General features: G+C 63.2%; 42 protein-coding genes (1 of these 42 only partly in view). 23 read left to right on the forward strand and 19 right to left on the reverse strand.

The window, feature by feature from the left end:
• Window positions 1-707, forward strand: the 3' portion of a protein-coding gene (locus tag QKW60_RS18130; protein WP_282370769.1) for a PqqD family peptide modification chaperone. Its footprint begins 517 nt before the window's first position; 707 of the gene's 1,224 nt are visible here — the last part of the coding sequence; its start codon lies off the left edge, out of view; it ends in the stop codon at window positions 705-707.
• A gap of 263 nt (window positions 708-970) precedes the next feature.
• Here QKW60_RS18130 and QKW60_RS18135 read toward each other — a convergent pair whose 3' ends face one another.
• Together QKW60_RS18135 and smc are read right to left on the reverse strand one after the other, a co-directional pair.
• On the reverse strand, window positions 971-1,396 hold the full coding sequence (locus QKW60_RS18135; RefSeq protein ID WP_282370770.1) for a hypothetical protein: 426 nt from the start codon (window positions 1,394-1,396) through the stop codon (window positions 971-973).
• Window positions 1,397-1,405: 9 nt separating this feature from the next.
• Window positions 1,406-4,861, reverse strand: a complete 3,456-nt coding sequence (gene smc / locus QKW60_RS18140) for a chromosome segregation protein SMC (RefSeq protein ID WP_282370771.1) — start codon at window positions 4,859-4,861, stop codon at window positions 1,406-1,408.
• A 250-nt stretch (window positions 4,862-5,111) separates the two neighbouring features.
• Here smc and QKW60_RS21055 point away from each other — a divergent pair, with 250 nt between their 5' ends.
• From QKW60_RS21055 to QKW60_RS18160, 3 genes are all read left to right on the forward strand, one after another.
• Window positions 5,112-5,960, forward strand: a complete 849-nt coding sequence (locus QKW60_RS21055; protein ID WP_419762701.1) for a GNAT family N-acetyltransferase — start codon at window positions 5,112-5,114, stop codon at window positions 5,958-5,960.
• Window positions 5,960-6,457, forward strand: coding sequence for a hypothetical protein (locus QKW60_RS18155; protein ID WP_282370772.1), 498 nt, complete (start codon window positions 5,960-5,962; stop codon window positions 6,455-6,457). The genes QKW60_RS21055 and QKW60_RS18155 overlap by 1 nt, the downstream gene beginning before the upstream one ends.
• 88 nt (window positions 6,458-6,545) lie before the next feature.
• A complete protein-coding gene (locus tag QKW60_RS18160) occupies window positions 6,546-7,097 on the forward strand; it encodes an NADPH-dependent FMN reductase (protein ID WP_282370773.1) in 552 nt (183 codons plus the stop codon).
• On the opposite strand, the gene QKW60_RS18165 is transcribed toward QKW60_RS18160, so the two are convergent.
• Window positions 7,094-8,134 carry an NAD(P)/FAD-dependent oxidoreductase gene (locus QKW60_RS18165; protein WP_282370774.1) on the reverse strand — a complete coding sequence of 347 codons (1,041 nt, stop codon included), beginning with the start codon at window positions 8,132-8,134 and terminating at the stop codon, window positions 7,094-7,096. The two genes, QKW60_RS18160 and QKW60_RS18165, sit on opposite strands and share 4 nt — an antisense overlap.
• 44 nt (window positions 8,135-8,178) lie before the next feature.
• Between QKW60_RS18165 and mnmC2 the strand changes: the two genes are divergently transcribed.
• Complete coding sequence (gene mnmC2 / locus QKW60_RS18170; protein WP_282370775.1) at window positions 8,179-8,865, forward strand: tRNA (5-methylaminomethyl-2-thiouridine)(34)-methyltransferase MnmC2; 687 nt, start codon at window positions 8,179-8,181, stop codon at window positions 8,863-8,865.
• A complete protein-coding gene (locus QKW60_RS18175) occupies window positions 8,862-9,734 on the forward strand; it encodes a DMT family transporter (protein ID WP_282370776.1) in 873 nt (290 codons plus the stop codon). Before mnmC2 ends, QKW60_RS18175 begins: the two co-directional genes overlap by 4 nt.
• An 84-nt stretch (window positions 9,735-9,818) precedes the next feature.
• On the opposite strand, the gene QKW60_RS18180 is transcribed toward QKW60_RS18175, so the two are convergent.
• Together QKW60_RS18180 and QKW60_RS18185 are read right to left on the reverse strand one after the other, a co-directional pair.
• On the reverse strand, window positions 9,819-10,706 hold the full coding sequence (locus QKW60_RS18180; protein ID WP_282370777.1) for a M8 family metallopeptidase: 888 nt from the start codon (window positions 10,704-10,706) through the stop codon (window positions 9,819-9,821).
• Window positions 10,707-10,949: 243 nt separating this feature from the next.
• On the reverse strand, window positions 10,950-12,890 hold the full coding sequence (locus tag QKW60_RS18185) for a lytic transglycosylase domain-containing protein (RefSeq protein ID WP_282370779.1): 1,941 nt from the start codon (window positions 12,888-12,890) through the stop codon (window positions 10,950-10,952).
• Between the two features lie 149 nt (window positions 12,891-13,039).
• Between QKW60_RS18185 and dapA the strand changes: the two genes are divergently transcribed.
• Both dapA and QKW60_RS18195 read left to right on the forward strand, forming a co-directional pair.
• Window positions 13,040-13,915: a 4-hydroxy-tetrahydrodipicolinate synthase gene (dapA, locus tag QKW60_RS18190; protein ID WP_282370781.1), complete on the forward strand. Its 876-nt coding sequence runs from the start codon at window positions 13,040-13,042 to the stop codon at window positions 13,913-13,915.
• Between the two features lie 237 nt (window positions 13,916-14,152).
• Window positions 14,153-15,805 carry an amidohydrolase gene (locus QKW60_RS18195; protein WP_282370783.1) on the forward strand — a complete coding sequence of 551 codons (1,653 nt, stop codon included), beginning with the start codon at window positions 14,153-14,155 and terminating at the stop codon, window positions 15,803-15,805.
• A gap of 16 nt (window positions 15,806-15,821) precedes the next feature.
• Here QKW60_RS18195 and QKW60_RS18200 read toward each other — a convergent pair whose 3' ends face one another.
• Both QKW60_RS18200 and QKW60_RS18205 read right to left on the reverse strand, forming a co-directional pair.
• Entirely contained in the window at window positions 15,822-17,114 is a 1,293-nt protein-coding gene (locus QKW60_RS18200; protein WP_282370785.1) for an HlyD family type I secretion periplasmic adaptor subunit, read from the reverse strand.
• The gene (locus QKW60_RS18205) at window positions 17,111-18,847 is read right to left on the reverse strand and encodes a type I secretion system permease/ATPase (protein ID WP_282370787.1); all 1,737 of its coding nucleotides are present in this window, start codon (window positions 18,845-18,847) and stop codon (window positions 17,111-17,113) included. The genes QKW60_RS18200 and QKW60_RS18205 overlap by 4 nt, the downstream gene beginning before the upstream one ends.
• Before the next feature lie 158 nt (window positions 18,848-19,005).
• Between QKW60_RS18205 and QKW60_RS18210 the strand changes: the two genes are divergently transcribed.
• Together QKW60_RS18210 and QKW60_RS18215 are read left to right on the forward strand one after the other, a co-directional pair.
• Window positions 19,006-19,752: an MlaA family lipoprotein gene (locus QKW60_RS18210; RefSeq protein WP_282370789.1), complete on the forward strand. Its 747-nt coding sequence runs from the start codon at window positions 19,006-19,008 to the stop codon at window positions 19,750-19,752.
• Window positions 19,742-20,347: an MlaC/ttg2D family ABC transporter substrate-binding protein gene (locus QKW60_RS18215; protein ID WP_282370791.1), complete on the forward strand. Its 606-nt coding sequence runs from the start codon at window positions 19,742-19,744 to the stop codon at window positions 20,345-20,347. Before QKW60_RS18210 ends, QKW60_RS18215 begins: the two co-directional genes overlap by 11 nt.
• A 74-nt stretch (window positions 20,348-20,421) precedes the next feature.
• Here the strand turns inward: QKW60_RS18215 and QKW60_RS18220 are convergent, their stop codons facing one another.
• The gene (locus QKW60_RS18220) at window positions 20,422-22,620 is read right to left on the reverse strand and encodes a transglycosylase domain-containing protein (protein WP_282370793.1); all 2,199 of its coding nucleotides are present in this window, start codon (window positions 22,618-22,620) and stop codon (window positions 20,422-20,424) included.
• A gap of 248 nt (window positions 22,621-22,868) precedes the next feature.
• Between QKW60_RS18220 and QKW60_RS18225 the strand changes: the two genes are divergently transcribed.
• Together QKW60_RS18225 and QKW60_RS18230 are read left to right on the forward strand one after the other, a co-directional pair.
• Entirely contained in the window at window positions 22,869-23,207 is a 339-nt protein-coding gene (locus tag QKW60_RS18225; RefSeq protein ID WP_282370794.1) for a P-II family nitrogen regulator, read from the forward strand.
• 23 nt (window positions 23,208-23,230) lie between these two features.
• Window positions 23,231-24,544 (forward strand): ammonium transporter, encoded by a 1,314-nt coding sequence (locus tag QKW60_RS18230; RefSeq protein ID WP_282370849.1) that lies wholly within the window; start codon window positions 23,231-23,233, stop codon window positions 24,542-24,544.
• A gap of 135 nt (window positions 24,545-24,679) precedes the next feature.
• Here QKW60_RS18230 and QKW60_RS18235 read toward each other — a convergent pair whose 3' ends face one another.
• The 4 genes from QKW60_RS18235 to smpB all read right to left on the reverse strand — a co-directional run bounded on the left by QKW60_RS18235 (window position 24,680) and on the right by smpB (window position 27,918).
• Window positions 24,680-25,258, reverse strand: coding sequence for a hypothetical protein (locus QKW60_RS18235; protein ID WP_282370795.1), 579 nt, complete (start codon window positions 25,256-25,258; stop codon window positions 24,680-24,682).
• A gap of 70 nt (window positions 25,259-25,328) precedes the next feature.
• A complete protein-coding gene (locus QKW60_RS18240) occupies window positions 25,329-26,510 on the reverse strand; it encodes an amino acid aminotransferase (protein WP_282370796.1) in 1,182 nt (393 codons plus the stop codon).
• 15 nt (window positions 26,511-26,525) lie between these two features.
• Window positions 26,526-27,377: a 3-mercaptopyruvate sulfurtransferase gene (sseA, locus tag QKW60_RS18245; RefSeq protein WP_282370797.1), complete on the reverse strand. Its 852-nt coding sequence runs from the start codon at window positions 27,375-27,377 to the stop codon at window positions 26,526-26,528.
• Between the two features lie 70 nt (window positions 27,378-27,447).
• Window positions 27,448-27,918: an SsrA-binding protein SmpB gene (gene smpB, locus QKW60_RS18250; protein WP_263739976.1), complete on the reverse strand. Its 471-nt coding sequence runs from the start codon at window positions 27,916-27,918 to the stop codon at window positions 27,448-27,450.
• Between the two features lie 154 nt (window positions 27,919-28,072).
• Here smpB and QKW60_RS18255 point away from each other — a divergent pair, with 154 nt between their 5' ends.
• The 9 genes from QKW60_RS18255 to QKW60_RS18295 all read left to right on the forward strand — a co-directional run bounded on the left by QKW60_RS18255 (window position 28,073) and on the right by QKW60_RS18295 (window position 36,736).
• Window positions 28,073-28,522, forward strand: a complete 450-nt coding sequence (locus tag QKW60_RS18255) for an ion channel (RefSeq protein ID WP_282370798.1) — start codon at window positions 28,073-28,075, stop codon at window positions 28,520-28,522.
• Window positions 28,519-29,316: a pyrroline-5-carboxylate reductase family protein gene (locus QKW60_RS18260; protein WP_282370800.1), complete on the forward strand. Its 798-nt coding sequence runs from the start codon at window positions 28,519-28,521 to the stop codon at window positions 29,314-29,316. Before QKW60_RS18255 ends, QKW60_RS18260 begins: the two co-directional genes overlap by 4 nt.
• Before the next feature lie 232 nt (window positions 29,317-29,548).
• Complete coding sequence (locus QKW60_RS18265) at window positions 29,549-30,694, forward strand: amidohydrolase (RefSeq protein WP_282370802.1); 1,146 nt, start codon at window positions 29,549-29,551, stop codon at window positions 30,692-30,694.
• Between the two features lie 3 nt (window positions 30,695-30,697).
• Entirely contained in the window at window positions 30,698-31,891 is a 1,194-nt protein-coding gene (locus tag QKW60_RS18270) for a diaminopropionate ammonia-lyase (protein ID WP_282370804.1), read from the forward strand.
• Window positions 31,881-33,050 carry a M24 family metallopeptidase gene (locus QKW60_RS18275; RefSeq protein ID WP_282370806.1) on the forward strand — a complete coding sequence of 390 codons (1,170 nt, stop codon included), beginning with the start codon at window positions 31,881-31,883 and terminating at the stop codon, window positions 33,048-33,050. Before QKW60_RS18270 ends, QKW60_RS18275 begins: the two co-directional genes overlap by 11 nt.
• Before the next feature lie 309 nt (window positions 33,051-33,359).
• Window positions 33,360-33,746, forward strand: coding sequence for a nuclear transport factor 2 family protein (locus QKW60_RS18280; protein ID WP_282370808.1), 387 nt, complete (start codon window positions 33,360-33,362; stop codon window positions 33,744-33,746).
• Window positions 33,747-33,780: 34 nt separating this feature from the next.
• Window positions 33,781-35,181: an NAD(P)/FAD-dependent oxidoreductase gene (locus QKW60_RS18285; protein ID WP_282370810.1), complete on the forward strand. Its 1,401-nt coding sequence runs from the start codon at window positions 33,781-33,783 to the stop codon at window positions 35,179-35,181.
• 130 nt (window positions 35,182-35,311) lie between these two features.
• Window positions 35,312-36,352, forward strand: coding sequence for a YeiH family protein (locus QKW60_RS18290; RefSeq protein ID WP_282370812.1), 1,041 nt, complete (start codon window positions 35,312-35,314; stop codon window positions 36,350-36,352).
• 15 nt (window positions 36,353-36,367) lie between these two features.
• Window positions 36,368-36,736, forward strand: a complete 369-nt coding sequence (locus tag QKW60_RS18295) for a cupin domain-containing protein (RefSeq protein ID WP_282370814.1) — start codon at window positions 36,368-36,370, stop codon at window positions 36,734-36,736.
• A 66-nt stretch (window positions 36,737-36,802) separates the two neighbouring features.
• On the opposite strand, the gene QKW60_RS18300 is transcribed toward QKW60_RS18295, so the two are convergent.
• The 6 genes from QKW60_RS18300 to QKW60_RS18325 all read right to left on the reverse strand — a co-directional run bounded on the left by QKW60_RS18300 (window position 36,803) and on the right by QKW60_RS18325 (window position 42,049).
• Window positions 36,803-37,411 carry a tetratricopeptide repeat-containing protein gene (locus QKW60_RS18300; protein WP_282370815.1) on the reverse strand — a complete coding sequence of 203 codons (609 nt, stop codon included), beginning with the start codon at window positions 37,409-37,411 and terminating at the stop codon, window positions 36,803-36,805.
• The gene (locus QKW60_RS18305) at window positions 37,383-38,090 is read right to left on the reverse strand and encodes an ABC transporter ATP-binding protein (protein WP_282370817.1); all 708 of its coding nucleotides are present in this window, start codon (window positions 38,088-38,090) and stop codon (window positions 37,383-37,385) included. The genes QKW60_RS18300 and QKW60_RS18305 overlap by 29 nt, the downstream gene beginning before the upstream one ends.
• Entirely contained in the window at window positions 38,080-38,847 is a 768-nt protein-coding gene (locus QKW60_RS18310) for an ABC transporter ATP-binding protein (RefSeq protein ID WP_282370818.1), read from the reverse strand. Before QKW60_RS18310 ends, QKW60_RS18305 begins: the two co-directional genes overlap by 11 nt.
• A complete protein-coding gene (locus QKW60_RS18315) occupies window positions 38,844-39,821 on the reverse strand; it encodes a branched-chain amino acid ABC transporter permease (protein WP_282370819.1) in 978 nt (325 codons plus the stop codon). Before QKW60_RS18315 ends, QKW60_RS18310 begins: the two co-directional genes overlap by 4 nt.
• Window positions 39,814-40,683 (reverse strand): branched-chain amino acid ABC transporter permease, encoded by an 870-nt coding sequence (locus QKW60_RS18320; RefSeq protein WP_263738764.1) that lies wholly within the window; start codon window positions 40,681-40,683, stop codon window positions 39,814-39,816. Before QKW60_RS18320 ends, QKW60_RS18315 begins: the two co-directional genes overlap by 8 nt.
• A gap of 73 nt (window positions 40,684-40,756) precedes the next feature.
• Complete coding sequence (locus QKW60_RS18325) at window positions 40,757-42,049, reverse strand: ABC transporter substrate-binding protein (RefSeq protein ID WP_282370824.1); 1,293 nt, start codon at window positions 42,047-42,049, stop codon at window positions 40,757-40,759.
• A gap of 404 nt (window positions 42,050-42,453) precedes the next feature.
• On the opposite strand from QKW60_RS18325, the gene QKW60_RS18330 reads away from it, so the two are divergent.
• Entirely contained in the window at window positions 42,454-43,182 is a 729-nt protein-coding gene (locus tag QKW60_RS18330; protein WP_282370826.1) for a FadR/GntR family transcriptional regulator, read from the forward strand.
• A 1-nt stretch (window position 43,183) separates the two neighbouring features.
• Here the strand turns inward: QKW60_RS18330 and QKW60_RS18335 are convergent, their stop codons facing one another.
• On the reverse strand, window positions 43,184-44,479 hold the full coding sequence (locus tag QKW60_RS18335; RefSeq protein ID WP_282370828.1) for an ABC transporter substrate-binding protein: 1,296 nt from the start codon (window positions 44,477-44,479) through the stop codon (window positions 43,184-43,186).
• Between the two features lie 162 nt (window positions 44,480-44,641).
• Between QKW60_RS18335 and QKW60_RS18340 the strand changes: the two genes are divergently transcribed.
• Entirely contained in the window at window positions 44,642-46,015 is a 1,374-nt protein-coding gene (locus QKW60_RS18340; RefSeq protein WP_282370829.1) for an NAD(P)-binding domain-containing protein, read from the forward strand.
• The last annotated feature ends 252 nt before the right edge of the window (window positions 46,016-46,267 follow it).

The following is a 46,267-nucleotide window of genomic DNA, read 5'->3' on the forward strand; positions in this document are numbered from 1 at the left end:
GCGCAGGGTTCCGCGATTGGGTCGGGGCCGACCCCGGCCCCGCCAACAGTCGGTACAAGTATCTGACGGGCCCCGTTTTGCCACCAAACGGCACTGCCCGTCCGCTCGGCGCGATTGTCATTCTTGACCGGAGGCCGAATGCCCCTACCGCATTGCAGCCGATGGATGAGGGCGCCGCCATGAAGGCGCTGCTTCACCAGAATTTCGCTCGCTCGGTCCACTCAGCGACGATTCTCAATGTGCTGAAAGTCCTGCTGTCGGTGATCAAACCGATGCGGCTGAGTTATGCCAATGCCGAAGAGGCCGCCGACTTTCTGGCTGCGGCCTTCACAGACTGGCAAGGTCCGCCGCCTGTGGCGTCAGATACGGAACGGTTGGCCTTCCGCGAAATCGACGAAGATACACTCACAGCGGCACAGCCGGTCTTTTACGAAGACCGCGTCTATGAGCGGGCCAGCGGCATCACCGAAATGTCCATGAACGGTCACCACTACCTGACGGATCGTTCCGGCCTCGGCATTCACAGCCTGAATTCGGGTGCATTGGCAATCTGGCGCCTGCTGGAGGAGCCGATGCGCCTTACGGATTTGTCCGCGGTGCTGTCGGCCGCCTTCCCGGATGTACCGCACGAACAGATCGCGGAGGACTGCGCTGACGTACTGCGCCGCTTCGTCGAAAACCGGCTGGTTACCTCGCTGGAAGAGTGAGATCGGGCGGGCGACCGGATTATCCTTAGCACTTCGACGACAGTGCTGGAACATCCGTACCTGTGCAGATGTCCTTGTTCCAGGCGTGTCCCGTTTCGGCACCCGCTGCGGCCAGGACAAGGAACATCAAAGCTAGGCCGAAAAATTCACGCATGACAGACATCCCGCCGGTTCGGTCACCGCCGACTATGGATCGCTTTTCTTAAGGCACTGTTACCGCGTCGCGAATCGTTGCGCTTTCAGAAGGTTAGCGGATCAGGCGATCAGCTGCGCCGCGTATCGCTCAGTTCCATCTCTGCCTTGTCCCCGGCCTTGCGTTCGGCCGCTGCCCCGGGCTTTCGCATCATCACGAAACGCCCCGCCCAGCCGGGCTGCGAGGGAAAGAACCAGCGACCCTCGACCCGGGTCAGATTTGCATTGGCGCGACCCGAATAGATCGGGTGGTCGTCTGCCTCAAAGCCAAGATAGGTCTTGGTGAAATGCACCGAGCCATTGGAGTGATTGCCGGTGATGACCGCATGCAGCGTCCCGTCCAGTTCGGGCCGGAAGGTATTCCCCTCTGTGGTCTCGCCGTTCAGAAACCCGGTATCTTCGATCAGGTCGGCCTCGAAGGGCACAGGCCCGGGTCCGGCGTCGTATTCGTAGCGGCCCAGCCAGCGCCCGGTCAGTGACGTGAAAGCCCGCGCCAACGGTTCGCCTCAGGCGACCAGCGCTTCGGCGCGCTTGAGATCGACGCTGACCAACTGGCTGACCCCCTGCTCCTGCATGGTCACGCCAAAGAGTCGGTCCATCCGCGCCATCGTCACCGCATGGTGGGTGATGATCAGGAACCTTGTATCGGTGCGCCGCGTCATTTCGTCCAGAAGATCGCAGAATCGTGTGACGTTCGCATCGTCGAGCGGCGCGTCCACCTCGTCCAGAACGCAGATCGGCGCGGGGTTGGCAAGGAAGACGGCGAAGATCAGGGCAAGCGCGGTCAGCGTCTGTTCACCGCCAGACAGAAGCGAAAGGGTCGCCAGTTTCTTGCCCGGCGGCTGGCACATGATCTCCAGCCCCGCTTCAAGCGGATCGTCGCTTTCGACCAGCACCAGATTGGCCTCTCCGCCACCGAAGAGATGGGTGAAGAGCATACGGAAGTTGCTGTTGACCTGCTCGAAGGCGGTCAATAGCCGCTCGCGCCCCTCGCGGTTCAGCCCCGCGATGCCCGACCGGAGCTTCTTGATCGCCTCTTCAAGGTCGGCCTTTTCCATGACCAGATTGTCATGCTCTTCCTGCACCTCTTTGGCGTCTTCCTCGGCGCGCAGGTTCACCGCGCCTAAGGCGTCGCGCTGGCGGCGCAGGCGATGGACATCGTTATCCAGCGCCTCGGCCGTGGGCATCCGGTCGGGATCGGTATCGAGGCTCTGCAGCAACTCGCCCGGTTCCTTCTCGGTCTCCTCCCGGATGCGTTCAGCGGAATAAGCCACGGTTTCGCGGGCGGCATCGGCACGGGCCTCGGCACGGGCGCGGGCCTCGCGCGCTTCGGACGCCGCGCGTTCTGCCTCGCGTTCGGCATCGGTGGCCTGCCGCAGCATCGTTTCCGCCTCGGCCAGTCGGTCTGCGGCGGCCCGGCGGCGGGTCTCGGCGGTGTCGATGGCGTCGGTCAGTTCCTCACGCTTGGCAGCGATTTCGGCCGGGGCGGCCGAGGCCTCTTTCAACTCCGCCTCGGAGGCGGTCTTGCGCTCGGCCAGTTCCGCCGAGCGTTTCTCGGCTGTCTCAAGCCGGTGCTTCCAGCCCGAGATTTCCTTGGTGATCTCCTGCCGGCGCCTGGTGCGCGCCTCGCCTTCGCGGCGGATCTCGTCATGGGCCGAGCGTTTGGCCATCATCGTCATCCGCGCCGCCTCGACCGTCATCTTGACGTCCTCGACCTCGGCCCGGGCGGCGTCGAGGTCGGGCAGCGCCTTGACCGCGCCTTCAGCCTCGCGCAGCTGCTTGCGGGCGGTCAGGGCTTCTTCCTCGTACCGCGCCACGGCCAGCCGTGCGCTTTCCAGCTTACCGCCTGCGATGGACCGGTCGGCCTCGGCTTTGGACAGCGCGCGCGAAGCCTCGGCCATGCGCCGGTCGGCGTCGCGCCGCGCCTCGCGGGCGGCTCGATCGGCCTCGGTCGTCTCGCGCAGTTGCCGGACGAGCAGGTCATGGGCCTGCCGCGCGCCTTCGGCCCGCCCCGTCGCTTCCTCAAGATCGCGCTTGAGATCGGTCAGGCGATTGAGCTGCTGAAGCCGAAGCGCAGCGGCGGTCGGTGCGTCCTCGGCACCTGCCCGGAAGCCGTCCCAGCGCCAGAGATCGCCCTCGACCGAGACCAGCCTTTGGCCCGGTTTCAGAAGCGGTTGCAGCCGCGCGCCATCGGCTTTGTCAACAAGGCCGATCTGGCCGATCCGGCGGGCCAGAACCTCGGGAACGGTCACGTGGTTCGACAGGGCCGACACGCCCTCGGGCAGGGTCTGCGCCTGACCATAGCCCGGCAGCACCGCCCAGCCGGACCGCGCCTGCGCCTCGACGACGGGGGCGCGCAGATCGTCGGCCAGTGCCGCGCCCAGCGCCTTTTCAAAGCCCTTCTTCACGGTCACCCGGTCGAGAAGCTGCTTGCCGGTCGCCGCCTCACGTTCCACGAGCTTCTGCAGCGCCGCCGCCTCGGCCTTCAGAGCCCCCGCCTCGCCTTCGGCTGCGGACAGGGTCGCGCGGGCCTCGGTTTCGCGCGCCTGCGCATCGCTGCGCGCCTCGTCGGCGGCGACCAAGGCGGCCTCCGCAGCCTCTGCACCATTGGTTGCCGCCGCCTGCGCTTCCTCCGCCGCCTTCAGGTCGGCCGAAGCGCGCGACAAAGCCGTCTCCGCCTCGGCCGCTGCCAGCTTGGCTTTCGCCGCCTCGGCCTCGTTCTTTTCAAGCGTCGAACGGCTGTCGGACAAAAGCCGGTGCGCCGACTGGTGGCGGGCCGAAAGGCGGGCCACATCCTCGGTCAGTTCCGAATGCGCGGTTTCGCGGTCCGAAAGCACCCGCGCGGCATCCTGCGCAGCCTCCAGCGCGTCGGTCAGGCGCGCCTCGTGCCCCTCGGCCGCCTTGACGATCTGCGCCTGCTCCCATTCCAGCCGCCCTATCGTCTCGCCCGCATCGCGGTTGAGCCCGGCCTCGCGCTCCATGTCGCGGGCAAGCTGCTCGATCCGATTCTGCAGCGTCTCGATGGTCTGAAGCGCGCGGGCCTCCTGATCGTTCAGCGTGTCGCGCTGGACCTGCAGGCGCTGCAATACCGCCGCGGCAATGGCCTCTTCCTCGCGCAGGGGCGGCAGGGCCTGCTCGCGCTCGCCGCGCGCCTTGGCGGCGGTGCGCGCGGCGGCCTCGGCCTGCGCCGCAAGCTTGGTGCGCTCGGTCAGACCGGCCTCGGCCGCTGCCCGCGCCTCGTCCGCCTCGCGCCAGCGGCGGTAAAGCAGCATACCCTCGGCACGGCGCAGTTCATTGCCGATCTCGCGGTAGCGCGCCGCCTGCCTTGCCTGCCGGGCCAGCGTCTGCAACTGGTTGGCCAATTGTTCGATGACGTCGTCAACGCGCGCAAGGTTCTGCTCGGTCCCGTTCAGCTTCAGCTCGGCCTCGTGCCGCCGCTGGTAGAGGCCGGAAATCCCTGCCGCCTCTTCCAGAATGCGGCGACGGTTCTTCGGCTTGGCGTTGATCAGTTCCGCGATCTGCCCCTGCCGCACCAGCGCCGGGGAATGCGACCCCGTAGAGGCATCGGCAAAGAGCATCTGCACATCGCGGGCCCGCACTTCCTTGGTATTGGCTTTGTAGGCCGACCCCGCATCGCGTGTGATCCGACGCACGATCTCAAGCGCGTCCTGATCGTTGAAGCCCGAGGGCGCCAGCCGTTCGGTGTTGTCGATGGTGATCGACACTTCTGCGAAGTTGCGCGCCGGTCGGGTCGCCGCCCCGGCAAAGATCACGTCCTCCATCCCGCCACCGCGCATCGCGGTCGGGCGGTTTTCGCCCATGACCCAGCGCAGGGCTTCCAACAGGTTCGACTTGCCGCAGCCATTCGGGCCGACGACACCCGTCAACCCGTCATGGATCAGCAGGTCCGTCGGATCGACGAAGCTCTTGAAGCCGTTCAGTCTGAGCCGTGTGAAGCGCAAATGCCGGGCCTTTGATTGATTCCTCCGGGTCTGCAATCCTTGGGCGGACCGGGCCGCGAGTCAATGCTTCAGCCCCGCATATGGCGGCTTGAGGCCGGTTATCCACAAGATATCGGGACGCCGTTTCAAAGTAAGGTGGGTTAAAACCCACCTTACCAAAGGCCGTACTGTCCGGATCGACCGGGCGCGGTCCGCCCTTGACCGAGCTTGAATTTGGGCGCCAACTTCCATCGCGTGAGCGGAGGGGACCATGGACGGCGGAACCGGAAGATGCCTGTGCGGCGCGGTGCGCTTTGACTTTGATGGCGCGCCCAACTGGCAGATGCATTGCCACTGCGAAAGCTGCCGCCGGGCGACGGCCTCCCCCTTCACGAGCTTTCTTGCGGTCAATCACGCGGCATTCCGCTGGGCGGGCATTCCCCCGGCCGCGCGAGACTCCACGCCCGGGGTCACGCGCTATTTCTGTGCCGCCTGCGGTACGCCGATGGGCTATCAAAGCCCGTCCCGCGCACATGAGATCGACCTTTATGCCGCAACGCTGGACGACCCAACGGCCTATGCCCCGACCGGCCATGTCCACTGGAACGAACGTCTGCCCTGGCTGCACCTGAACGACGGCCTGCCGGTTCACCGCACACCCCGACGTCTGACCGGAGAAGAGGACATGGCCCCGGTCCTGGGCCTTCTCCATGCGGCTTTTGCTTACATGGAAGGCGTGATCGACCCGCCCTCCTCCCTGCACCGGCTGACCGCCGAGGGCATCGCCGGGCAGGCGCGCGAAGGCGAGGTCTGGGTTCTGGAAGATGCGGGGCGGATCATCGCCTGCCTGTTCCTGACGCCGGAACCAAATCACCTCTATATCGGCAAGCTGGCCGTCGAGGACAGTTTCCGTGGGCAGGGTCTGGCCCGTCAACTTGTTGGTCATGCGGCTGACAGGGCACGGAAACTCGGGCTGCACCGCCTGACCCTGCAATCGCGCGTCGAACTGACCGGCAACCATGCCGCGTTTCAGGCGATGGGGTTCGAAAAGACCGGCGAAACGGCGCATGAAGGGTATGACCGGCCAACCAGCTTCACCTTCACAAAGGCGGTATCCTGATGCCGCCCGTTTCTCGGATCGTCGTGGTTGGCGCGACCCTTGCAGCGACCGGCCCCGCGGCCGCCGCACCTCTCGACGGCAACAGCTACATCATCGAACTGTCGTCGTCGCAATATAGCAGCGGCTATGGCGAATACCTCGTGCCACCTCTGGTCAAGGCCCTGCGGAAAGAGCGGTGGCGGCAGACGACAGGGACCGAGGCCGACATCGTCGTCAATGTCCTGACCGCATCCGATGTCGGACAATGGATGAACACGGCAGAGGGCCGCACGTGGCTTTATACCGTTTCGGTCACGGTCGGCGTGTCGCCCGGCACATATACGCTTCCACAAGATGGCACCCCCGCTTTTGGCGTACGGGCGGACCTCATCACACCGAATCCGGACCGCGAAGATGAACTGGCCTGCCTGATCGGACTTGCCGCCCGCACAGCCATCCGGAACTACTCTGCGAAGGGCGTATTCAGAACGGACGGCCAGTCCTGTCTCAGGAAATAGCCCCTCCGCACGGGGTGTGTGCGTAAATGTGTATTTATGCAAATTTTTGGTGACTTATATCTCCGTTTAATCAGAAACAGGAGCTATCATGTCCCATCCCCGCCTTCTCGGAATCGCTGGCGCCCTGCGCGCCGGATCGACCAACCGCCTGCTCGTCCGCGAAGCGGCCCGGCTTTTTGGCCCCGCCGATTTCACCGAAGCCGATCTGAACCTTCCGCTCTATGACGGTGACGTCGAAGAGCGTGGAATGCCGGAAGCGGTTACGCGGCTTGCCGATCAGATCGCCGCGTCCGACGCCATCGTGATCTCTACCCCGGAATACAATTCCGGCATCTCCGGCGTCCTCAAGAACGCGCTCGACTGGGTCAGCCGTACCGGCAAGCCATGGCAGGACAAACCCGTTGCGATCCTCTCTGCTGCAGCCGGGCGGTCCGGTGGGGCGCGGGCGCAGTTTGCGCTCCGGCTCGCGCTGACCCCGTTCCGCCCCCGCCTGCTGAGCGGCCCGGAAGTGATGATTTCTGAATCCTACGCGGCCTTCGACGATAATGGCCGCCTCATCGACGCGAACTCGGTCGAACTCCTGGGATCGCTCATGAACGAACTGCGCGCCGAAGCAGCGCCGCTGGCGGCGGCGGCCTAAAGGTTGTCCCCGACGCGGAAACCGTCGGGAACCCTATTGAGCCCCTCCAACACCAGATCGGCCATTACGTCGGCCACTTTCGGCGCCATGCCGAACCCGATCTTGAACCCGCCATTGGCAATGTAATGGCCCGGACGACCGGGCCATTCGCCCAGGATCGGCGCCCGGCTTTTCGCGCGCGGCCGGACACCTGCCCAGCGCTCGATCACCTTTGCATGGCGCAGGACCGGCATGACCGCCTCAGCGCGCGCGATCACCGCATCAAGCTGAGCGTCGGTCGTATCCGCGCGGTCGAATGCGCGCTCGGTGGTAGAACCGACACCGACCGTCCCGTCCGCGTGTGGAACGATATGGATACCGTCCGCGAAAATCTGCGGCACGTCGCGCGCGTCGAGCGCCAGCAACGCGGACTGGCCTTTGACGCCCGTTCCGACCAGTACCGATAGCTCACGCGACAGATCGATCAGGCCCTGATAGCCGGTGGCCCAGACGACGCGCCCTTCATGGGGGGCGCTATCATGGCGGAACTCCACGCCCTTCACCTTGAGCGCGGCGGCGAGGCTTTCGATCGCGGCACGCGGATGAAGGCGGGCGGTAAGCGTGTCGTGGACGAGATAGCCCGTCGGGGTGTCTGGGGCCCAGCGGTCCCCGCCGCCGGCGACCACGCGCCACTCGGCACGGCCCTGCCAGAGATCGCGCGCCGACACCTCACGCGTTCGCGCCAATGCCACGGCCGCATCGTCGGCGAGCGGTTGCAGTCGGCCGGCTCGGCCATAGCCCGAAGAAAGGCCGGATACGGCATCAATCTCAGGCCAGAAGTGTTCGGCCATCATCAGGCTCTCGAACTGGAACTGCTTCTTCGAATTCCAGTTCTCCGGCGTATGCGGCGCGAGCGCGCCGACGGTTCCACCGCTTGCCCCAGCGCCGGGCCGGAATGGATCGACCACCCGCACTGTCGCGCCGCGCTTCTGACAGGCCCAGGCGACCGACAGCCCGAAGATGCCCGCCCCCATCACCGTCACATCCAAGATTGCCATCGCTGCGCCCTTCGCCTAACTGCCCGACCAGAGGGGTATGGCAGATGAGCCTAAAGGACCAGAGCGAGAAGGTCACATGGCGCGACGGCGGCACGCCGGTGTCGTCCCTGTTCGACGACCCCTATTTCTCGCTCGCCGACGGTCTGGCCGAAACCCGGCATGTCTTTCTGGTCGGGAACCACCTGCCCGAGCGGTTCCGCGAAGGGTTCCGCATTGCCGAACTGGGCTTCGGCACCGGGCTGAACCTTCTGGCAACGCTGATCGCGTGGTCCGGGGCCGGAATCAAGGGGCGGTTGTCCTATACGAGCTTCGAGGCGTTCCCGATGCCCGCCGATGACATGGCGCGGGCACTTGCCACCTTCCCCGAACTACTGGAGACGGCAGAACCGCTTCTGGCCGCGTGGAAGGAGGGAAAGCGTCGCTTCGCCCTCGGAACCGTCGATGTCGAGGTGATCGTGGGCGACGCGCGTGCGACGCTGCCGGACTGGCGCGGCAAGGCCGATGCATGGTTCCTCGACGGTTTCTCACCCGCCAAGAACCCCGAACTGTGGTCCGAAGACCTGTTGGCTGAAGTGGCACGTCACTCTACGCCGGGCGGCACCTTCGCCACCTATACCGCCGCAGGTTTCGTGCGCCGGGGATTGCAGGCGGCGGGGTTTCAGGTAGAGCGGGCCAAAGGCTATGGGCACAAGCGGCATATGAGTCGCGGGATATTGGACGAGGCGCGATGAACGACCAGAGCTTCCGCCTCGGCGCGATCCTGATGACCGCGACCAGCTTCGTCTTCGCCATGCAGGACGGCATCTCGCGCCATCTGGCGAGCGAATACAACGTCTACATGGTGGTGATGATCCGCTACTGGTTCTTCGCGATCTTCGTGATGACGGTCGCTTCGCGCAAGGCGGGGGGCATCCGGGCGGCGACGAAGACGCATTTCCCCCTGATTCAGATCTTCCGGGGCGTGCTTCTGGCCGCCGAGATCTGCGTGATGGTGACCGCCTTCACGCTGCTTGGCCTTGTCGAAAGCCATGCTGTCTTTACCTCTTACCCGTTGCTTATCGCAGCCCTCTCCGGCCCGGTACTAGGCGAAAAGGTCGGCTGGCGACGCTGGACAGCGATTGGCATCGGCTTTGTCGGGATCCTGATCATCCTCGAACCCGGCTACCGCGTCTTTTCGCCGGAGGCGCTTGTACCGCTGATTGCCGCCCTAATGTTCGCGCTTTACGGGCTCCTGACCCGCTACGTTGCACGGAAGGACCGTTCATCCGTCAGCTTTTTCTGGACCGGTGTCACGGGCGCCGTCGTCATGACCGCCGTCGGGATGTTCCACTGGGAGCCTATGGTCCCGCGCGACTGGGCGTGGATGGCCTTGCTGTGCTGCACGGCGGCCGGGGCGCACTGGCTGATGATCCGCGCGCTGGAAGTGGCCGAGGCGAGCGCGATTCAGCCCTTCGCCTATCTGCAACTGGTCTTCGCCACGGCACTGGGCATGGCAGTCTTCGGCGAAGTGCTGGAGCCGAACGTGGCCATCGGCGCGGTTATCGTGGTGGGTGCGGGCCTCTTCACGCTCTGGCGTGCGCGGGTCAAGGCAACGCGCTGAAGCACTGCATCTGGCGGCGGGGCACCAAGTGCGTCCGATGTTCAGACGCGGCCTGGCCGCAACTCAATTGCAAACGTCCTCGGGTCAGACAACGGCAAAATCGTCGATTGTGTAGCTTGCCGAAAGATCGACCGCTAAGGCCAGCTGCGCACCGACTATGTCATCGATCGAGTACCCAAGATCGGACAGGGCATCGAGTGTCATGTCCGAAAGGTAGTTGCCATTGGGATTGAACACGGTCGTCATCAGTTCGTCGCCATACACCTCTTCGCTCCAGTGGCCGAGGCTGCCTTCGGTTTCAACCAGAGGGTTGCCGCCATTCGCATCGAGCGCACCGCCGATATATTCGATGATCGTCTCACCATCTTTCGGATTGCGCGTGCTGAGGTCGGGGACAAACACCGGATCGGTGAGCAGATCGCGAACGCCTGGCACGTCCCAGAGTGTTCCGAACCCCATCACATGCAGGATTTCATGAAGTGCGAGGTCGTCGAGCGTCCCGAGCGCCAGAAGGCTGTCAATGTCGTTCGAGTCGACGATGATCTCTCCTGTCACCGGCAATCCGTCTGGCGTCGTATTGTCGGATGATCGCACCGACGTCGGACGGCCCTGCGCCAGAGTGCCGCCAATAGTGTCGATATCACTGATCGAGACATTTATGACCAGGTCATCCACCGATCCGTCTTGTGTCAGGCCTGCAGTGACGAGTTGCGAAAGATAATCCGCCGCCGCCGCAAACGCGTTCATCAAGTCAACTGTCCAGCCGTCGCCAATAAAGTTGAGTTGAATGTTGAAATGATCCGTCGTGGTGTCGTCAACAGCACCGCTCGTATAGGTGCCTGTGACGTCTGTATTGCCGCCTCCATTTCCGGGCGGTCCGCCGGGTTTTCCGCCGTTGCCGCCACGCGCGGCGTCCCAGTCGAATTGGAATTCTTCGTGAGATAATTCATGCGGCAAAAATGTTGGTTTCACCGGTTTGTCCCTCCATCACGAACAATGCTTTGCGGGTTCGTTCACTTATCGCGGAATACTGACACAGATCGGTTTTAAACGATGTGCGAAAACCGAATGCGCAGATTATTCACTCAATTACGTCGATAAAATGACGATTACCGCGCCGTTGTTTCCTGCATGGATACAGACGCGTTTCGGATGATTAAAACATCCGTCGCGACGTGGATAACAACGCTGAGTGTGGATTTCGGGCCGAAAACGTCAACGCCCCTTGAGCTCCTCAGTGAAACTGAGCGGTCCTGTCTGTCCCGTCAGACGCGCACGATAGATCGGCAGGCTTTCGGCCACGCGCATCACATAGGTCTGGGTCTCGCGGAAGGGGATCGCCTCGATCCAGTCGATCGGGTCAACACCTTCTGCGCGGGGATCGCCCAGTTCCGAGATCCAGCGCCGCGAGCGACCCGGCCCGGCATTGTAGCCGACCGCCACCAAGAGCGGCGAATTGCCGAACTCGTCCACCAATTGGTCCAGATAGGCCGCCCCCAGCCGCGCATTGTACTGCCAGTCCGTCGTCAGCTTCGACTTCTCGTAGCTGACGCCGATCTTCTTGGCCATCATCTCTGCCGTCCCGGGCATCACCTGCATCAGCCCCCGCGCCCCGGCATGCGAGATGACGCGGTGATTGAACTCGCTTTCCCGCCTAGCAATCGACAGCGCCAATTCCGGTCGCACCGGCAGGTCCAACCCCGAAAGCGCGGGCACCGGGAAATAGGCCGTGGGCCAGATCACGCCTTTTTCGGCCGCAGCCTTGGCGAGAGACAGCGCCACATAGGGTTCCTTTGCCTCGACCGCCATTCCGGCGAGCGCACCGATCTCATAGCCCGAAAGCCCCTCGCCCAGATGCAACAGGAAGCGGGCGGCGAGCGTTTCATCGCCCGCCGCCATCAATTCCCGCGCGGCCAGCAGGACCGAAGACTGCGCGAAAGGCTGGCTGCGCCAGTCCGGATAGGCCTCGCCCCCCGCCATCGCGGGCGACAGCGGCAGGCCGACCTTTTCGGCCGATAGTAGCCCGTAGAAAGCCGTCGGATAACGCGCGCCTTCGGCATAGGCGGCCTGTGCCTCGCCCGGCATTCCCAGTTTCTCATAGGCGCGGCCGCGCCAGTATCCGGCGCGCGACAGGCTGATCGGGCCATTCACGGCCCGCTGGAACCGGTCGAAATGGGCAAGCGCGGTTTTTGCATCGCCGAGCTTGCGCAGGGCAATGTAACCCGCGAGCCATTCCAGATCGGCGTAGTCCGAACCCGATCTCAGATGGTGCTCCGCCGCCATCCGGTAGGCGCGCCGCGCGTCGCCCTCGCGCATTTCCTTGCGGGCCAGACGTCGGCGCCAGTCAGCCCATTGATCCGGATCGCCAAGGGCTTCGGCACTGACCGACCGTTCCAGAAGAAGTTCATCGGCGCTGTCATAAAGGTCCTTGCGGATGCGCCAGCGGAACCGGTCATAGGCCAGCCCGCCTGAATTCACTGCCGTTTCCGGCAGCTTTGCAATCAGCCCGTCCACGCCGGGATCGCTGGCCTGAAGGGCGATACGTGCCTCGGCCAGCGCGCGGGTATAGGCGCTGTTCAGGGGCAGCATGCGGCGGGCATCGGCGACCTTGCCCTCGCGCAGAAGCATGGCAGTGCGGCCATCGTGATGGTCTTTCAGGATCGTGGCGTGGCGGGCGACGAAAAGGTCATGTTCGGCCCCGCTCAGCGAGAGCGTCCGCCAGGCGCGCACCGCTTCCTCGGCCGCGGCCTGGCCCTGACCACGCGCCTGATGGGCGGCGATCAGCGCGAGGCTGCCCATCCCGGTCTGCGGTTTCAAAGCCGAAAAATAACTTATGATCGCATCGGCAGAGGTGTCAGCGGTGATGGCGCCCTCGCCCCTTTGCCGCAGAAACGGTAGTCCCGGCCAGTCGGGGTAACTCTGAAGGAACGTGACATATTCGCCGAACGCTCCGTTGCCGTCGCGCAAGCGTTCCCAGTCGATCACCGCTGCGGCCAGAGGCCCGGCCCTGCGGGCCTGCGCCACCGCCGAAACCCAGTCGCGCTGGTCGGCGGCGGCAAGCGCCGCGCGGAACCCCGCCGGATCATCGGCACGGGCCGTCACGGGCAGAAGGAGGGCCAGCGCAAAGGGCGCGGCACGCAGGGCATTGCGGATCATGTTTATCACTGCTTCGATTGGTTTTTTCCAAGGATATGGGCCCCCGCCCGCCCCCGCAACACACAAACTTGGCAACGGCAGACAATCGCTATAGGTTCCGCGCGATTTCAACCGGGCGAGTCTCGCCCGCCACACCAAAGGAGCGTGTCATGTTCAAAGGGTCCTTCCCAGCCCTCGTCACGCCGTTCAAGAACGGCGAGCTGGATCTGGACACGCTCAAGAAACTCGTCGAATGGCATATCGCCGAAGGCAGCCACGGGCTTGTCCCCGTCGGCACGACCGGTGAAAGCCCGACGCTTTCCCATGAAGAGCATATCCGGGTGATCGAAGAGGTGGTCAAGGCCGCCGCTGGCCGGATCCCGGTGATCGCCGGGGCCGGGTCGAACTCGACCGAGGAAGGGATCGAACTGATCCGCGGGGCAGAGAAGGCCGGCGCGGATGCGGCGCTTGTCGTGACGCCCTATTACAACAAGCCCACGCAGCGCGGGCTTTACGCGCATTTCAAGGCGATGCACGACGCGTGTACCCTGCCGATCATCATCTACAATATCCCCGGCCGGTCGGTCGTGGATATGAGCCCCGAGACGATGGGAGAACTGGCAAAACTGCCGCGTATCGTCGGGGTCAAGGACGCGACCGGCAAGATCGAGCGGGTGAGCCAGCAGCGCGCGCTCTGCGGCCGCGATTTCATCCAGTTGTCGGGCGAGGATGCGACCGCTCTTGGCTTCAATGCCCATGGCGGAGTCGGCTGCATCTCGGTCACCGCCAACGTCGCGCCGAAACTCTGCGCCGAGTTCCAGGAAGCGACGCTGGCGGGGGACTACGCCACCGCGCTTGCCTATCAGGACCGGCTGATGCCGCTGCATGAGGCGATCTTTATCGAGCCGGGCCTTGCGGGCGCGAAATACGGGCTGTCGCAGCTTGGTCTGTGCAACGAAGACGTGCGCATGCCGCTGACCACGCTCCTGCCCGAGACCAAGGCCAAGATCGACGCAGCCATGCGTCATGCCGGGCTGGTGAACTGATCCAATGCTTGCGGACGGTCGGGCGGGTCTCAACCCGCCCATCCTGAATACCCTCCCGCTTACCGGGCGCGAGACGTGATTTTCGGACACAGCACCGCAGCCCGGTTCATGGGCTACAAGACACTGTTTCAATTGCACGAATATCTGTAGGCTGCGGCTCGGCCCGGCTTCTTACCTGCCGCCCTGACACGCGGGCGGGGAACCGGTCTGTCCAAACCGTCCCGCAAGAGGCCTGCCATGACACCCGACCTGATCCTTACGAATGCACGTATCCTGACGATGAACCCGGCCTGTCCCCGCGCCGAGGCGGTTGCCGTTTCCGATGGCCGCATCATCGCAGTGGGAAACCGTGCCGAAATCGAGAGGATGGCGCTTACGGATACCGAGGTCATCGATTGCGGCGGATCCACGCTTCTGCCGGGTTTCTTCGAAAGTCACCTGCACCTTTTCTTCGGCGGCGCTGAACTCGCTCATCTGCAACTGACGCATGTGGAAGGCGAGGATGCGCTCGCGCGGGCGTTCCATGCCTTCGCGGCGGCCAATCCCGATGCCCCTCTTCTGATGGCGCAGGGCGGGCATTACGCGATCCTCGACCATCCGATGACCCGCCATGACCTTGACCGGATCATCCCTGACCGCCCCATCGCCATCTGCGCGCATGACCATCACACGGTCTGGGCCAACACCGCCGCGCTTCGGGTCGCGGGTATCCTTGAGGGCGCGGAGATGCCCCACGGGCACGAGGTGGTGATGGGCGAGGACGGCCTTGCCACCGGCGAACTCAGGGAGTTTGAGGCGTTCGGCCCGGTCATCGCCATCGGCGGCGAAAAGCGCCCCAATCTCGGCATCGCGACGGGCGAAGAACCCTCGCCCTGGCCCACCGAAGCCGAACAAGCCATCGACCGCGCCAAGATCGCCAATGGCCTCGCCCACGCGGCGAAGCACGGCATCACCTCAATGGTGAACATGGACGGCAATCATTATACACTTGACCTGCTCAGGGGGTTGCAGGCCGAGGGCAAGCTGACCGCCCGGGTCAAGGTGCCGTTCCATTTCAAGCCGAATATGGACCTTACGGCGCTCGATCGTGCCGATGCGATGACCCGCGACTTTGATGACGACTGGCTGACCTCGGGTTTCGTCAAGATGTTCATGGACGGGGTGATCGATTCAGGCACCGCCTTCCGGCTCGATTCCTACCCCGGACGGCCCGGCTACCACTCCGAACCGCTGTTCCCCGGCCCGCGATTCAATGAGATCGCGACCGAAATTGACCGCCGAGGCCTGCAGATCGCCGTCCACGCGATCGGCGACGGCGCAGTCCGAACCACGATTAACGGCTACGAGGCCGCACAAAAAGCCAATGGAAAGCGCGACAGCCGCCACCGGATCGAGCATATTGAGATGATTGACCCGTCTGATATTCCTCGCCTCGACGCACTCGGCATCACCGCCTCGCTGCAACCGCCTCACGCACCCGGGGCGATGGATTTCGCGATGTTCCCAACGCTCGACGTCATTGGCCGCACACGTTGGAATGACATCTACCTCTGCCGCACACTGGCCGAGGCCGGCGCTCCCCTGGCATTCGCCTCGGATTGGCCGGTCACCGACATATCGGTGATGCGCGGCATCGGCGCGGCCCTGAACCGGCCCGCCTTCGAGGGTGCAGAGGATCAGCGCGTTCCCCTGATGCAGGTACTGCACGCCTACACCGCAGGCGGTGCCTGGGCCGCGCATCGTGAGCATGTGACCGGTACGCTGAAAACCGGCCTCGCCGCCGATATCGTCGTTCTGTCCGGCGATATAGAGACGACCGCACCAGATAAGGTCAGCGCGATGGAGATTAGGCTGACGATCTGCGGCGGCCGGATAACATATCGCGGGTGACTAACTGTCGTAGAGTTCAGCTTTCGCGGAAGGCGCGGTTGAAATACTCCGCGAGCGGCTTGATGAGATAGGCCAAGGGCGTGCGGTCGCCGGTGCGGATGAAAACCTCGACCGGCATTCCCGGGATGATCGCCTGACCGGCAAGCTTGTCGAGCTCGTGAGGTTCCAGCACGACCTCGGTCCGGTAGTAGCTGAGCTGGCTCGCCTCGTCGGTCAGCGCGTCGGCCGAGATACGGGCGACCTGACCGAAAAGCTCGGGCGTCGTGCGGCTGTCGAAGGCCGAGAAGCGCAGCGTCACTTCCTGCCCGATTTGTATCTCGTCCACGTTGATTGGCGATACGCGGGCGGCGATCACCAGCGGCCGGTCCTGCGGCACGAGGAAAAGAACCGGATCGGCGGCGCGGATGACCGAGCGTGGGGTGGTCACCTGAAGCGCATGGACGATGCCCGAGACCGGCGCGCGGATCTCCAGCCGGTCGATCTGTTCGATCAGGGAACGGCGGCGTTCGGCAAGTTCCAGTTCGCGGTAACCCAGATCGCGAAGCTGGCTGTTTGCCTCTTCCCGCCGTGTGCTGCCGCGCTTCAAAATCTCGATGTCGATTTCTGTGACCTTGCCCTCGGCCTCAGCCTTGGCGGCGTCAAGCTCCCCCGCCGTTCCGGCAAGCCGCGCCTTTTCGCGTTCCAGCGCAAGCACCCGACCGGCCTGGGTCAGCCCCCGGTCCAGCAGCGTTTGAAGGTCGGCCAGTTCCTCGCCGATCAGGCGCAGCTGGTCGTCGGCCGAGGCCCGCTGGGCAGCAATCCCCTCGATCTGATTGGCGATCTGGCCACGGCGGCGCTGAAGCTGGTCGATCTCGTTTGCCTCGGTCTCGCGCCGCGATGCAAAGAGCCTTTCCTGACCTTTCATCAGCGCTGCTATCTCGGATCGTTCGGCGCTGGTTTTCCGCAGCTCCTCAGGGAAGGCGATGGTCTCGGTGTCGTCGCGTTCGGCCTCCAGCCGTCCGCGTCGGGCGAGGATCTCGAAAAACTGGCCTTCGACGATGGTAAGTTCCGACCGAAGGAGCGTGCCGTCGAGACGCAGGAGCGGCGCGCCGGCCGCCACCAGATCGCCGTCCTTGACGAGGATTTCTGCGACCACGCCGCCATCGGGATGCTGGACAACCTGACGGTTCTGCTCCACCTCCACCTGACCGCCGGCGACAACGGCACCGGCGATCTCGGTCGTCACCGACCAGAGGCCGAAACCGCCGATCAGGAGGGCGAGTGCCACGCCACCAAGCAAAAGCGGGCCGCGAACCGATGGCGTCGTCATGACACACCCCCCTGCCCTTTGGCGCGGGTGATTTCACTGGCGTTCTTGACCATGGTCTTCAGCACCTCGTCACGCGGACCGTAAGCCCGGCGCAGCCCGCCGTCGAGGATCATCAGATCGTCGCATTCCTGAATGGCCGCCGGGCGATGGGCCATGATCAGGACCGAGCGGTCCTCGGCCTTCATGGCCTTGATCGCGGCGTTCAAGGCCATGGAGCCTTCATTGTCGAGGTTGGAGTTCGGCTCGTCGAGCACAAGGATCACCGGGTCGCCATAGAGGGCGCGGGCAAGGCCGATGCGCTGAATTTGGCCACCAGACAGCCGACCACCGGCCTGGCTGACGCGCGTATTGTAGCCCTCGGGCAGGTCGAGGATCATCTGATGGGCCGCAGCCTTCTGCGCAGCTGCGACAATGGCCGCGTCATCGGGGGCCTCTTCCAGCCGGGCGATATTCTCGGCGATCGTACCGTCGAACAACGTCACGCGCTGCGGCAGGTAGCCGACATAACGGCCAAGCTCGTCAGGGTCGTACTGATCAAGCGTTGCGCCATCCAGCCGGACCCAGCCGCCGGCGGGACGCCACACACCGGTCAGCGCGTGGGCAAGCGTCGATTTCCCTGCACCTGAAGGTCCGATGACACCCAGCGCCTTTCCCGGTTCCAGACGGAACGAGACCATGCGCAGCGAGGCCGCCGACTGGCCCGGCGGCACGACGGTCAGCTGGTTGACCTCCAGCATCGCACGTGGCTTCGGCAACGCGGTGCGCTGCGGCTGCGGCGGCACGGCGGACAGAAGCGCGGCAAGACGGCGGCGACCTTCTGAGGCGCGCTGGACAAGGGCCCAGCCGCCGATTGACTGTTCCACCGGTGCCAATGCCCGTCCCATAAGGATCGAAGAGGCGATCATCGCGCCCGGTGTCAGTTCACCCTTCAACACCAGATAAGCGCCAAGGGCCAGCATCGCCGATTGCAGGAACAGCCGGAAGGTTTTCGAAAACGTCGTGAACGTGCCTGACCGGTCCCCCGCCGAGACGGTCTGGGTCATTGCCTCGGCCCGTGCCTTGGCCCAGCGGACAAAGCTCGTCCCCCGCATGCCGAGGCTCTGGATCAGGTCTGCCTCATCCCTGAGCTGGTCCGAGAGACGGTCGGCCTGCTGGCTGGCGGCCGTTGCGCCAAGAACCGCGCGGCGCGTTGTCGACTGGTTGGCAAAGGTCGTGGCGATCAGCACCGCACCACCAGCAATAGCAAGAAAGCCGAGCCAGGGGTGGAAGATGAAAACAGCCGCAAGGAAAACCGGCGCCCAGGGCATGTCGAAAAGAGCAAGAAAAACCGGAGAGGCCAGCAATTGCCGGATCGCGTCAAGATCGCGCAGGCCCGTCGCGGCAACGGGATCGCCGGGATGAAGCGCGCTGCGTTGAAGGACGGCCGAGAAGACCCGCGCCTCCAGAGCGGATTGATACCGCCCGGCCGCCCGCGCCATGACCCGCCCGCGCGCCAGATCGAGAAGACCCATCATGGCGAATAGGAAGGCCACGAGAGCGAAGAGCGCCAGCAGCGTCTCCTCGGACCGGCTGCCCAGCACCCGGTCATAGACCTGCAGCATGAAGATCGGGCCGGTCAACATCAGGAGGTTGACGAAAGCTGAAAAGAGCCCGACGGCCCAAAGCAGCCCGCGCTGCTCGGCCTGCGCGGCCGAAAGCTCCTCGCGCCCCCGGCTGAGGTCGGTCTGCACCATGTGACACTCCTGCCTTGGCGGATTTCCCGCCGAACCGAAGCCTTCTCCGGTCTGTTACTTGCAACCGCTCCTTTCGGCTTTTAAGCCTTAAGAACGGACATTCTGCCCCGCCGTCGATTATTCGGAAAGATAGAAAGAAAATGATCGGAAATCCATTGATGAGTTTTTTTGACAGGCGGGGCGTTGCCGGAGTGTCGGCGGCAATCCTCTTGCTGGCCGGGGCGTGTTCGGCACCCGAACCTGGGTCCGAGTTCAACGACCCCCATGAGGCACATAACCGCGCCGTCCACGAAGAAAACTTGGCGATGGACCGGGCACTCTTTGGCGGGGGCAAGCCTGACAAGAAACCGCTTTTGCCGCAGCCGGTGGCGAACACTCTTGGCAATGTCGCGGACAATCTCGGCACACCAAGCGATGTGGTAAACAACGTGCTTCAGGTTCGGCCAAAGCCCGCACTGACCAATACTGTGCGCTTTGTGGTCAACTCGACCGTCGGTATCCTCGGCCTGTTCGATCCCGCAACAGCAATGGGCATTTACGCCGACGAGACCGACTTCGGCGAGACACTCCATGTCTGGGGCGTCCGTGAGGGTGCTTATCTTGTCGTGCCGGTGGCCGGCCCCACGACCGAACGCGATCTGGCCGGAAAGGTCGTCGACGCGATCATTGATCCGGTGGGTGCCCTGACCGGCCCGCCCGAGAGCTACTATATCGGCGCGGCCAAGCTCGGGGGGAAGGTCGCGGATCGGCAGCGATATGGCGATACGATCGATTCAATTCTATATGAAAGCGCAGACAGCTACGCTCAGATGCGGCTTCTTTATCTGCAGAACCGCCATTTCGAGCTTGGCATAGAAGATGAAGCCGATGTGTTCGATCCGTATGAGGACCCCTATGCCCAGTGACCTGACCCGCCGCAACCTCATGATTGGCCTGCCCGCCAGTGTCGCGCTGGCCGCGCTTCCTCATGGCGCGTGGGCGTTGAATACCGGTCAGGCCAAGGCGCTGGTCGATCAGGTCGTGGGAGAGGTCAATGCGGTCATTGCCTCGGGCAAGTCCGAATCTGCGATGTTCAAGGAATTCGAGCGGATTTTCGTGCGCTATGCCGATGTCCGCTTCATCGCGCAAAGCTCGCTCGGACCCGCCGGTCGCAGTGCCTCGAAATCGGACCTGAATGCCTATGTCAAAGCTTTCCAGGGCTATATCTCGCGCAAATATGGCCGCCGGTTCCGCGAATTCATCGGCGGCAGGATCGAAGTGCAGGAAGCGCGGCCTTTGAAGAGCTTCTTCGAGGTGCGCTCGGTCGCGCATCTGCGCGGACAGGCGCCGTTCCGGCTCGACTGGCACGTCTTCGAGAAGTCCGGCAAGAAACTCTTCTTCAACATCATCATCGAAGGCGTGAACATGCTCGCCGCCGAACGGACCGAGATCGGGGCGATGCTGGACAAGCGCCGGGGCGATATCGGCGCGCTGGCAGCAGATCTTCAGCGCGCGGGCTGAGTCTGCGCGCTCCTCGTGCGCCGTCAAGCGGGCTTCTCATCGCGACGAGCAGGCGTAGCCGCATGAGGAGCGGTTCAGTTCCGGTTGCCGAGGATCGCGTTCAGCAGTTCGAGTATGGGATCATTCTGACGGCGACGTTGTGGGGCGGGTTGCTGCGGCATCGGCTGGCCTTGCGCGATCGGGCCTGAATCATAGGTCTGCTCCTGATAGACTGGAGGCGGCAGTTCTTCGGGCCGGATCATCGGCAGTGGCGTCGAAGGCAGGTCGGCCTCGATCCGCACCATAACTTCATGCCAGATATCGGCGGGCAACCCGCCGCCGGTGACGCCGGTCAGTGGTGTGTTGTCGTCATTGCCCATCCAGACGCCGACCACGTAATCGGCGGTAAAGCCGATGAACCAGGCATCGCGGTAATCCGAGGTCGTGCCGGTCTTGCCCGCCGCCTGATGCCGGTCAAGCAGCGCCCGCCGCCCGGTGCCGCGTTCGATCACCTGGGTCATCATATAGGTCAGCTGCCGCGCCGCGTTTTCCGAAATCACCCTCTCGCCGATGCCGCCCTCTTGCCCCATCAGCGCTTCGTCGTCGCCCTGAATGCGCAGTTCGATCAACCCGTAGGGCCGGACCGATGAGCCGCCGTTCAGGATACCCGCATAGGCGCCCGTCATCTCCAGTAGCGTCGCGCCGGACGACCCGAGAACAATGGCCGGGCCCTGCGCCAGATCCGATTTCAGGCCGAAATCACCCGCGACCTGACGCACCGCCTCAAGCCCGACGGCCTGACTGACGCGCACAGTGGCAGTGTTGATCGAATGCGTCAGCGCATCGGTCAGCGTGATCATGCCCCGGAACTCTGGGGTGTAGTTCTTGGGTGTCCACTCGCCCGATCCCTTGACGTAGAGCGTGATCGGCGCGTCATCGACATAAGAATTCATCGTGTAGCCAAGGTCGAGCGCCGCGGCATAGACGAATGGTTTGAAGGTGGAACCCACCTGTCGCAGCGCCTGCGTAGCCCGGTTGAACGCGCCCGAGACCTGCGTCTTGCGCCCACCCACCATGGCACGGACCGCGCCGTCGGCCGACATCACCACGATTGCGGCCTGCGCCACCGATCCTTCCTTGACCTTGGTGTCGAAAACATAGGCCAGCGCGTCTTCGGCCGATTTCTGAATATCCTGATCAAGCGTCGTCTTAACGATCACATCCTCGGTCGTGTCCTGCGTCAGATAGGCGGGGCCTGAGTCCATCACCCAGTCGGCGAAATAGCCGCCCGCCTTGGCCTCGGCCGCCTGCGAAAGCCGGGCCGGGCTGTCGATGGCCTCCTTGTATTGCAGATCGGTCAGATAGTCCTGATCGTGCATCAGCCCCAGAACCACCGACGCGCGGTCCTGCGCCTTTTGCAGGTCCGCCGTCGGCGCATAACGGGACGGTGCCTTCAGAAGCCCTGCAAGCATCGCCGCCTGCGCAGGGTTCACCTCATTCGCCGACTTTCCGAAATACCGCTGGGCGGCAGCCTCGAAGCCCCGCGCGCCCGCGCCGAGATAGGCGCGGTTAAGATAGAGCGTCAGGATATTCGCCTTGCCGTATTTCGCCTCCATCGCGAAGGAGAAGGGTACTTCTTTCAGCTTGCGCCATTTTGACGACACACGGCAGTCGGCCTCGTAATCGGCCTCGCTCTTCCAGACCTTGGGATCATAGGGGACTCCGAGGCAGATGAGCTTCGCCACCTGCTGGGTGATGGTCGATCCGCCGTTGCCTTCCAGCGGCCCGCGCCCTTCGCTGAGGTTGATGCGGATGGCCGAGGCGATACCCCGGGGCGAAATGCCAATATGGCGATAGAACCTTTTATCCTCGGTCGCGATGATGGCGTTCTTGAGATAGGGGGACACGGTGTCGGAAGCGATTTGTCCGCCGAATGTCTCACCCCGCCAGGCATAGACTCGGCCCTCGCGGTCAAGCATCGTGACCGAGCCCTTGGTCCGGGCGTCGATCAATGTCTCCAGCGGGGGAAGCTGCGCGTAGTAATACAGCGTGAACAGGCCGACAATGATCGCACCCATCGCGCCAAGTCGCCAGCCGACCCCCCAGATGGCGCGCCAGATCAGCCGCACCAATCCGGTGACCAGCCGGACCGGCCAGCTTGCCTTGCGCGCCGCCCGGCGCGGTTTCGCTGTCCGCACCTGTTTTGGCGCGGCTTTCGGCTTTGCCTTGGACGCGGCCTTCGCATAGCGCCGTTCGGCGATCAGAGGGGGTTTTTTCCCGCCCGTTTTGCTCATTGTTCCGAAAACCCGATACTGCTCTGGGGCGCGACCATACAGGCATGGCGCAGGAATGTGGAGCCGTGCCGGTTCACGTTTCGCTTCACCCGCTGCCCAAAAAAGCGGCAATCCGCCTGAATCCTGCCAATGAACCGGGATTCTCCAGATTCGCCCCGCCCTTAAGGGTCGGAAATCTTGTCATGCTGCACCGCAGCGTTTCCGCTGGCGCCGAGGCCCGCGACGGGCCGTCTCATAAGGAGAGGGATGTGAAATACATCATAGCGGCGATCAAGCCCTACAAGCTCGACGAAGTGCGCGAGGCGCTGACCGCAATCGGCGTCCGAGGCATGATGGTGAGTGAAATCAAGGGCTTCGGCACTCAGTCAGGACATACCGAGATCTATCGCGGCGCGGAGTATGCGGTGAATTTCGTGCCGAAGATGAAGCTGGAAATCGCGGTCAGCGCGTCCCTTGCCGAAGACGTGATCGCGACCATCGCCAAGGTCGCGAAGACCGACAAGATCGGCGACGGCAAAATCTTTGTCCTCGACCTGAAAGACGCCTTGCGCGTCAGGACCGGAGAGACCGGGGAGGACGCGCTGTGAGCGATAATTTCAAGGGGATGACGATGATGAAATCTGTAGGTCTGGCGGGGCTGCTCGCCACGCTGTCGGCACTTCCGGCCTTCGCGCAGGAAGCGGCGGCGGAGGTAATGGACAAGGGTGACGTGGCTTGGATGATGGTCTCCACCCTTCTTGTGCTCTTCATGATCCTGCCGGGGCTCGCGCTGTTCTATGGCGGGCTGGTGCGGTCGAAGAACATGCTGTCGGTGCTGATGCAGTGCACGATGATCACGGCGATGGTCATGGTGATCTGGGTGATCTACGGCTATTCCTTTGCCTTCGGTGGCGGGACGGGGCCGTTCTTTGGCGGGTTTGGCAAACTCTTCCTCGCAGGTGTCACGGCTGACAGCATGGCCGCGACCTTCACCGATGGCGTGGTGATCCCGGAATATGTCTTCATCGCCTTCCAGATGACCTTCGCCGCGATCACACCCGCGCTGATCGTCGGGGCCTTTGCCGAACGCATCAAATTCGGCGCGGTGATGCTCTTTTCCGCGCTCTGGGTGACGGTGGTCTATTTCCCGGTTGCCCACATGGTCTGGGACGGCGCGGGGCTGATCTTCAACATGGGTGCGCTTGATTTCGCCGGCGGCACGGTCGTGCATATCAACGCCGGTATCGCGGCGCTGGTCGGCGCCTACTTTGTCGGTCCGCGCATCGGGCTTGGCAAGGATATGATGGCGCCCCATTCGATGACGCTGACGCTCGTGGGCGCGGGCATTCTCTGGGTCGGCTGGTTCGGCTTCAACGCAGGCTCCAACCTTGAGGCCAATGGCGGCGCGACACTCGCCATGATCAACACCTTCACCGCGACGGCGGGCGCGATCCTGGCCTGGGCCGGGCTTGAGGCTGTGCTGCGCGGCAAGGCTTCCATGCTCGGCGCGGCTTCGGGTCTGGTTGCGGGGCTAGTCGCCGTGACCCCGGCGGCTGGGTCGGTCGGGCCGGTCGGTGCCATCGTTCTGGGCGCGATTGCCTCAGGCGTCTGCTACTTCTTCGTCGCCGTGGTGAAGAACAAGATGGGCTATGACGACAGCCTCGACGTCTTTGGCATCCACGGGATCGGCGGCATCATCGGCGCAATCGGCACGGGCATCTTCACCGCGCCCGGCCTCGGCGGCACCGGTGGCGAGGACTATGCGATGGCGGCGCAGACCTGGATCCAGATCCAGGCGGTGGTGATCACCATCCTGTGGTGCGGTATCGCCTCGGCAGTGCTCTACTTTATCGTCGACAAGACGATCGGCCTGCGCGTTGCCAATGATGACGAGCGCCGGGGTCTCGACCTCACCTCGCACGGCGAAAGCGCCTATCACGCCTGAGCTATCCCCCGGGGCGCGGTGCCGCCTCGGGAGTATTTGGTCAATGAAGAAGCAGGGGTGGTTGCCCCTGCTTCTTTTTGTGGGGCGGCTGAAATTCCAGCACCGGGAATCCGACGCCTGAATGAAAGCGCCCGCTCACCGGCAGCGCAGCGACACGAGTTTCAGTTTTCGCTCGAGCCCGGAGGCCATGGTATAGGCCGCGCCTACGGCAGCCATTTGTGCCGGGACTGACCGCTGCGCATAAAGACCGGTTGCTTGCTTGATGTCCCCGGCCTCCAGCAGCGGCACCATCGAATGACCGATCGCAACGATTTCTTCCGCGCTGGTTTCTATCTCTGAAAGCCGCGCCGCGGCGTCTTCGTCCAGCGGCAGACGGCGGCCGGCAAACAGCATGGCGTGGATGGCGCTCTGACCCTTGTCCATGCGTTTCCCGAGAAACCCGGTAGGGCCGAAGAAGCCGCCGTCATCCATGCTGCTGATGACGATGCCATGATCGACCTCGAGGATCGCCTCGGATTGGGCCTGCATGAGGGTCGCGACCTCCAGCTGCAACTTGCGGAAGACAGCGACGGATGCGTGCTGGTTCGCGAGGTGCTGCGGCTCGCATTCCGCCGTTTGCGCGGTCGCACGGATGGGCGTCAGGCTTGCTCCCGCAGAGAGCAAGACAGCTGCGAGACAGACCAACAAGCGCGTTACACGCGGATTGCGTTTCATTTGGACACCCTCCCCTGATGGCTTGGTTCACCATATCACAGAAGGGGGCGTCTACCTTGTGGACGCCGGATCAGATCCCCACGTCGATGATCGCGCGGGCGAGGATCGGCACCGTCTTGGCGTTCAGACCGGCAATGTTTAGGCGGGAATCGCCCACCATGTAGATGCCGTGTTCAGTCTTCAGCCGCTCCACCTGTTCCGGTGCCGCACCGAGGCGCGAGAACATGCCGCGATGCTGGGCGATAAAGCCGAAACGGTCGGAGCCGGAAGCTTTCTGCAGCTCTTGGGCAAGCTGTTCGCGCAAGGACAGCATCCCCAGCCGGACCTCTTCCAGTTCATTGGCCCAGTCGGCCCGCAGGGCGGGGTCGTTCAGGATCATCGTCACCAGCCGCGCGCCGTGATCGGGCGGGAAGGAGTAGTTCTGGCGGTTGAGATAGGCGAGCGTACCCTGCGTGACCTCGCGGTTCGCGGGGTCCGACAGCGCGATGAGCGCACCGGTGCGTTCGCGGTAGATGCCGAAATTCTTGGAACACGAGGCGGCGATCAGCACCTCGGGCAGACGCGAGGCAATCAGCCGCACGCCGGTCGCGTCTTCTTCCAGACCGTCGCCGAAACCCTGATAGGCGATGTCGATCATCGGAGTTGCGCCGGTCTTTTCCAGCAGATCGGCAACGGCCCGCCATTCCGGCCCGGTCAGGTTCGCACCGGTCGGGTTGTGGCAGCAACCATGCAGCAGGACCACGTCGCCCGCCTTCGCCCCGGCAAGATCAGCCATCATGGCGGTGAAATCGACCGCGCGGGTGTCATTGTCGAAATAACGGTACATCTGAACCTTCATGCCCAGATGTTTCAGGATCGACAGGTGGTTGGGCCAGGTCGGGTCCGAAACCCAGACCGTGGCATCGGGCGAGGCCATGCGGACCAGCTCAAATGCCTGACGGCAGGCGCCGGTGCCGCCCGGTGTCGCGACGGAGGAGATGCGGTCGGCCGAGACTGCGTCGCCAAGGACCAAAGCCGCCATCGCGGCGTTGAATTCGGGCTCTCCGGCAAGGCCGGTATAGGACTTGGTGGTCTCAACCTCCCAAAGCTGCTTCTCGGCCGTCTTCACCGCCCGCATGACCGGGGTCACGCCGTCCGCGTTCTTGTAGACGCCGACGCCGAGGTCGATCTTGTCTTTGCGGGGATCGGCCTTGAACTGGCCGATCAGCATCAGGATCTTGTCCGCCGGTTGCGGTTTCAATGTGCCCAGCATGGCGATGCTCCTCAGTTAGCCGGTGACGACCTTCAGGTCGCCATACATGCCCCATTCAGCCCAGGACCCGTCATAGAGCGCGTGATCGCGCTTGCCGATCCGCTCCATCGCAAGCGAGAGGATCGCGGCGGTAACGCCCGAGCCGCAGGTGGTGATCGCGGGTTTGGTCAGGTCGACGCCTGCCTCGGCGAAGACCTTCTTAAGATCGTCCGGGCCCTTCAAAGTATTGTCGCCGTTCAGGACCGCGCGGAAGGGGACGTTCTTTGAATTCGGGATATGACCAGAACGCAGCCCCTTACGCGGCTCCTCCTCCTCTCCCCGGAAACGGGGGGCGCCGCGGGCGTCGACGATCTCATAATCGCCGAGCTTGGCGGCGGCGGCGACTTGAGTGACGTCCTTCACCAGATGCGCCTGACGGCTGACGGTGATGTGGCGGTCGCGCAGAACCGGCGGCATGTCTTCCGTGGGCCGCCCCTCTGCCTGCCATTTCGGGAAACCGCCGTCGAGAACGGCGACATCGGTCTTGCCCATCAGGCGGAAGGTCCACCAGACGCGGGCGGCGGAAAAGAGGCCCGCGCCGTCATAGACCACGACCTGATGACCGTCGCCCACGCCCATCGCCCGCATGCGCGAGATGAACTTTTCCGGCGGCGGGGCCATATGCGGCAGGTCGGAGCGCTGGTCGGAAATCTCGTCGATATCGAAGAAGCGCGCGCCGGGGATGTGGGCGGCCTGGTACTCGGTCTTGGCATCGCGACCCATGTCGGGAAGATACCACGAAGCATCGAGAATCCGAAGGTCAGGGTCCTTCAGATGGGCCTGAAGCCATTCTGTCGATACCAGCGTTTTCGGATCGTCCCCGGACATGGAAGCCCCCCTTCATGGATGTCCCAGCATTATCCGGGTGGGGCGGGCGGGTGCAAGCCGTTATGCCCGCCTATCCCTGTTTCAGCAGGCGCTCTTTCTGCCGGTTCCAGTCGCGTTTCGCGCTAGTTTCGCGCTTGTCATGGGCCTTCTTGCCCTTGGCCACGCCGATCTTGAGCTTCACCATGCCGCGATGGTTGAAATACATCACCAGCGGCACGAGCGTCATGCCCTCGCGCCCAACTGCCTGCCAGAGTCGCGACAATTCCTTTTTGGAAACCAAGAGCTTGCGGCGCCGCCGCTCCTCGTGCCCGAAGACACCGGCCTGCTTGTAGGGCGCGATATAGCCGTTGATCAGCCACAGCTCCCCGTTCTCAACCGACGCGTAGCTGTCGGCAATATTCGACTGGCCGGTCCGGAGCGACTTCACTTCGGACCCGGTCAGCACGATGCCGACCTCGAGATCGCTCTCGATGAAGTAATCGAACCGCGCGCGGCGGTTTTCGGCGATCACCTTGTAGTTGGGGTCTGATTTCTCGGCCATGGTCGGGCAGAGATAGGCGAGGCGCGGGCCCAAGTCCAGATGCGCCGATGCGGCGCGACATTGTCCGTCTTCCCTGCGTATGGCATCTGTATGGCATCCGTCCCGACACTGTACCGACGCATGGCGGGGGCGGCAGGACCGGAGACACGAGCAGATGCTTATCCAGATTGGCCTTGGGACCGCCCTGATCCTGCTGACGATCCTGATCGCGGGGTTGGCCTTCTGGGCGCTTGAGGTCCTTCTGAACCGGACACGGCCCTGGCTGATGCAGGAACCGCACCGCCCGAAACTGGCACTGGTGCTGTCGATCACGGTGGTCTGGATTCTGGGTACGGTCACGGCAGGCGTCTGGATCTGGGCCTTCGCGTTCCGTGCGCTTGGCATCTTCGCGACCATGGAAGGTTCAGTCTATTTCGCGCTCGTGGCCTTCACCACGCTCGGCTTCGGCGACATCCTTTTGCCGGTCGACTGGCGACTTCTGGGCGGCATGGCGGCGGCGAACGGGCTGCTGTCGATGGGATTGATGACGGCTATGCTGATCGAGGTGCTGCGGCATGTGCGGCTGGGCCAGATGGAAATGCGCAGGAAGGGAACCGAGACATGATTACGGGCAGGCTCGGCATCGTCGGCGGCAACGGGCAATTGGGCAGCGCGATCGCGAAGGGCCTGCTGAAGGCAGGCGCAATCGCGCCCGAGGCGCTCTGGGTCTCGTCGCGGTCGGGGCGGGCGGAGGCTTTGGCCGACTGGCCCGGCATCACGGTGACGACCGACAATCAGTCCCTTGCCGAGGCCTGCGACACGATCCTGATGTCGGTCCCACCCGCCGGGTTCGGAAAGGTCGGGATCACGGCGCCCGACCGGCTGGTCGTGTCGGTCATGGCCGGGGTCACGCGCGCGAGGCTCGGCACCGAAACCGGCGCGGCGCGGGTCGTGCGGGCGATGTCGAGCCCGGCTGCCGCCGACCGGATGGCCTATTCGCCGTGGATCGGGTCTGCCGCTGTCACCGATGCCGACCGCGAAACTGTTCGCGCGCTCTTTTCAGCCATCGGTGAGACTGACGAGTTGAGCGACGAGGCCCATATCGACCATTTCACCGCGATGACCGGGCCGGTACCGGGATTCGTCGCACTCTATGCCGATTGCATGATCCGCTATGCGCGGGCGGCGGGAATCGCGCCGGAAACCGCGGAACGCGCGGTCCGGCAGCTCTTTCTGTCCAGCGGCGCGGTCTTGGGCACGAGCCCCGAAAGCCCGGTCGAACAGGTGCGGGCGATGGTGGACTATGCCGGAACGACGGCGGCTGGCCTTCTGGCGATGGAGCACGCCGGGCTGGAAGAGGTTATCGCCACCGGCCTTGATGCGGCAGTGGCGCGGGCAAGGAACATTGGCACGGAGTGATCCGGCGGGGTTTGCGGCCGTGGCATCGGAAACCCGGCTTCTGGTGTTTCCGCTCACCATCCCGTTGCGGAGCGGAAAGTACCTGTCCGGGTGAAGTATGATTGACCATCGCTCCGTGGCGGCTCGTTGGACAGCCATTCTTTGAATATTTTCGTCGCCGAACATTGGTAATTCGACGCCATTAATCTCGGCTACCCTCTAGTCTGGCCAGAACGATGTGACGGAGCGCCGGATGAGCGAGGTTTATCAGAATTTGGTCGAGCTGCGCCGCGCGTTTCATCGCGACCCTGAACTGGGTTTTCAGGAACAGCGCACCAAGACCCGCGTCGCGGCGCATCTGCGGGGGCTTGGCATCGAGGTTCATGAAGGCGTGGGCGTCGTCGGTATCCTAAAGTTCGGGTCCGGCAACCGCGCCATCGGTCTCCGGGCCGATATGGATGCCTTGCCGATCACCGAGAAGAGCACCCATGGCTACGTCTCGGAGAATCCGGGCGTCATGCATGCCTGCGGTCATGACGGCCATATGACCATGCTGCTTGGTGCGGCGGAGACGCTCGCGCGCGACACGGATTTCGACGGCACGGTGGTCTTTCTCTTTCAGCCGAACGAGGAACACGGGCTCGGCGCGCGCGCGATGATCGACGAGGGCGTCTTGGAACGGTTCCCGGTCGAAGAGGTCTATGCCATCCACAACCTGCCGGGCGCGCCTGTCGGGCAGGTCTCCACCCGGCCGGGCCAGATCTGCGCCTCAGAAAGCCTCTTTGAGATCGAGATCACCGGCAAGGGCGGCCATGCGTCCATGCCCCATGTCGGCGTCGATGCGATCACGGTCGGGGCCGAGATGGTGCTGGCGCTGCAGACCATCGTCTCGCGCAAGCTGGCGCCCGGTGCGGGCGCAGTGGTGTCAGTGACGGAGTTCCTGACTGACGGCCAGCGCAACGTGCTGCCCGGTCACGCGACACTCAAAGGCGATGTCCGTGCGCGGTTGCCCGAGGACCGCAAGGCGGTAGAACGCTTCATGCGCCAGATCGTGGCGGGCGTTGCCGCGACCCATGGCGTGACCGCTGAGATGAGCTTCAACACCGAGTTCATCGAAACGATCAACGCAACCGGCCCGGTCGAGGCCGTCGTCCGTGCCGCTCGCTCAGCGGGGCTGGAGGCCGACGGCAACCGTCCGCCGATGAGCTTTTCCGAGGATTTCGCCCATTTTTCCACCGCCGTGCCGGGCTGTTTTCTTTTGATGGGGAACGGCACAGAAGGCCCGCATGGCCAGCCGCTTCATGCCGCCGATTATGATTTTAACGATGCGCTCCTGCCGATCGGTGCCGCCTTCTGGACCGAACTGGTGCGGGACCGCCTGCCTGCCCGAAAGGACTGACCGATGACCGACCTTTTGCCTCCCGCCCGCCTTGGCCATGTCGCCGTGACGCGCAAGTCCGGCGACGCCGCGCACCGGGTTCTGACGCCTGAGGATTTCGCGACGGCCCAGGCCGAGATCATGGCATGGGACGGTTACACGCCAACGCCGCTCGTCTCGCTGAAGGCCCTTGCTCAGAAGATCGGCGTCAGTGCGGTCCTTTACAAACATGAAGGCCCCCGTTTCGGCCTCGGCAGCTTCAAGGCGCTCGGTGGGTCCTATGCCGCCCTGCGGGTGTTGCAGCGTGAGATTTCGAAGCGCGTTGGCAAGGAGGTCAGCCTCGCCGATATCCGCGAAGGCCGGTACCGCGACGCGGCGGCCGGGATCACGCTGGTTTCCGCGACTGATGGCAATCACGGCCGCTCGCTCGCCTGGGGTTGCCAGCGTTTCGGCGCGCCCTGCCGCATCTATATCCATGCCGAGGTCAGCGAGGGGCGGGCCGAGGCGATGCGCGATCTGGGCGCCGAGGTGATCCGGATCGACGGTGACTACGACGACTCGGTCGACCTTGCGAAAAGCGAGGCCGCAGCCAATGGCTGGTTCGTCGTCTCCGACACCTCCTGGCCGGGCTATTCCCAGCCGCCGCGTGACGTGATGGCGGGATATGGCGTTATGACCCGCGAGATCTGCGAGACGCTGGACGAGGCACCCACCCATGTCTTCCTGCAGGGCGGCGTCGGCGGTCTTGCGGCGGGTGTTGCTGCCGGTGTCCGTCAGCATTGGGGCGACAAGGCCCCGCGTGTGGTGATCGTGGAGCCGGAACTGGCCGCCTGCCTTTTCGAAAGCGCCAAGGCTGGCACCCCGACTTCTGTCGTCATCGAGGAAGAAACCCTCATGGCGGGTCTCTCCTGCGGCGAACCGTCCCCGCTCGCCTGGGAAATCCTCGCCGACGAAGCATCCGACTTCGTGACCATTCCCGAAAGCGTCGTTGCGCCCACCGTGCGGCTGCTCGCGCGGCCGCTGCCGGGCGACCCGGCCATCGAGGCGGGCGAAAGCGCGGTCGCGGGGCTTGCCGCGCTGATCGCGGCGCGGGCCGATGCGGGGCTTTCGTCGAAACTCGGGCTCGACGCCACGTCGCGCGTGCTGCTGATCGGCTCCGAAGGCGTGACCGATCCGGCGATCTTCCGGATGATCATGGAGGGGCGCGATGCGGCCTGACACCCCCGAACGCGGTTTCCCCGAGGCGGAGTTCGCAGCCCGCACGGCAAAGGCGCAGGCACGGATGGCACAGGAAGGGCTCGCCGGGCTCCTTCTGATGACGGAACCGGATGTGCGCTATTTCTCGGGCTTCCATACCTTGTTCTGGCAAAGCCCGACCCGGCCGTGGTTCCTGTTCGTTCCTGCCTCCGGCAAGCCCATCGCGGTGATCCCCGAAATCGGCGGCGTGCTGATGCGGCGCTCATGGCTCGACGATGTCCGCACATGGTCCGCGCCCCGCCCGGAGGATGACGGGATCAGTCTTCTTACCGAGCTGCTTGCGCCGCTCGCCAAGGGTGGTGCGAAGATCGGCGTGATGAAGGGCCACGAAACCTCGCTGCGGATGCCGCTTGGCGATTGGGAACGCCTGATGGCTAACCTGCCGGGCCTGCACATTGCCGACGCCACCCGGCTCGTGCAGGGCCTGCGCATGGTCAAATCCCCCGCCGAGATCGAAAAGCTGCGCCATATCTGCGCGATCGGCTCTGCCACCTTCGCCCGGGTGCCGGAGATCATCGCCGAAGGCATGCCGCTCGAAGAGGTGTTCCGCACGTTCCGCCGTGAGGCGCTGGCGCAGGGCGCGGACGACGCGCCCTATGTCGTGGGCGCGGCAGAGTCCGGCGGCTATGCCGATGTCATTTCGCCCCCCTCGCGGCGGCCGCTTCATGCGGGCGATGTGCTGATGCTGGATACCGGCGCTGTCTGGGACGGCTATTTCTGCGACTTCGACCGCAACTGGGCCATCGGCCGCGCCGACGACATGGCGCGCCGCGCCCATGACACGCTCTGGCGCGCGACCGAGGCGGGGCTGGCGGCGGCGAAGCCGGGCAATACCTGCCGAGATCTCTTCCGCGCCATGTCGGCAGTGATCGCCGAAATGGACAAGTCGGGCGGCGATATCGGACGGCTTGGCCACGGGCTGGGCACCCAGTTGACCGAACAGCCCTCGCATGCCGCATTCGACGAAACGGTGCTGGAAGAGGGCATGGCGCTGACGCTGGAACCCTCGCTCGGCTACGGCGTAGGCCTGATGATGGTCCACGAAGAAAACATCGTCGTCCGCTCCGGCGGGGCTGAGCTTCTCTCCACCCGCGCACCGCAGGAATTACCGGTCATCTGAAGGCTGCCGTGCCGGGCGTCAAGCCGAGAGACATTGACACCGCAGCGCCCTGTATTGCGCGGTGCGTGTTTTCCATCTTGCGCGCCGAACGATCCCGCTTTCTCGGCACTTTTGTGACATCGACTAGGCGCCGACCACTCAGCCGGAATCTGGCCTGAGGCTATTCAGATAACTGGCCCTAACGTCCGGCAGGGCGGGCCGGTAGGTAGCGCCATCCCAACCAAGGCCGGAGGATAATGTCAGGGCCGAGCGGACCGGGAAGACGCGCAGCAGTTACTGAAATAACCTCTAAATACCGGAGACATCCCAATGACCAAGACGCTCACCGCGCAGGACCTCGCCGATACGTTCGACGCCTTCAACCGCCACGACATCACGGGCGTAATGACCCATTTCGCAGATGACTGTGTTTTTTACACGGTCGGCGGCGACCACGTCTACGGCAACAAGGTTGAAGGCGCCGAGGCCATCGCAAAGGCCTTTTCGGCGGTTTGGGCGGGCATGAAGGATGCCCATTGGGATCATCACAGCCACTTCGTCCATGGTGACCGCGCCGTGTCGGAATGGACCTTCTCCGGCACCGACTCCAATGGCATGCGGATCGAGGCCGAGGGCGCCGATCTGTTCACGCTTCGCGACGGCAAGATCGTCGTTAAGCAGGCGCTGCGCAAGTCGCGTCCCGCTTTCAAAGCCTGACCCGCCCCTCCGCCCTGCACACAGGAACACTGCCATGGCTCAAAATCTGAGACCGCGCCACTGGCCCAAAGCCACCTACGATCCGAAATACGATCCGATCATCGACGCGGGCCCGGGCCACAACCGGGACCATGCGCCGACCTACTGGATCGGTACGGCTGGCACCCCGCCCGAAGATGACGGGCCGGTTTCGCGTGACATGGATGTCGATGTGGTCATCATCGGTTCGGGCTATACCGGCCTTTCGACCGCGATCCATCTGGCCAAGGAGCATGGCATCAAGGCGACTGTGCTGGAGGCCAATACGGTCGCCTGGGGGTGTTCCACCCGCAATGGCGGGCAGGCGCAAATCTCCTCGGGCCGCCTCAAGCGGTCGCAATGGATCGAACGCTGGGGCGTCGATACCGCCAAGAAGATGCATGCCGAGGTCTGCGAGGCGTTCGAACTGTTCAACGACCTGATCGGGTCGGACGACATCGACTGCGATCCGCAGCCGGGCGGGCATTACTATATCGCCCATCGCGCCAAGGTGATGCCGAAGCTGGAAAAGGAAAGCAAACTTCTGAACGAGACCTTCGGCTACGGCTCGCGCATCCTCAGCCGCGAGGAACTGCATGAAGAGCATGTCAGGGATCAGGAGGCCCAAGGTGCGATGTGGGAGCCGGACGGCACCTGCATCCATGCCGGAAAGCTCGCTTTCAGCTATGTCCGGCTGGCGCGCAAGCTGGGCGCGAAGATTCACACGGCAAGCCCGGTCATGGGCTGGACGGTCAAGAACGGCGTGCATCACCTGACGACGCCGGGCGGCATCGTCCGTGCCCGTGCGGTCGCGCTGGCGACGGCGGGCTACACGCCGACCGGCCTGCACCACCGGACCAAGCACCGGCTGATGCCGATCCTGTCGAACTCCATCGTCACCCGCCCGCTGACGGATGAGGAGAAAGCGGAATGCGACATCAAGACGATGTCGCCGCTGACCGATACGCGGACCTTGCGCCATTACTACCGGCTGTTGCCCGACGGGCGGATGCAGATCGGCAGCCGTAGCGCCATCACCGGGCGCGATGCAGAAAACCCCAAGCACCTCGCATTGCTGCGCAAGGGGCTGCATCGCAAGTTCCCGGCGCTGACCGATATCGACCTCGACTATTCCTGGTGGGGATGGGTCGATGTCAGCCACGACATGATGCCGCGCGTCTTCCAGCCCGACCGCGACCGCACGGTCTATTATGCGATGGGCTATGGCGGCAATGGCGTGATGTATTCCGCGCAGGCAGGCAAGCGGCTGGCCCAGCTTGTCTCCGGCAAGGGCATTCCTGTCGATCTGCCGATCTTCTCCTCGCCCCTGCCCAGCCACGGCATCCTGACCCCGTTCCGCCGCCTCGGTCAACGCTTCATGTACCACTGGTACTACCTGAACGACGAAGTCCTCTGACACCGGCAAACCGCATGAACGGTCAGGGCGGATTTCGGAACATCGGGCAGATGAAACTCTTCGAGGACAGGGGCTGCTGTCAGGAAAAGGACCGCAGCCGTCAAGGCGGCGCGGCAGAGGAGAATTGACTATGGCCATCTCGATCAGTGCAGCAAAATCGGGTTTTGCCGGACTGCCGGGCTTTGTCTCGGGCATCGGCCCGGGATTGCTGGTGTCCACGGTTATCGCCGTGGCCGCAAAGTTCCTGTCGGAACATTACGGCGCCCCGGCGATGCTGATGGCGCTGCTTCTTGGCATCGCCTTCCACTTCCTCGCCGAAGAGGGCAAATGCGTGCCCGGCATCGCCTTTACGTCGCGCACGATCCTGCGCGCGGGTGTTGCGCTGCTGGGCGCGCGGATCAGCGTTGAGCTGTTGATCGGACTTGGGCCTCAATTGATCCTGCTGGTCGTCGCGGGTGTGATCCTGACCATTCTTTTCGGGCTGCTCGGATCAAAAATTCTCGGGCGCGGCTGGCGGTTTGCCCTTCTGACCGGCGGTTCGGTCGCGATCTGCGGTGCCTCTGCCGCCATGGCAATTGCGGCGGTGCTGCCCAAGAACGAACATTCCGAACGCAACCTGATCTTCACGGTGCTCAGCGTGACCGTGCTCAGCACCATCGCGATGATCGCCTATCCGATCATCACCACGACGATGGGACTAGATCATGTCGCGGCCGGTGTCTTCCTGGGCGGCACAATCCATGACGTGGCCCAGGTCGTTGGCGCGGGCTTTTCGGTCTCTGACGAAACCGGCGAAACCGCGACCGTGGTCAAGCTGATCCGCGTCACCATGCTGGCGCCGGTCGTGCTTGTCTTCTCACTCGCGATCCGCAGTTTTGCCGAGGCCGATCCGCAGGACGGCGGCAAGCGACCGCCGCTGATGCCGGGTTTCGTGGTGATGTTCCTCATCCTCGCCGCGATCAATTCCTCCGGCCTCGTTCCGGAAGTCGCGCAGAAGGCGTTGGGCGACCTTTCGGCCTGGGCGCTGTTGATCTCCATCGCCGCCGTTGGCATGAAGACCTCGATCAAGACGATCTTCGAGGTCGGCGGCCAGGCGATCATCCTGATCGTCGCCGAGACGGTCTTCATCGCCGGCTTCATCCTTTACGGGATCACCCACTTCATCGGCTGAAACGCGGAGGATATCATGAGTGTATATGTGATCGACTTTTCAGGCGAGCCGGACGAGGTCAGCGAACGCCGCCTTGCCGACCTGCCGGATCGGGTTGTGGACGGTGATCCGCACCATGTCACGAAGATGCGGCATACCAGCCCCGACGGCTCCTTTCTGGCGGGAACCTGGACCAGCACGCCCGGCAAATGGCACGCCTTCACCGACCGTGACGAGTTCTGCTTTATCGTCTCGGGCCATGTGCAACTGATCGCCGAGGACGGGCATGTGCAGGACTTCCGCACCGGCGACGCCTTCGTGATTCCGAACGGATTCCGCGGCTATTGGAACGTGCTGGAAACCACGACGAAGCATTTCGTCATTCGGGACTACGCTGCGGGCTGACGCCAGAGGCGATGGTTCCGACGCTCCTGCCCCGGGACCCTTCCAATAAGTGCGCAGCTATGAATTTTACCGGTGCGGTGCTTCGTTGCCCATATCGGCAATCAACAGGCAGGCGCCGAGTATCTTTCGCATGTCGTCGAATACGACCGGGCGTTCGCCCCGCCAGCGCGAAAAATGACGGTGGGGCAGAGCAAAGGAACCTGCTTCGAGTGCATTCAGCGATTCCTCGGTTTCGATGATGATCCTGCTGATCCTGAGCCGGGTATTGGCGAGGTAGGTTTCGCGGTGGCGGGCTTCCATGCGCAGGTGAAACAACGACGAGCGCGAGCGTGGCCGCACCACCATTTCGTCGACATCGCCGCGCGCCGACTGCCAATTGTGTCGTGCCTTTGAGAAATATCGTTTGGCTGTCGCCGTGCCGGCCCCGGCGGCAATGCCAAGATTGATCAGGCTTGTTGCGATCCGTCGGTCACTTGAACCGAAGGCAAGGCGGGCCTGCCAGTAGGCCAGATGAAACAACGGGACCGCACGGAACCGGCGCTGCGTTTGCCAGGCGGTGATGGCTGCCTCGCTCAACCGCTCCCAGCGCAGATCGGCGCGGCGCCAGCCGCTGGCCTTTGCCTGACGCCATTCGGTATCGGCCGCGTCAAACCCCAAGATATGCCGCGCGGACATGCTCATTGTCATGGAGTTCATGGGCAGGACCCTCCAAAGCGAGATTTCCGGTTTCAAGGACATAGGCGTGGCTCGCCAGATCGAGCGCCAGCCCGGCATTCTGTTCGACGAGCACGACAGGCACGCCATCGGCGTTGATTTCTTCAATGATGCGGGCGATTTCCTCGACGATGACGGGGGCGAGGCCCATCGAGGGTTCGTCCATCAGAAGAAGTTTCGGCCGCGCCATCAGCGCCCGGCCAATGGCCAGCATCTGCTGTTCGCCGCCAGACATGGTCTGGGCGCGCTGAGTGCGGCGTTCCTTCAGGCGGGGGAAGCGGTGATAGACCTTGTCCAGATCGCTTTCCACCCCGGCCTTGTCGCGGCGCAGGAAGGCGCCGGTGCGCAGGTTCTCTTCCACCGTCATGTCGGGGAAGATGCGGCGGCCTTCGGGCACATGGGCAATGCCGCGCGCGACGATGCGGTCGGCGGGCAATGTGTCGATCCGCTCGCCCTCGAAAAGGATCTCTCCGGCGGCGAGTTTCGCCAGACCCGACATGGCGCGGAGCGTCGTCGTCTTACCCGCGCCATTGCCGCCGATGATGGTGACGATGGCACCATCGGGAACCGACATGGACAGACGACGGAGCGCCGAGACCTGTCCGTAATTCACCGCGATATCGCGCAGTTCAAGCAACATGGCGGGCGCCCCCCAGATAAGCCTCGATCACAGACGGATGGTGGCGGATGTGGTCGGGGTTCCCCTCGGCCAGCCATTTTCCGAAGCTCATACAGGTGATCCGGTCGCAGAGCCCCATGATCGCCTGCATGTCGTGCTCGACGATCAGGATCGTGGTGCCGTCGTCGCGCAGCTTGCGCATCAGCCCCATCATCACCCGCGTCTCTTCGGGGTTCATGCCGGTAAAGGGTTCGTCCAGCAGGATGACATCGGGATGGGCGGCGTAGGCCACGGCCATGCCAAGGGCGCGCTGGTGGCCATGCGACAGATCGCCGGCGCGGTTGTCGGCCAGATGGGCGAGGTTGAAGAACTCCAGCGCCTCGCGCGCCCGCGCCTCCGCGCCGGTCCGGTCGTGGCGGTCGTAGCCGACGATGGCCGCAAAGATGTTCGGGCGGAAGGGCATGTGGGTGCCCACCAGCGCGTTCTCCAGAACCGTCAGTTCGGCAAAAAGCGTGGAGTGCTGGAAGGTGCGTACCACGCCGCGCCGCGCCACCTCGTGCATCTTCAGCCCCGAGATGACCTCGCCCCTGAGACGTACCGCACCCGAGCTTGGTTTGTAAAAACCCGAGATAGCATTGAAGGTCGTGGTCTTGCCCGCGCCGTTCGGTCCGATCAGCCCATGGATCGTGCCGTGATCGACGGTGAAACTCAGCCCGTCAACCGCCGTAAGCCCCCCGAACCGCATCGTCAGCGCGTCGATTTCCAGAAACTTGGTCATTCGGCGGCCCTTTCGACGGGGACCGCGGATTTGCGACCCGGCTTCAGTTTCTGCACGAGGCTTTCCAGCCCCTTCGGCATGAAGAGGATGGAGAGGATCAGGATCAGCCCGTAGATCAGCGGCCGGGCCTGTTCGAAGCCCATCTCACGCAACACGACCTCGTTCAGGATAGTCAGCGTCACGCAGCCGAGGATCGGTCCGTAAAAGGTGGCGGTGCCCCCGACGATGGCCCAGGTCAGGACGAAAACCATCACCTCGACGTCAAAGCTGTTGGGGTTGATGGTGCCGACATAGTGCGCCAGAAGCGCGCCGCCGAGACCGGCGAAGCCACTGGCGATTGTGAAGGCAAGGGTGCGGTAGGCACGCACGTTTACACCAGCCGCCTGCGCCAGCTTGTCCTGCCAGTGGACGGCGTGGAAGGTCAGGCCCACCGGCGATTTCTCGATCCGCCAGAGGATCAAAAGACAGACCGCCACCACGATCGCGGCAAAGTAGAAATAGCTGATCGGCTCAAAAAAATCGAAGTCGTAGATGCCGATGGAAAAGTCGGGCATCGGGTCGATCCCCTTAATGCCCTTCGGCCCGCCAAAGGGTTCGCGAAACCGCTTCCAAAGAAGCCGGATGATCTCGCCCGCCGCGAAACTGCCGATCAGGAAGTAGAAACCCTTCATCCGGAAGAGAGGCACCGACAGGACCAGCGCGACCAGAGCCGCAATGACACCACCGAGCAGGATCGAGACGGGCACCGGCACGCTGAACATTTTTGTCAGAAGCGCCGAGGCATAGGCCCCGACCCCCATGATCACGACATGCGCGAGCGACCATTCCCCGGTCAGCGTCAACAGCCGGTAGGAGGTGACGATCAGGACGTTGATCGCCAGATAGACAAGGATTTCCTGCTGCGAGAAGCTGAGCACATGCGGCAGGAAGATTAGAGCGGCAAGAAGCGCGAACCACGGGACGACTTTAGGCACGATCCGCACTCCCCATAAGACCGGTCGGACGCACGATCAGAACGATGAGCATCAGCATCAGGCCCACGATGTCGGCCAGAACCCCGTCCCAGAATGTCGTCACCACCGTATGGATGAAGGCATAGGCGACCGAGGCGATGATGGCGCCCTCCAGCGACCCGACGCCACCGACAATGATCACGATGAAGGCGGTTATGATCACCGAATGGCCCATGAACGGATTGACCGACACCAAGGGCGCTGTCAGCGCCCCGGCAACCCCGGCAAGCCCAGCACCGATGAACATCGCGATGCGGGCAGTCTGGTTGATCGAAATGCCCTGAAGGGCCGCCGCCTCCGGGTCTTGTGCCGAGGCGCGGAGCGCCCAGCCAAAGCGAGTACGCTTTAGGAAGAACCACAGGGCCGAAAGCAGCACCACAGCAGCGATGATGACGTAAAGCCGGGCGACCGGCAGGCGGACCTTCTCGGAAAACGCGATGACGTCCTGTGTTACTGGCGGGATATGTTCCATTCGCACCCCGAAGCCCATGACGGCGAGCGATTGCAGGATCATCAAGAAACCGATGGATGCAACGAGGCCGCCAAGGGGGTTATCCCGTAAGGGCCGGAACAGGGCGCGCTCCATCAACAGGCCGAGCAGCCCGACGAAGGCCAGCCCGATCCCTACGGCAACGAGAAACGGCATGTGCAGATCGGCGTAGAGGGCCACGACGGCATAGGCGCCCGCCATGAACAATTCGCCATGGGCGAAGTTCACGACCCCCATCACACCGAAAATCAGAACCAGCCCGACGGCGACGAGCGAAATGTAGCTGGCCGCGTAGAGGGCGTTGAACCCGGTCTGTGCCAGAATCTCCAGCATCGACTTCTCCCTGTAGGAAATATGGGACGGCACCGGGCATGCGCTACCGGTGCCGCCTATGCCACGAAGCCGGTCAGCCGCGCTGATCGAACATCTGACCGTAGTCAGACATGTGTTTGCGCAACAGTTCGCCGTGCTTCGTGTACCAGTCAGGGATGGACCGGAACTCCTTGATCACAGCCTTGCCATCCTCGATCGCGACGACAGGCCAGGCGCCAACCAGCGCGTTGGAGATGCCGAACAACTCCTCGCCCCACCAGTCGGCATCGCCGAAGGCATGCTTGCCCTTTCCGCCTTCCTGCATCGCGGCCAGAACCGCCTCGGGTTCGGCCGAGCCTGCCTTTTCAGCGCCCGCCTTCCACAGATCCATGATCGAGGCATATTCCCAGCTGACCGCCCCCCATTCGCCGGGATGGCGCTTGTTGTATTCAGCGTAGAACCCGTTCGGATCATCGAAGTTGACGTTGTCGGCATTCATGGCCGGGTCGTCGAAATCCGGGAACTGGAAGATGAAGCCCTCCATGAACTCCTTCGACGTCTTGGCGATCATCTGGTCATAGAAGTCCGCGGTGCAGGAGATGATCTGACCCTTGAAGCCCTGCTGGAACAGTTGTTCGGCAATCGGATGGACATAGTCCGAATAGCAGGTGTCGAGGCAGACGATCTGCGGGTTCTTGGCCAGAAGCCGTGTGACGACGGGCGCGAAATCCGTCGTGGCGGGGTCGAAGAGCAGGGGTTCGTCCAGCATCTCGATGCCTGCCGCCTCGAACGCGGCAAGATAGGTCGCGACCGAGGGCAGGCCAAGCGCATCGTCCTGCGCACACATCACGGCGGTTTTCAGGTCGGGCTTGTTCTCGGCCAGCCATTCCACGCCGGTGACGTTGTAGATCGGGTGCACTTCGGCGGGCGCGATCAGCGTCGTTGTGTCGGGCGACAGGTCCGACGGCAGGAGGGTGGAGAAGAGCATGCCGGTCTTTTCCGCCACCGGCTGCACACCCGGCCAGGTATCGCCGCCGAGCATCATGATGAAGCTCACGCCATCCTCGCGGATCAACTTCGTCGCGCCGGTGCGCGCCTTGGCGGGGTCGTATTCATTGTCGTACGAGACGAATTCGACGTCAAAGCTTTCATCGCCCAGTTTGATACCGCCGGCGGCATTGATCCGTTCGGCCCAGATCTGGCAACCATCAAGCCCCGGCTTGCCCCAGGCCGCCACCGGCCCGGTCAGGGGTGCAAGAAAGCCGATCTTGATCGTGCCACCGGCGGCCGCGGCGGCACGGGGAAGGCCCGCCGCAATGGTTCCGAGAGCCGAGGTTTTCAGAAAAAAGCGCCGGTTAAAGCCGGCACGGTGAATCTTCGTGAACATTTGCGTCTCCCATGTTGGGACCCGGTCGCGGGACGAAGCCGCGTCGGGCCTATCCTGTTCGATGCGGGCTGGGCCAATTTTCGACCTCTACTGAACCAATTTGCGCTAACTGGATCGACCACACAACCAAACGCTAGCAGGAAGGGATTTTCCTGCCAAGAAATTCTGTTCTTCTAGAGTGAATTTTTTTGAAGGAATGATGCAACCGACCGACCGCGACCTCATCAACACCTTATAATCATTAGAAGACTTAGCCAAACGGCGTAACTGCTGAATTTTTCACCAACGACAACCAGTTCCCGGACCAGAGCGGCCAGTCGTGGAAATTGGTTCCTTTTGGCACCCTGTGTTGTGATATTTTGGCAAATCTGGTTAAATCTTGAGCACCAAACCGGGAATCCACCGTGAACACACGCATCGTCACCCTGAAAGCACCCGAAAGCGCCGAAACGACCATCGGCGCGACGGTGCAATCCGTCATCGACACGATCGTCGCCCGAATCGAATCGCAGGAATACGAAGTAGATGAACGGCTGCCCTCGGAACGGACATTGGCGGCGGAGCTCGGTGTGGCGCGCAATACCGTGCGCGAGGCGCTCGACGTACTTGAGACCCGGAAGATGATCCGCCGCCGTGCAGGCAGCGGCAGCTTTGTGACCTATCAGACCGGGCCGCAGGGAAATTCATCCCCCTCGGCCCTCGCCTCCAATACCAGCCCCCTGAACCACCTTGTCGTGCGGGGCATTCTCGAACCGGAGATGGTCCGGCTGGCGATCATCAACATGACCCCGCGCCAGATCGAGGCGCTGGGTGAGGTGTTGTCGCAGATGGAGCAGGTTCGCACCGATGCCGCAGCCTTCGCCCGGCAGGAGGAGGAGCTTTATCGCCAGATTGCGCACGGAACCGGCAACCCTCTACTGGCCGCGTGCTACGAACTGACAATCGACGCCTGCCGCCAGAATTTCCGCGCCGCCCTGTTGCGCCGCCATCTGACGCCGAAGCGCATCGGTGACTATCAGCAGCGCTATAACACGCTCTTCAACGCCATCGCATCGCGTGATATCGAGGCTGCTGTTGAATTCATCAAGCTGCACCTGATCGAAGAGCAGAAGCTCTTGCTTCAGGAAGTATGACCTAGATACTTCGCCGCGTCAGTCCGGTCTTGTTACTGGCCCGCACCTGGCGCTGATCCCACATCTGTCCCAGTTCGATCATCTGCGCCTTTAGCGCCGCCCCATGCTGTGCAAGCCAGTCCGGGATTGAGCCGAACTCGACGATTCTTGCCTTTCCGTCGCGCAGTTCAACCACGGGCCAGTCCCCAACCAAGGCGTTGTTAATACCGAATATTTCTGACCCCCACCACGTCGCCGGACCAAAGGCATGCATGACTGCGCCCGATTGCTTCATCGCCGCCAGAACCGAGATCGACGTGACGCTGCCCGCGCGTTCCGCCGCCGAATGCCAGATATCGAGAATGGCCGCGTATTCCCATGAAACCGCGCTCCAGCTGTCGGGAAACCGGCGCTGGTATTCGAGATAGAAATCCTTTGGCCGGTTGAAAAAGAATGCCTTCTCGGCAAGGGCCGGATCGTCGAAATCGGGGAACTGAAAGACAAAACCTTCCATGAAAGCGCGTGATGTGCGTTCGATCAGCCGGGGGTAGGCATCAAGCGTACAGGACAGGAGCTGACCCTGAAACCCTGCCGCGTGGGCGGCTTCCGTCAGGGCATGAACCATGGGTGTATAGCTTGTGCACCAGCAAAGAATGTCGGGCGCTTCCGCCATCATCGCGGCAACCATTCCGGACGCATAGGAGTCTTGCGGGTCATACCGAATTTCCTTGACGACCTCGATTCCCGCCGCGGCAAAGGCAGCGCGGTACGTGGCCAGAGAAGGCAAGCCCAAGGCGTCGGTCTGACTGCACAGCGCGACGCGGCGCAGGCGCGGACGTTCAAGCGCGAGCCACCCGACTCCGGTCACGTTATATATCGGATGCACCTCGCTCGGTGCGATCAGATAGGGTGTGTCGGGGGACAGGTCTGACGGCAGAAGCGTCGCCGTCAAAAGTTTGCGGTCAGTCAGGTAGTCGATAACCGGCGACAAGGTATCGCCGCCAAGCGCGAGAAGCAGTTTTACATCGCGGTCCTGCACCAGTTGGCGGACGCCTTCCATCGCAAGCTTCGCGTCATATTGGCAGTCGAACGGGACCAGGCGGATGTTGTGACGCCGGCCGCTCAGATGCAGCCCGCCGGCCCGGTTGATGCTGTCGGCCCAGATCTGACAGCCATTCAGCCCCGGAAGACCCCAGGATTGGACTGGACCAGTCAACGGCGCCATGAATCCAATATTGATCGTGTCGGCGACTCCGGCCGTCAACCGGGGCAGCGCGCCCTTCACCGCCAGTCTGTGCGCAAAACTACCGGAACCCATGCAACGGAGAATACGGGGTTTTTTGTCTTTGCGAAGCGAAATCGGAAAAAATATCACTGTGAGGCAGAAGATTTTATTGACAGGGATGTAACCGGTTCGCCAATCTGGTCCAAACCAAAAGCACCAATAACGCAAACTGGTTCATACCAGCAGGAGGTCAAAATGACGAAACGCGTGGCGATCATCGGTGCCGGCCCGTCCGGTCTGGCGCAGTTGCGGGCGTTCCAGTCCGCGGCGAAAAAGGGCGAGGATATCCCGGAACTGGTCTGTTTCGAGAAGCAGTCAAACTGGGGCGGGCTTTGGAACTACACATGGCGCACCGGGGTCGATGAATACGGCGAACCGGTCCACTGCTCCATGTACCGTTATCTCTGGTCCAACGGTCCCAAGGAAGGGCTGGAATTCGCCGACTACTCGTTCGAGGAACATTTCGGCAAGCAGATCGCCTCATACCCGCCGCGCGCGGTGCTCTTCGACTATATCGAAGGCCGCGTGAAGAAGGCGGGCGTGCGCGACTGGATCCGGTTTTCGACCACCGTCCGCAATGTCACCTATGACGAGGCGACGGGCAAGTTCACCGTAACCGTCCACGATCTGGCCAAGGATCACGTCTATTCCGAAGAGTTCGACAATGTCATCGTCGCCTCGGGCCATTTCTCTACCCCGAACGTGCCGTTTTATCCGGGCTTTGATACATTCAATGGACGCGTCCTTCACGCCCATGACTTCCGCGACGCGCGCGAATTCATCGACAAGGACATCCTGATCCTCGGCACCTCCTATTCCGCCGAGGATATCGGCTCGCAATGCTGGAAGTACGGCTGCAAGTCGGTGACGGTCGCCCACCGCACCGCGCCGATGGGCTTCAAGTGGCCGTCGAACTGGAAAGAGGTGCCCGCACTGGTGAAGGTCGAGGGACGTACCGCCACCTTCAAGGATGGCACGACCGGCGACTTCGACGCGATCATCCTCTGCACCGGCTACAAGCACCATTTCCCCTTCCTGCCCGATGACCTGCGGCTGAAGACCGCGAACCGGCTGGCGACGGCCGATCTCTACAAGGGTGTCGTCTGGGTTCATAACCCCAAGCTCTTCTACCTCGGGATGCAGGATCAGTGGTTCACCTTCAACATGTTCGACGCGCAGGCCTGGTGGGTGCGCGATGTGATCATGGACAAGATCGCGGTACCCGCCGACAAGGCCGTGCTGCTGGCCGATGTCGAGAAGCGGGTGGCCGAGGAGGATGCTGGCGAAGACGCCCATGATGCGATCCACTATCAGGGCGATTATGTGAAGGAACTGATCGCCGAGACCGATTATCCGAGCTTCGATGTCGATGGCGCTTGTCAGGCCTTCTTTGAGTGGAAGGACCACAAGAAAGAGGACATCATGGGCTTCCGCAACAACAGCTACAGATCCGTCATCACCGGCACCATGGCGCCCCTGCACCATACGCCATGGAAGGATGCGCTGGACGATTCGATGGAATCCTACCTGCAGAACGAACCGGATCAGCCTGTCGCCAAGACAGCCTGACCGTTCACGTGACCCCCGAAGGATCCGGTGCTGCGGCCGCGCCAATGCGGCCGCAGCCAAAGGGAGATTTGTCATGTCCGCACCGTCCAACCCGACCCGCCGCACGTTGACCCGCTTTGAGACGGCTGATTTTCGTCCTTTTGCGACCTTTGGGGACAGTGTGGGCGTGATGCTCTGGCACAACATTTCGTTTGATGCGGAGAGCGGGACGGGGAGTTACCTGATGGTTATGGCGCCTGGGGCGAGCAGTGT

Source organism: Albidovulum aestuarii (assembly GCF_029961185.1).
Lineage (GTDB): Bacteria > Pseudomonadota > Alphaproteobacteria > Rhodobacterales > Rhodobacteraceae > Albidovulum > Albidovulum aestuarii.

Bases quoted from the DNA above. Each gene is read 5' to 3' on its own strand.
- QKW60_RS18255 (WP_282370798.1), top strand. From the start codon at position 28,073: ATGCTTATCCAGATTGGCCTTGGGACCGCCCTGATCCTGCTGACGATC.
- QKW60_RS18195 (WP_282370783.1), top strand. From the start codon at position 14,153: ATGACACCCGACCTGATCCTTACGAATGCACGTATCCTGACGATGAAC.
- QKW60_RS18185 (WP_282370779.1), bottom strand. From the start codon at position 12,890: ATGATCCGCAATGCCCTGCGTGCCGCGCCCTTTGCGCTGGCCCTCCTT.
- QKW60_RS18230 (WP_282370849.1), top strand. From the start codon at position 23,231: ATGATGAAATCTGTAGGTCTGGCGGGGCTGCTCGCCACGCTGTCGGCA.
- QKW60_RS18295 (WP_282370814.1), top strand. From the start codon at position 36,368: ATGAGTGTATATGTGATCGACTTTTCAGGCGAGCCGGACGAGGTCAGC.
- QKW60_RS18335 (WP_282370828.1), bottom strand. From the start codon at position 44,479: ATGGGTTCCGGTAGTTTTGCGCACAGACTGGCGGTGAAGGGCGCGCTG.
- QKW60_RS18340 (WP_282370829.1), top strand. From the start codon at position 44,642: ATGACGAAACGCGTGGCGATCATCGGTGCCGGCCCGTCCGGTCTGGCG.
- QKW60_RS18275 (WP_282370806.1), top strand. From the start codon at position 31,881: ATGCGGCCTGACACCCCCGAACGCGGTTTCCCCGAGGCGGAGTTCGCA.
- dapA (WP_282370781.1), top strand. From the start codon at position 13,040: ATGTTCAAAGGGTCCTTCCCAGCCCTCGTCACGCCGTTCAAGAACGGC.
- QKW60_RS18300 (WP_282370815.1), bottom strand. From the start codon at position 37,411: ATGTCCGCGCGGCATATCTTGGGGTTTGACGCGGCCGATACCGAATGG.
- QKW60_RS18240 (WP_282370796.1), bottom strand. From the start codon at position 26,510: ATGCTGGGCACATTGAAACCGCAACCGGCGGACAAGATCCTGATGCTG.
- QKW60_RS18265 (WP_282370802.1), top strand. From the start codon at position 29,549: ATGAGCGAGGTTTATCAGAATTTGGTCGAGCTGCGCCGCGCGTTTCAT.
- QKW60_RS18305 (WP_282370817.1), bottom strand. From the start codon at position 38,090: ATGTTGCTTGAACTGCGCGATATCGCGGTGAATTACGGACAGGTCTCG.
- mnmC2 (WP_282370775.1), top strand. From the start codon at position 8,179: ATGAGCCTAAAGGACCAGAGCGAGAAGGTCACATGGCGCGACGGCGGC.
- QKW60_RS18200 (WP_282370785.1), bottom strand. From the start codon at position 17,114: ATGACGACGCCATCGGTTCGCGGCCCGCTTTTGCTTGGTGGCGTGGCA.
- QKW60_RS18235 (WP_282370795.1), bottom strand. From the start codon at position 25,258: ATGAAACGCAATCCGCGTGTAACGCGCTTGTTGGTCTGTCTCGCAGCT.
- QKW60_RS18310 (WP_282370818.1), bottom strand. From the start codon at position 38,847: ATGACCAAGTTTCTGGAAATCGACGCGCTGACGATGCGGTTCGGGGGG.
- QKW60_RS18160 (WP_282370773.1), top strand. From the start codon at position 6,546: ATGTCCCATCCCCGCCTTCTCGGAATCGCTGGCGCCCTGCGCGCCGGA.
- QKW60_RS18320 (WP_263738764.1), bottom strand. From the start codon at position 40,683: ATGCTGGAGATTCTGGCACAGACCGGGTTCAACGCCCTCTACGCGGCC.
- QKW60_RS18285 (WP_282370810.1), top strand. From the start codon at position 33,781: ATGGCTCAAAATCTGAGACCGCGCCACTGGCCCAAAGCCACCTACGAT.
- QKW60_RS18165 (WP_282370774.1), bottom strand. From the start codon at position 8,134: ATGGCAATCTTGGATGTGACGGTGATGGGGGCGGGCATCTTCGGGCTG.
- QKW60_RS18290 (WP_282370812.1), top strand. From the start codon at position 35,312: ATGGCCATCTCGATCAGTGCAGCAAAATCGGGTTTTGCCGGACTGCCG.
- QKW60_RS18205 (WP_282370787.1), bottom strand. From the start codon at position 18,847: ATGGTGCAGACCGACCTCAGCCGGGGGCGCGAGGAGCTTTCGGCCGCG.
- smpB (WP_263739976.1), bottom strand. From the start codon at position 27,918: ATGGCCGAGAAATCAGACCCCAACTACAAGGTGATCGCCGAAAACCGC.
- QKW60_RS18270 (WP_282370804.1), top strand. From the start codon at position 30,698: ATGACCGACCTTTTGCCTCCCGCCCGCCTTGGCCATGTCGCCGTGACG.
- sseA (WP_282370797.1), bottom strand. From the start codon at position 27,377: ATGTCCGGGGACGATCCGAAAACGCTGGTATCGACAGAATGGCTTCAG.
- QKW60_RS18155 (WP_282370772.1), top strand. From the start codon at position 5,960: ATGCCGCCCGTTTCTCGGATCGTCGTGGTTGGCGCGACCCTTGCAGCG.
- QKW60_RS18260 (WP_282370800.1), top strand. From the start codon at position 28,519: ATGATTACGGGCAGGCTCGGCATCGTCGGCGGCAACGGGCAATTGGGC.
- QKW60_RS18325 (WP_282370824.1), bottom strand. From the start codon at position 42,049: ATGTTCACGAAGATTCACCGTGCCGGCTTTAACCGGCGCTTTTTTCTG.
- QKW60_RS18210 (WP_282370789.1), top strand. From the start codon at position 19,006: ATGAGTTTTTTTGACAGGCGGGGCGTTGCCGGAGTGTCGGCGGCAATC.
- QKW60_RS21055 (WP_419762701.1), top strand. From the start codon at position 5,112: ATGGACGGCGGAACCGGAAGATGCCTGTGCGGCGCGGTGCGCTTTGAC.
- QKW60_RS18220 (WP_282370793.1), bottom strand. From the start codon at position 22,620: ATGAGCAAAACGGGCGGGAAAAAACCCCCTCTGATCGCCGAACGGCGC.
- QKW60_RS18175 (WP_282370776.1), top strand. From the start codon at position 8,862: ATGAACGACCAGAGCTTCCGCCTCGGCGCGATCCTGATGACCGCGACC.
- QKW60_RS18215 (WP_282370791.1), top strand. From the start codon at position 19,742: ATGCCCAGTGACCTGACCCGCCGCAACCTCATGATTGGCCTGCCCGCC.
- QKW60_RS18280 (WP_282370808.1), top strand. From the start codon at position 33,360: ATGACCAAGACGCTCACCGCGCAGGACCTCGCCGATACGTTCGACGCC.